The organism is Bacteroides luti, from assembly GCF_900128905.1.
Taxonomy (GTDB): Bacteria; Bacteroidota; Bacteroidia; order Bacteroidales; family Bacteroidaceae; genus Bacteroides; species Bacteroides luti.
This window is the reverse complement of sequence record NZ_FQTV01000004.1, coordinates 173,015-230,685: the sequence shown is the minus strand read 5'-3', so window position 1 is coordinate 230,685 and position 57,671 is coordinate 173,015. Positions and strand designations below refer to the sequence as shown.

Annotated in this window: 53 protein-coding genes (2 of these 53 running past the window's edge); 24 read left to right on the top strand and 29 right to left on the bottom strand. The window is 36.3% G+C overall.

Annotated features, from left to right (window positions below; all coding sequences use genetic code 11):
* From BUC21_RS05385 to BUC21_RS05355, 6 genes are all read right to left on the bottom strand, one after another.
* On the bottom strand, nucleotides 1-162 hold the 5' portion of the coding sequence (locus BUC21_RS05385) for a RagB/SusD family nutrient uptake outer membrane protein (protein WP_073399977.1). 1,794 nt of this gene lie to the left of the window's left edge; 162 of the gene's 1,956 nt are visible here — the first part of the coding sequence; it begins with the start codon at nucleotides 160-162; its stop codon lies off the left edge, out of view.
* 24 nt (nucleotides 163-186) lie between these two features.
* Nucleotides 187-3,372, bottom strand: coding sequence for a SusC/RagA family TonB-linked outer membrane protein (locus BUC21_RS05380; protein ID WP_245797066.1), 3,186 nt, complete (start codon nucleotides 3,370-3,372; stop codon nucleotides 187-189).
* A gap of 702 nt (nucleotides 3,373-4,074) precedes the next feature.
* Complete coding sequence (locus BUC21_RS05370) at nucleotides 4,075-5,013, bottom strand: HipA domain-containing protein (protein ID WP_073399971.1); 939 nt, start codon at nucleotides 5,011-5,013, stop codon at nucleotides 4,075-4,077.
* 3 nt (nucleotides 5,014-5,016) lie between these two features.
* Nucleotides 5,017-5,343, bottom strand: coding sequence for a HipA N-terminal domain-containing protein (locus BUC21_RS05365; protein ID WP_073399969.1), 327 nt, complete (start codon nucleotides 5,341-5,343; stop codon nucleotides 5,017-5,019).
* Nucleotides 5,340-5,561: a helix-turn-helix transcriptional regulator gene (locus tag BUC21_RS05360; protein WP_073399967.1), complete on the bottom strand. Its 222-nt coding sequence runs from the start codon at nucleotides 5,559-5,561 to the stop codon at nucleotides 5,340-5,342. The genes BUC21_RS05365 and BUC21_RS05360 overlap by 4 nt, the downstream gene beginning before the upstream one ends.
* A gap of 142 nt (nucleotides 5,562-5,703) precedes the next feature.
* Nucleotides 5,704-5,925 carry a hypothetical protein gene (locus tag BUC21_RS05355; RefSeq protein ID WP_073399965.1) on the bottom strand — a complete coding sequence of 74 codons (222 nt, stop codon included), beginning with the start codon at nucleotides 5,923-5,925 and terminating at the stop codon, nucleotides 5,704-5,706.
* 129 nt (nucleotides 5,926-6,054) lie between these two features.
* Here BUC21_RS05355 and BUC21_RS05350 point away from each other — a divergent pair, with 129 nt between their 5' ends.
* From BUC21_RS05350 to BUC21_RS05305, 10 genes are all read left to right on the top strand, one after another.
* Nucleotides 6,055-6,312 (top strand): hypothetical protein, encoded by a 258-nt coding sequence (locus BUC21_RS05350; protein WP_073399963.1) that lies wholly within the window; start codon nucleotides 6,055-6,057, stop codon nucleotides 6,310-6,312.
* A 26-nt stretch (nucleotides 6,313-6,338) separates the two neighbouring features.
* A complete protein-coding gene (locus BUC21_RS05345) occupies nucleotides 6,339-6,545 on the top strand; it encodes a hypothetical protein (RefSeq protein WP_073399961.1) in 207 nt (68 codons plus the stop codon).
* Between the two features lie 126 nt (nucleotides 6,546-6,671).
* Nucleotides 6,672-7,112, top strand: a complete 441-nt coding sequence (locus BUC21_RS05340) for a very short patch repair endonuclease (RefSeq protein ID WP_073399959.1) — start codon at nucleotides 6,672-6,674, stop codon at nucleotides 7,110-7,112.
* A 334-nt stretch (nucleotides 7,113-7,446) separates the two neighbouring features.
* Nucleotides 7,447-8,730: a DNA cytosine methyltransferase gene (locus BUC21_RS05335; RefSeq protein ID WP_073399957.1), complete on the top strand. Its 1,284-nt coding sequence runs from the start codon at nucleotides 7,447-7,449 to the stop codon at nucleotides 8,728-8,730.
* Nucleotides 8,715-10,931 carry an ATP-binding protein gene (locus tag BUC21_RS05330; protein ID WP_073399955.1) on the top strand — a complete coding sequence of 739 codons (2,217 nt, stop codon included), beginning with the start codon at nucleotides 8,715-8,717 and terminating at the stop codon, nucleotides 10,929-10,931. The genes BUC21_RS05335 and BUC21_RS05330 overlap by 16 nt, the downstream gene beginning before the upstream one ends.
* Before the next feature lie 3 nt (nucleotides 10,932-10,934).
* Nucleotides 10,935-12,203, top strand: coding sequence for a hypothetical protein (locus BUC21_RS05325; protein WP_073399953.1), 1,269 nt, complete (start codon nucleotides 10,935-10,937; stop codon nucleotides 12,201-12,203).
* Complete coding sequence (locus BUC21_RS05320) at nucleotides 12,200-13,684, top strand: ATP-binding protein (RefSeq protein ID WP_073399951.1); 1,485 nt, start codon at nucleotides 12,200-12,202, stop codon at nucleotides 13,682-13,684. Before BUC21_RS05325 ends, BUC21_RS05320 begins: the two co-directional genes overlap by 4 nt.
* A 6-nt stretch (nucleotides 13,685-13,690) precedes the next feature.
* The gene (locus tag BUC21_RS05315; RefSeq protein ID WP_073399948.1) at nucleotides 13,691-16,465 is read left to right on the top strand and encodes a Z1 domain-containing protein; all 2,775 of its coding nucleotides are present in this window, start codon (nucleotides 13,691-13,693) and stop codon (nucleotides 16,463-16,465) included.
* Entirely contained in the window at nucleotides 16,455-17,450 is a 996-nt protein-coding gene (locus BUC21_RS05310; protein WP_175550483.1) for a PD-(D/E)XK motif protein, read from the top strand. The genes BUC21_RS05315 and BUC21_RS05310 overlap by 11 nt, the downstream gene beginning before the upstream one ends.
* Nucleotides 17,437-19,812 carry an AIPR family protein gene (locus BUC21_RS05305; protein ID WP_073399944.1) on the top strand — a complete coding sequence of 792 codons (2,376 nt, stop codon included), beginning with the start codon at nucleotides 17,437-17,439 and terminating at the stop codon, nucleotides 19,810-19,812. The genes BUC21_RS05310 and BUC21_RS05305 overlap by 14 nt, the downstream gene beginning before the upstream one ends.
* A gap of 23 nt (nucleotides 19,813-19,835) precedes the next feature.
* On the opposite strand, the gene BUC21_RS05300 is transcribed toward BUC21_RS05305, so the two are convergent.
* From BUC21_RS05300 to BUC21_RS05285, 3 genes are all read right to left on the bottom strand, one after another.
* Nucleotides 19,836-20,294 (bottom strand): hypothetical protein, encoded by a 459-nt coding sequence (locus BUC21_RS05300; protein ID WP_073399942.1) that lies wholly within the window; start codon nucleotides 20,292-20,294, stop codon nucleotides 19,836-19,838.
* Between the two features lies 1 nt (nucleotide 20,295).
* Nucleotides 20,296-20,871 carry a Panacea domain-containing protein gene (locus BUC21_RS05295; protein ID WP_073399940.1) on the bottom strand — a complete coding sequence of 192 codons (576 nt, stop codon included), beginning with the start codon at nucleotides 20,869-20,871 and terminating at the stop codon, nucleotides 20,296-20,298.
* A 751-nt stretch (nucleotides 20,872-21,622) separates the two neighbouring features.
* Nucleotides 21,623-21,913 carry a hypothetical protein gene (locus tag BUC21_RS05285; RefSeq protein WP_073399936.1) on the bottom strand — a complete coding sequence of 97 codons (291 nt, stop codon included), beginning with the start codon at nucleotides 21,911-21,913 and terminating at the stop codon, nucleotides 21,623-21,625.
* 220 nt (nucleotides 21,914-22,133) lie between these two features.
* Here BUC21_RS05285 and BUC21_RS05280 point away from each other — a divergent pair, with 220 nt between their 5' ends.
* Entirely contained in the window at nucleotides 22,134-23,354 is a 1,221-nt protein-coding gene (locus tag BUC21_RS05280) for a transposase (protein ID WP_073399914.1), read from the top strand.
* On the opposite strand, the gene BUC21_RS05275 is transcribed toward BUC21_RS05280, so the two are convergent.
* The 12 genes from BUC21_RS05275 to BUC21_RS05225 form a co-directional block, all read right to left on the bottom strand.
* Entirely contained in the window at nucleotides 23,339-23,587 is a 249-nt protein-coding gene (locus BUC21_RS05275; protein WP_139261277.1) for a hypothetical protein, read from the bottom strand. The two genes, BUC21_RS05280 and BUC21_RS05275, sit on opposite strands and share 16 nt — an antisense overlap.
* A gap of 166 nt (nucleotides 23,588-23,753) precedes the next feature.
* On the bottom strand, nucleotides 23,754-25,553 hold the full coding sequence (locus tag BUC21_RS05270) for a protein-disulfide reductase DsbD family protein (protein WP_217653506.1): 1,800 nt from the start codon (nucleotides 25,551-25,553) through the stop codon (nucleotides 23,754-23,756).
* Complete coding sequence (locus BUC21_RS16510; RefSeq protein WP_217653505.1) at nucleotides 25,550-25,750, bottom strand: hypothetical protein; 201 nt, start codon at nucleotides 25,748-25,750, stop codon at nucleotides 25,550-25,552. The genes BUC21_RS05270 and BUC21_RS16510 overlap by 4 nt, the downstream gene beginning before the upstream one ends.
* Nucleotides 25,751-25,815: 65 nt before the next feature.
* A complete protein-coding gene (msrB, locus tag BUC21_RS05265) occupies nucleotides 25,816-26,343 on the bottom strand; it encodes a peptide-methionine (R)-S-oxide reductase MsrB (protein ID WP_073399932.1) in 528 nt (175 codons plus the stop codon).
* 21 nt (nucleotides 26,344-26,364) lie between these two features.
* Nucleotides 26,365-26,931: a peptide-methionine (S)-S-oxide reductase MsrA gene (msrA, locus tag BUC21_RS05260; protein WP_217653504.1), complete on the bottom strand. Its 567-nt coding sequence runs from the start codon at nucleotides 26,929-26,931 to the stop codon at nucleotides 26,365-26,367.
* Between the two features lie 115 nt (nucleotides 26,932-27,046).
* The gene (locus BUC21_RS05255) at nucleotides 27,047-27,583 is read right to left on the bottom strand and encodes a carboxymuconolactone decarboxylase family protein (protein WP_073399928.1); all 537 of its coding nucleotides are present in this window, start codon (nucleotides 27,581-27,583) and stop codon (nucleotides 27,047-27,049) included.
* Nucleotides 27,584-27,610: 27 nt separating this feature from the next.
* Entirely contained in the window at nucleotides 27,611-28,450 is an 840-nt protein-coding gene (locus BUC21_RS05250) for an AraC family transcriptional regulator (protein WP_073399926.1), read from the bottom strand.
* 35 nt (nucleotides 28,451-28,485) lie between these two features.
* The gene (locus BUC21_RS05245; RefSeq protein WP_073399924.1) at nucleotides 28,486-29,244 is read right to left on the bottom strand and encodes an SDR family oxidoreductase; all 759 of its coding nucleotides are present in this window, start codon (nucleotides 29,242-29,244) and stop codon (nucleotides 28,486-28,488) included.
* Between the two features lie 25 nt (nucleotides 29,245-29,269).
* Entirely contained in the window at nucleotides 29,270-29,743 is a 474-nt protein-coding gene (locus BUC21_RS05240; RefSeq protein ID WP_073399922.1) for a thioredoxin family protein, read from the bottom strand.
* Between the two features lie 11 nt (nucleotides 29,744-29,754).
* Nucleotides 29,755-30,459, bottom strand: coding sequence for a peroxiredoxin-like family protein (locus BUC21_RS05235; protein ID WP_073399920.1), 705 nt, complete (start codon nucleotides 30,457-30,459; stop codon nucleotides 29,755-29,757).
* Between the two features lie 39 nt (nucleotides 30,460-30,498).
* On the bottom strand, nucleotides 30,499-31,038 hold the full coding sequence (locus BUC21_RS05230; RefSeq protein ID WP_073399918.1) for a carboxymuconolactone decarboxylase family protein: 540 nt from the start codon (nucleotides 31,036-31,038) through the stop codon (nucleotides 30,499-30,501).
* Nucleotides 31,039-31,063: 25 nt separating this feature from the next.
* Nucleotides 31,064-32,362 carry a spondin domain-containing protein gene (locus tag BUC21_RS05225; protein ID WP_073399916.1) on the bottom strand — a complete coding sequence of 433 codons (1,299 nt, stop codon included), beginning with the start codon at nucleotides 32,360-32,362 and terminating at the stop codon, nucleotides 31,064-31,066.
* Between the two features lie 297 nt (nucleotides 32,363-32,659).
* On the opposite strand from BUC21_RS05225, the gene BUC21_RS05220 reads away from it, so the two are divergent.
* The 4 genes from BUC21_RS05220 (at nucleotide 32,660) to BUC21_RS05205 (ending at nucleotide 38,756) form a co-directional block, all read left to right on the top strand.
* Nucleotides 32,660-33,880, top strand: a complete 1,221-nt coding sequence (locus tag BUC21_RS05220) for a transposase (RefSeq protein WP_073399914.1) — start codon at nucleotides 32,660-32,662, stop codon at nucleotides 33,878-33,880.
* Nucleotides 33,881-35,063: 1,183 nt separating this feature from the next.
* Entirely contained in the window at nucleotides 35,064-35,708 is a 645-nt protein-coding gene (locus tag BUC21_RS05215) for a DUF975 family protein (protein ID WP_073399912.1), read from the top strand.
* Nucleotides 35,709-36,218: 510 nt separating this feature from the next.
* Nucleotides 36,219-38,294 carry a BT4734/BF3469 family protein gene (locus tag BUC21_RS05210; protein ID WP_073399910.1) on the top strand — a complete coding sequence of 692 codons (2,076 nt, stop codon included), beginning with the start codon at nucleotides 36,219-36,221 and terminating at the stop codon, nucleotides 38,292-38,294.
* Between the two features lie 282 nt (nucleotides 38,295-38,576).
* Complete coding sequence (locus BUC21_RS05205) at nucleotides 38,577-38,756, top strand: (2Fe-2S)-binding protein (protein WP_073399908.1); 180 nt, start codon at nucleotides 38,577-38,579, stop codon at nucleotides 38,754-38,756.
* A gap of 118 nt (nucleotides 38,757-38,874) precedes the next feature.
* On the opposite strand, the gene hcp is transcribed toward BUC21_RS05205, so the two are convergent.
* The 4 genes from hcp to BUC21_RS05185 form a co-directional block, all read right to left on the bottom strand.
* On the bottom strand, nucleotides 38,875-40,506 hold the full coding sequence (gene hcp / locus BUC21_RS05200) for a hydroxylamine reductase (RefSeq protein WP_073400077.1): 1,632 nt from the start codon (nucleotides 40,504-40,506) through the stop codon (nucleotides 38,875-38,877).
* Nucleotides 40,507-40,749: 243 nt separating this feature from the next.
* Nucleotides 40,750-41,571, bottom strand: a complete 822-nt coding sequence (locus BUC21_RS05195; RefSeq protein WP_073399906.1) for a hypothetical protein — start codon at nucleotides 41,569-41,571, stop codon at nucleotides 40,750-40,752.
* Nucleotides 41,572-41,716: 145 nt separating this feature from the next.
* Nucleotides 41,717-43,762 (bottom strand): M13 family metallopeptidase, encoded by a 2,046-nt coding sequence (locus BUC21_RS05190; RefSeq protein ID WP_073399905.1) that lies wholly within the window; start codon nucleotides 43,760-43,762, stop codon nucleotides 41,717-41,719.
* Nucleotides 43,763-43,869: 107 nt separating this feature from the next.
* Nucleotides 43,870-44,505, bottom strand: a complete 636-nt coding sequence (locus BUC21_RS05185) for an NAD(P)-dependent oxidoreductase (RefSeq protein ID WP_073399904.1) — start codon at nucleotides 44,503-44,505, stop codon at nucleotides 43,870-43,872.
* 271 nt (nucleotides 44,506-44,776) lie between these two features.
* Here BUC21_RS05185 and BUC21_RS05180 point away from each other — a divergent pair, with 271 nt between their 5' ends.
* The 3 genes from BUC21_RS05180 to BUC21_RS05170 all read left to right on the top strand — a co-directional run bounded on the left by BUC21_RS05180 (nucleotide 44,777) and on the right by BUC21_RS05170 (nucleotide 49,677).
* Nucleotides 44,777-46,273: a 4Fe-4S binding protein gene (locus BUC21_RS05180; protein ID WP_073399903.1), complete on the top strand. Its 1,497-nt coding sequence runs from the start codon at nucleotides 44,777-44,779 to the stop codon at nucleotides 46,271-46,273.
* Nucleotides 46,274-46,322: 49 nt separating this feature from the next.
* Nucleotides 46,323-47,702 (top strand): aldo/keto reductase, encoded by a 1,380-nt coding sequence (locus tag BUC21_RS05175; protein ID WP_073399902.1) that lies wholly within the window; start codon nucleotides 46,323-46,325, stop codon nucleotides 47,700-47,702.
* A gap of 94 nt (nucleotides 47,703-47,796) precedes the next feature.
* Nucleotides 47,797-49,677: a TonB-dependent receptor plug domain-containing protein gene (locus BUC21_RS05170; RefSeq protein ID WP_073400075.1), complete on the top strand. Its 1,881-nt coding sequence runs from the start codon at nucleotides 47,797-47,799 to the stop codon at nucleotides 49,675-49,677.
* A 121-nt stretch (nucleotides 49,678-49,798) separates the two neighbouring features.
* Here the strand turns inward: BUC21_RS05170 and BUC21_RS05165 are convergent, their stop codons facing one another.
* From BUC21_RS05165 to BUC21_RS05155, 3 genes are all read right to left on the bottom strand, one after another.
* Nucleotides 49,799-50,302: a threonine/serine exporter family protein gene (locus tag BUC21_RS05165; protein WP_073399901.1), complete on the bottom strand. Its 504-nt coding sequence runs from the start codon at nucleotides 50,300-50,302 to the stop codon at nucleotides 49,799-49,801.
* Nucleotides 50,299-51,072, bottom strand: a complete 774-nt coding sequence (locus BUC21_RS05160) for a threonine/serine exporter family protein (protein ID WP_073399900.1) — start codon at nucleotides 51,070-51,072, stop codon at nucleotides 50,299-50,301. Before BUC21_RS05160 ends, BUC21_RS05165 begins: the two co-directional genes overlap by 4 nt.
* Before the next feature lie 155 nt (nucleotides 51,073-51,227).
* Nucleotides 51,228-51,437, bottom strand: a complete 210-nt coding sequence (locus tag BUC21_RS05155; RefSeq protein WP_073399899.1) for a hypothetical protein — start codon at nucleotides 51,435-51,437, stop codon at nucleotides 51,228-51,230.
* Between the two features lie 203 nt (nucleotides 51,438-51,640).
* Here BUC21_RS05155 and BUC21_RS05150 point away from each other — a divergent pair, with 203 nt between their 5' ends.
* The 6 genes from BUC21_RS05150 to BUC21_RS05125 all read left to right on the top strand — a co-directional run bounded on the left by BUC21_RS05150 (nucleotide 51,641) and on the right by BUC21_RS05125 (nucleotide 57,192).
* Nucleotides 51,641-52,510: a LysR family transcriptional regulator gene (locus BUC21_RS05150; RefSeq protein WP_073399898.1), complete on the top strand. Its 870-nt coding sequence runs from the start codon at nucleotides 51,641-51,643 to the stop codon at nucleotides 52,508-52,510.
* A gap of 29 nt (nucleotides 52,511-52,539) precedes the next feature.
* Nucleotides 52,540-53,430 carry an AraC family transcriptional regulator gene (locus BUC21_RS05145; RefSeq protein ID WP_083547604.1) on the top strand — a complete coding sequence of 297 codons (891 nt, stop codon included), beginning with the start codon at nucleotides 52,540-52,542 and terminating at the stop codon, nucleotides 53,428-53,430.
* Between the two features lie 105 nt (nucleotides 53,431-53,535).
* A complete protein-coding gene (locus BUC21_RS05140) occupies nucleotides 53,536-54,246 on the top strand; it encodes a pirin family protein (protein ID WP_073399896.1) in 711 nt (236 codons plus the stop codon).
* Nucleotides 54,247-54,324: 78 nt separating this feature from the next.
* Nucleotides 54,325-54,783: a DoxX family protein gene (locus BUC21_RS05135; RefSeq protein WP_073399894.1), complete on the top strand. Its 459-nt coding sequence runs from the start codon at nucleotides 54,325-54,327 to the stop codon at nucleotides 54,781-54,783.
* Between the two features lie 48 nt (nucleotides 54,784-54,831).
* Entirely contained in the window at nucleotides 54,832-55,065 is a 234-nt protein-coding gene (locus tag BUC21_RS05130) for a CDGSH iron-sulfur domain-containing protein (protein WP_073399892.1), read from the top strand.
* 285 nt (nucleotides 55,066-55,350) lie between these two features.
* Nucleotides 55,351-57,192, top strand: a complete 1,842-nt coding sequence (locus BUC21_RS05125) for a right-handed parallel beta-helix repeat-containing protein (RefSeq protein ID WP_073399889.1) — start codon at nucleotides 55,351-55,353, stop codon at nucleotides 57,190-57,192.
* 55 nt (nucleotides 57,193-57,247) lie between these two features.
* Here the strand turns inward: BUC21_RS05125 and BUC21_RS05120 are convergent, their stop codons facing one another.
* Nucleotides 57,248-57,671, bottom strand: partial view of a Crp/Fnr family transcriptional regulator gene (locus tag BUC21_RS05120; protein WP_073399887.1) — the 3' portion only. The gene runs 239 nt beyond the window's last position; the window shows 424 of its 663 coding nt (coding positions 240-663); the start codon falls outside the window, past its right edge — the gene reads right to left on this strand; it ends in the stop codon at nucleotides 57,248-57,250.

Sequence of the window (57,671 nt, the reverse complement as noted above, 5' to 3'; positions counted from 1 at the left end):
TGAAGCATAGACAGAGTTCAAACTTCGATTGATTTCATCCTTGCTTCCAAAGACGTAATCTTCACCGTATTTTGACTCAGAACTAACCTCGAGGTAATCAGTGCATGAGGATAAACCTGCCAATATTAACAGTGCAATAAGTATTAATTTATTTTTTTTCATGTTGTAATCTTATTTTTAGCGGGGTTAGAATGTAATATTTAAACCTAATAAGAAGTTACGGCTTCTTGGATAACGGTTGTAATCCACACCCGGAGTCAAGCCAGTCTGCACGTCCACTTCAGGATCATATCCTGAATATTTGGTCCAAACGAATAAGTTATAACCACTAGTGTAAAAACGAAGACGTTCAATACCCATACGCTTGGTCATTTTCTTAGGTAGAGTATAACCAATTGTTACATCCTGCAAGCGAAGGAAAGAACCATCTTCAATAAATTTATCGATAGCCACTTTCTTACCAATATCAACAGGATTAAAGGTTTTAGCCTTAGAGTTGATGTCAACATACTCGTCTGCACACCAGTAAGTATTAAGCATACGGTCACCTTGATCATTAGCATAACGCCAACGGTTAGGTTCTGCAAATTCGGCCAATACATTATAGTAATTATTAGTGTTTCCTTCAAAAGAAGATAGAGTATAACGAGTAGCGTTATTTACATCAAAGCCATACATGTAAGTAAAGTTACATGAAAAGTCGAAACCTTTGTAAGAACCATTTAAGCCGAAACCTCCGCTAAACTTAGGATTCGTATTACCAATAACCACTTTATCATTGTCATTAACTATATTCACGTCTTTTTCACCATCAACACCATCTACAAAGTTCTTGAACTTTAGTTTACCTGGTGCTGTGCCAAATAATGCATCACAGTTTACAGTTCCTTCTTTGGCTTCATAATTGTAATTGTTAGTTGGATTGAATTCATCGAATCCGTAAATGCCATCAGAAACGAAACCATAGATAAGTCCTAACTGATCTCCTACTTTAAGGCAGTAGTCATAGTTAGATGATTTCCAACGAGACGAAGTTGCCCAAATCACATCATCAACACCATTTAATTTGTCAATACGAGTTTTGTTAGATCCGAAAGTGAAATTTCCGTTCAATTTGAAATCGCGATTATCGATAATGTTTCCGTTGATAGTAAGTTCAAAACCGCGGTTAGTAACCTGACCTATGTTCTGCATCTGTCTTGTGTAACCTGTTGTTAAAGGAATTTCACTTTCATAAAGCAAGTCGCGAGTAGTATTCCAGTATACTTCCGGAGTAATAGTCAAGCGTTCGCCAAATAAACCTAAATCGATAGCAAGGTTACGTGTCATAGTTGTTTCCCATTTAATTTTTGTATTCGGGAAAGTGCTACCTCCTGCATTAACATAGTAATCATAACCTTTTTCATTTCTTTCACCCCAACCTGGTCCACCAGATGAGTTGATTACATACTGATATCTCCACATGTCGTCGGTAATGCGGTTGTTACCAGCCATACCAACAGCTGCACGAATCTTCAAATTAGAGATAGATTTTATATCCTCCATAAAACTCTCTTTTTTCATTACCCATGCACCTGAGATAGCAGGGAAGTATCCCCATTGATTGCCTGGTGCGAATTTTGTAGAACCATCGGCACGGAATGTAGCAGATACAAGGTATTTGCGATCAAAGTTGTAGTTAGCCTGACCAAAGAAAGACGCAGTTCTGTCAGGAGATGAAATATAAGAAGTAGAACTATAAGGAGTACCTAGTCCCATATTATTTAAAGCTTTTGTAGGCGAGATTTCTTTTGGTAAATAGCGAACATTGAAATCATTACCACGGCTCAATGAGTGCTGTACTTCCTGGCCTAACAAGAATGAAAGATTGTGTTTATTATTCAATGTTACACCATAGCTCAAAGTGTTGGTCCATACATAGCTATCAGATCTACTACTGTTCTTATCAGCAACAGGCTGTTTTTCATAAGCCCCTGAAGTTAGATAACCCCAGAAACGGTCCTGGTTAGAAAAGCCCATATTCAACATACCTTCTGTACGGAATTGAAGTCCTTTCATAATGGCCCATTCTAAAGATACCTGATTAGTGAATGTATATGAATGTTGCAGATTATAGTTCTGATCAATCTGTCCTTTTGGGTTTGTTAACTGGAAATACTTTTCTTCTTCCGGGTCAATTGTTTCCGGAGCACGAACAGCAAAGTCGCGCAAACCATTTGTTGGACGATAACGAAGAATATCAATGATACCGCCATTACCAACATTATCAGCACCGGCACCGGCAGTACGGCGATAACTTATACGTGAATTGACCAATAATTGCACTTTCGAAGAAAGTTGAGCGTTAAATTTCATATTCAGGTTGGTACGACGAACGCCTGAGCCAATCAACACACCATTCTCGTCATTGTGAGTAAGAGAGGTGTTGAATTTTAATTTTTCGGTACCACCACCTACAGTAACATTATACATATAACTCATAGGATGGCCACCCAAAATCTCGTCTTGCCAGTCAACGCCTTCTACGCTTTTATAAAGATCAAAATCCTGAGGGTTACCAAAGTTATCACGGAATTTGTAATTTTTGGTATTATCTCCTACAACATTTTCATATTGAATTTTTACATAATCGTATGGATCAAGTAATTTCATTTTGCGGGCAAGAGATCTTACCTGAGCATAAGTATTGAAACTAACAGATAATTTACCTTCCTGAGCCGATTTTGTAGTAACAATTACTACACCATTACCACCCCTTGCACCATAAACAGCAGTCAAAGATGCATCTTTCAATACATCGATAGATTGAATATCTGTTGGAGGAATGTCATTTATATTACTAGCCTGGAAGCCGTCTACAATATAAAGAGGTTGATTACTTTGTGTTACAGACGTACCCCCACGAACTCTGATGTTAATCTCGGCTCCCGGTTCACCATCCAGGGTAGTAACCTGCACACCGGCAATTTTACCCTGAAGAGCTTCAGCTGCTGAAGCTACCGGAACGCGAGCCAATGAAGCTCCTGAAATGGAACCTACCGAACCGGTTAAGTCAGCTCTTACCTTGCTACCATAACCAATTACAACGACCTCGCTCAAAGCAGTTTGGTCTTCTTCCATGTTTATCGTCAGAGTTTTTCCTGCTACAGCAACAACTTCCTGAGGTTTCATACCTATGTATGTAATCACCAGTCGTTTACCGGAGGCTGAAATTTTTAATGAAAAGTCACCATTCAGGTCAGTCACTGTTGCTTTGGCTTTATTATTTTTTTCAAAGACAGTGGCTCCAATGATTGCTTCTCCATTATTATCCAGAACCTTACCTTTTATTACAATGCCTTGAGCAAAAAGTTTTGGCGGTACTGATAACATAAATATCAGTAGGATTAGTACCCACCGAAAATGTGTTTTTTTAATCATAGATAAAGAGGTTTTTTAGGGACTTAGAATTCTGTTTACTTGCATTCAATGATAAGTCCCTATTATAGTCATTGAATACAATTGAAAAAGATTTTAGTTTCGTGATTAAACCAGTTAATGATTCATTAACGGTTTCTAGCTTTCGCTGCAGTTGTGAAGTACATTTGCGTTTTTTTGATTTCATTAGATTTTTAAAAAGATATATTTAACAAAATTAGTATCTATTGACAATTACAGGGTACAATAAATGGTCTAATTCGTGCAAAAATTGGTATGGCTATAAAAAATCAATATTTCCACATTTAGCCTGTATTTTAGATAGTTGATTGTGTGTTTGCATGTTTGCTCATTTTATACACAATTTGATCTTTATACATGGACATGATGCCCACTTTGGAGTTTATAAGATTTGTATTGGTATGCCGTCTCTATTCCTGTTTTATGTATTGCGAAAGATATAGTGCGGTTTGCTTTTTCTGAAAATAAGATAAGCCCTCCAGGTATGCTGCCATAAGGCAAGCCTGGAGAGCTTATTATTCTAAATTAAGGAAAGTATGAGTCTAATTTATTGCACCCTCTTTTTGTTCAGATGCTGTAAAAGAATGCAGATAGTTATTTCTTCTTTTATATTTAAGGCTTATATGTTTTATTGATTTATTTTAGCCTGTTCAACTTTTCAGTGATAATATTCTTATAAACCTCTTTCATATCATTCGGCAAAAATGAATTATCTATAAAAACCAACCATTTAGGTAAAGCTTTCTCAAACTTGCCGAAGATGTTTTCAATAATTTTATCTTCAAGCTCCGAAGCCTTGAAAGCCTTTATAAAATCCTCTTTCTTTAACTTCTTTTTCTTCCCATTCAGATTTAAGGCCAGTTCTTCTGTATCTTCGGGCATAACCAAAGCGGTTGAAAGCATATCGTATCCGGGAGTTAATGAATAAACCCCTTTAGAGGTGCTATACAAGGAGAAATTTTTTAGATGCATGTCAGCATTTCCTGTGATCCATGAAAACAGAACCTGCTCCCAGAAATTAATAACATCAAGTTTGGCAATATTTGAATATTTGAATATAACCTTTGCTATCTGTTCATAAGATCCCTTGTATTTGTACTCAGTCAACCGTTCAGATAACTGACACATATCCTCCATGGGAAATTTTCCTCCATTCTTATCTCTGTCAATCCTTTTGGTTATATAGCACAGCTCACCATCCTTAAATCGTATAAGTGAATGAGGCACCACTTTTATTTTTGCTATTTCGGCCAGATGCATTGTTAAATCCTCCACTTCAGGAAGATTTCTGTATTGTTCCGTTTGAGGTTTAAGTATAAACCGTCCCCATAATCCTACAATAGTAAGTCGTTCAGATTCACCTTTCCGGGTGTTGTCTATGTCTACAGATAATTTAGCCTGCACTCCGGTCAATATTGTTTTACTCCTTACTACCTGTTCTCCCAATGTTACAAGATCTTTGCGATCATAAGGAAGAACTGGCGCCGTAGCTGTTCCGAATATCTTTTTCGAGCAGGCCGGATGGAAGTCGTTACCTTCTTCAGTTTCTTTATAACAATACAAGCACTTTCCCATAAATTATTCCTCCTCCTCAATTGGTATAACGCTAACAGCACCAATGCAATCTTTACAGCAGGCCATTAATAAAGACATCCGGTCGCGCTGACTTATTTTCCAGCTACGTTCGGCTATACCAAGCAACCAACCTTCAGGAATCAGTCCGTCAAAAAATGGAAAGAGCACACTATTATGATAAGGCTTATTCGTCAGAGGTAAAGTAAGACTTATAGCTTCAGCGTCTTCCTGTTTCAGATAACTGTCGTCATAACAGAACGTAAATCCATTCTCGTCCTCGGTTAGTATACCAGCCAGCTGACTATGTATTTGTATTTTTGCCTGCTTCATACACCAAAGTTATCTTTATTCATAGGCACAACACCCACTTCGGAACCAAAAAGATTCAGAATCTGATTTACTTTATCAAGGCGTAAAGACTGCTTTCCTCGTTCCAATTCACGTACAAAACGAAGTCCTACACCCGATTTCTCCGATAAATCAACTTGCGTAAGATTATACTGTTTACGCATCTGTTTTACATATTCAGAAAGAGATAGATATTCCATATTATACCCGTTTGGGTACAAATATAGAAATAAAAAGATAGATTGTACCCTTTTGGGTATAATTTTATGATTTTATGGGTTGTTTGTACCTGATTGGGTATAAAATAAGGTTTTTAAATACTGATAGAATACTGTTTGACCACTATTTATCTGATAGTTTGTTTTGTTCCAATGCTCCCTTTCTTATAATGCAGACAGCATTTTCATAAGGTGCACTTGTTTTCTGCCAGTAATTTAAAAGAGATTGTCTGGCTATTTTTAATTCTTCTTTGCTGTAAGCATTATATAAAGCACTCGGGGAACTAAAATAGCGATGCTCTCCAGTCTCTTTTAATTCTAAATGAATAACCCTTTTTCCTTCCATGATGCAAATATAGCAGAAGTATTTTTATAGATAAAAAATAATACTTTTTTATTGATATTTTATCCATAAAATATTATTATATGATATAAAAAATACTATATTTGTATTGTTGAATTAATAAAAATAGTTATGGTATACACAATAGATGGCAAATTACAATCTGAGAATTCTTCTATACGAACAATCTCAATTTCTAATCAGAATAGGACTAAGTGGTTAACTAATATGCCAGTGCTTGGCTGGACAGATAATCCTCACCTTGCACTTGTATTTGAAAGTGAAGATGATGCGATATGCTTTGAAGAGTCTGAAGAAGTTAAGGACTTTCTGGAGGATGAACTCGAAGAATTGGTATGGAGTAATACATTTGAGACCATTTATCAGTAATACATTAATTAAAAAATAATAATACTATGACAGACTACAGCACCTGCAAGGAAAGAGATGCTTTTGATCAGACAATCTACGATCTAGTAAACGAATATTTGCAAGACTCTTCTTTCTATCCTGATAATGCATACCTTGCAATAAATACCGCTTTAAAAGAAATAGAAATTGGTGCATTACAGGAATTTGATGCCAATTGGAAAATGTATCCTATTGAAGAGCTACTCCGTTAAAATGAAGATAAGACAGCGAAAGAAGTTGATATTGATGCGACCTTTGATATTGCTTCCGAATATTTCTTTGTTAGATAAAAAGGCTGTATTTTTTGTTATATAAGCATGACCTATAAGTCTTGAATCATGCCAGACGTTCATTCCAAAGAAACACGAAGTTACAATATGTCTATGATTAAAGGCAAGAACACTAAGCCCGAGATGATAGTACGCAAGTATCTTTTTAGCAAAGGATTCCGCTATCGTGTGAATGTGAAAGAACTGCCTGGAAAGCCGGATATCGTTTTGCGTAAATACAGGACAGTGATTTTTATAAATGGATGCTTTTGGCATGGACACGAAGGTTGCAAATACTTTGTTATGCCTAAAACACGAACAGAGTGGTGGAGTGCTAAGATTGATAAGAATATTGCCCGTGACAATATTGAAAAGATTCTGCTCCGTAAGAATGGCTGGCATGTAATGGTTCTTTGGGAATGTCAGCTAAAACCAAAGAAGCGCGAAGGTACTTTGAGCGAGGTTGTTTTATTGTTAGAAAAGACATTGCTTGAACTTTACAAAAAGTAAATCCATTTAATGAGTCTTTTTTATATGTTACTCGGTTTATTTAAAAGATTTATTTTTTATATATTTATCAAAAAGCTTTTTATATATTTGTAAATGATTTGAAAATAAGTAATCATTTTTAGCGAACTAATATTTCAGTATTCATGTAATGTTGATTCGTGTTTTTTTTATTTTAACTAAAGAGAATCGTATATCATATAATGGCTTAAACAGTTTGGAACCTAGTGGCATGGAGAAGCTAAGCCGGAGGATTTAGAAGTATAATTAATAGATTCGTTATAGTAATCTGTTGATTTGAAATAAAGGAATAAATTATTTTATTCAATAATAATTAATGAAATCAGAAATTAGAAAAATTCGTTTTATAGATTTATTTGCTGGAGCAGGGGGATTATCCGAAGGTTTTATCAGGCAAGGGTTTGAACCTGTTGCACACGTAGAAATGGATAATGCAGCATGTAATACTTTACTTACCAGAACAGCATATCATTATCTCAAGCAAACAGAGCAGTTTAATGTCTATATAGATTATTTGAAAAGTCGTATTACCAGAACAAAATTATATTCTTATTTACCAGAAGAACTTAAAGAATCCGTTATTAATTTAGCTATAGGAAAAGAGAATAATGAACAGATATTTTCTCGAATAGATAAGTTGAAAGGAAATGAACCAATTGATCTGATTGTTGGCGGACCACCATGTCAGGCATATTCATTAATAGGTAGAGCAGCAGACAAAAATAAGATGAAAGAGGATGAACGCAATTTCTTATATGTTCAGTATGGTGAGTTTTTAAGGAAATATCAACCCAAGTACTTTGTTTTTGAAAATGTAATTGGTCTTTTATCTGCGAAAGCAGATGAAGGTGAAAGATATCTGGATAGGCTTATAGAATTATATAGAGAAATTGGTTACGAAACGGAATTTAAAATACTTCATGCTAGTGATTTTGGCGTTTTGCAAAAAAGGAAAAGAGTAATTCTTATAGGGAAGAAAGGAATGGAAACAGGTTTTTATCCAGAATTTGTACCTCATAAATCAGATGTACTTGTTGAAGAGATATTCAAAGGATTACCATCTCTGAAAGCAGGAGAAGGAAATCTTCTATCAACAGATTACATTACCCATGAAAAATCGGGATATCTCTTTGATAAGAAAATAAGAAATGAGCTTGATTTTACAACATTGCATATTGCGCGTCCAAACAATGAACAGGATAAAGAAATTTATAGAATTGCAGTAAATAAGTGGAATTCTAAAAAAGAAAGACTAGATTACAATGATTTGCCTGACAGATTAAAAACTCATAAAAACAGACATTCATTTTTTGATAGGTTTAAAGTCGTAGCATCAGACTTACCTGCAAACCATACTGTTGTAGCCCATATTGCCAAGGATGGACACTATTATATTCATCCCGATATTAAGCAGAATCGTTCTTTAACACCTCGTGAAGCAGCTCGTCTGCAGTCTTTTCCTGATGATTTTTATTTTGAAGGTCAGACCGAAAAGCCAAGCAGAACATCAGCATTTAAACAAATAGGGAACGCAGTTCCAGTATTATTGGCAGAAGAAATAGCAATCAAAATTAAAGAATTATTATGTCAGAAATTCTAAAAGAAAAGCATTTTAATCCCAAAGCTCATATTCTTACGTTGCTTGGTGATGAGTTGATAAAGAATCCTGTTATGGCAATTTATGAACTAGTGAAGAATAGCTATGATGCTGATGCAACAAAGGTAGATGTTAGATTCAGAGATATTGAAGATACTGATAAAGCAGTAATTATTATTGAAGATGATGGCATTGGAATGACTTCTGAAGTCATTGAGAATGTTTGGCTAGAACCTGGTACAGATTTTAAAAAACCCTACAATAAGGAAACAGGTAAAAGAGAAATAATAAAATCTCCTATATATAAGAGAGTACCGATGGGTGAAAAGGGAGTTGGACGATTTGCTGTACATAAATTAAGTAGTCAGATTTTATTGATAACACGCCCAACAATTATTGTTTTTAAAGAAAATTCAAGAGAAATTGAAAATACTTATTTAGCAGATTATGAAATTCAACTCTTTATAGATTGGCTAGACTTTAACCAATCTATACATCTTTCGGATGTTCCTATAAAATGGAAAATTAAAAAAGACAGTGATACATTTAGATTTAAAAATAGTAGTGGGACATATATCCGTTTAAGTAACCTAAAAGAGGCTTGGACAAGGGGAATGGCAAGGGAAATAAAAGGGCAAACACTTTCCATGCTATCACCGAGAATGGGTGATAATAATTTTAAAATAAATCTGAATTTTGATAATAATTGGATTGAGAACTTCCCTGATAATCAAACTATAATAAATGAAGCACCTTATAAAGTAACGGCTTTTGTTGACTCGGAATATAATTTGACATTTGAGTATGTTTTTTCTTTAAAAAATAACACAAAAATCGGGAAGAGAACTATTAAGGAAGATAAATCTTATAATAGAAATATAAAAGGTTTTATTAGACCAATAATAAGAAAAAACCTAGAAACAGAAGGTTATGACAAGAATTCTATTGAAAAAAAACTTGAAGAATTTGATTCGATTAATACATTGTTGCCTTTTGGTGATTTGTTTATTGAATTTTATTCATTTGATTTAGATACTTTATCAATGCGAGATTATTCGAGTGATATTGCCGCTACGAAAAGAATATTGAAAGAACATGCTGGTATAAAAGTCTATAAAGGTGATCTTAGAGTTTATGATTATGGAGAAAAAGGAAATGATTGGCTTGGTATTGATTTAGAGCGTGTTCAAAATACTGAATGGTTTTCTAATAATCAGAATATTGGATATGTATATTTAGATTCAAATAATTCTAATTGTTTAATTGAAAAAACTAATAGGGAAGGCTTTATTAGAAACAATTCATATGATATTTTCTATACAGTTGTCAAATGGATATTATCTGAGATCAAAACAACGAGATTAGTAGATAGAAGTAAATGGATACAGTTTAATAAAAAATCTTCAAACAACTTATTTGACGAAAAAGTTAATAATTTTAAAAGTATAATCAATAATATAGATTTGAATGATGCTGATAAAAGAAAATTCTTACTTGAAGAGGTTGAGAGACTTGAACAAAAATATGAAGACGATAAAAAAGTACTATTAATACCTGCTGGTGTAGGTATGACTGCATCATTTGCACTTCATGAAATTGAAAAATTAGTACCACGAATGCAAAACTCTGTAAAGCAAACTCCATTTTCAAAGGATATTATTATTGACCAAGTAGAAGAGTTAAAACAATATGTTGATGGTATAATATCTGTTTTAAGAAAAGGGGGTGAAACACCTATTAATGTAAAAGATGTTGTAGAAAAAGCATTTAGCAATTATAGAATGAAATTAGCCGATAGAAAAATTAACTATTTAATAAATATTGATACTTTAATAAACAATCTTTCTTGTGAAAGGAGACTATTAATTACGGTGTTAATGAATATTATTGATAATAGTATTTATTGGTTAGACACTTCATATAAAGACAATAAATTAATACTGTTAAAAGGCCTGCTAATTGATGGTAAAACGACACTAGTTATCGCAGATAATGGCCCTGGATTTAAAGATGATATTTCAGACTTAATTAGACCTTTTTTTACTAGAAAAGTAGATGGTATTGGAATTGGGCTATATTTGATTGATACGATAATGTTGAAATATGGTAAGTTTGAAATAGTACAGGATATTAATGAAAAAAGTCAGCTTGGAATTCCAGCAGAATATGATGGCGCTATTGTTAAACTTACTTTTAATAAATAACTTATGATTAATAAGCTTGAACCAACTGTTGTAATAATAGATGATGTAAAAGAAGAAATCCAAGGCATCATTGATGATTTGTCTGAAAAAGGCGTAGGCTGTAAATTTTTTAATCCCGATTACTCTGAAGGTGATGATATGCCAACTAAGACATACTCAGATGTAAATATTCTTTTTTTAGATCTTTTTTATTCAGGTAATTTTGATGCTGAACAATCTTGTAATTGGGTGAGATCAATAATACCTAAAAACTCATTTTATATAATTGTTTTCTGGACAAAAGATATAAGTAGAGCAAGTGAAGTTCTTATTTTACTTAAAGAAAGGGATATACCTCCTTTTAAATATTTTGTTGAATCTAAATCAGAATATATTGTTGGAGGAGCGTATAATTTTAAATCTTTATTAAAAAAAATAAATGATGCGTGTGATAATTCTCCTGCACTAGAAGAAATTATTATCTGGAAAAAAGCTCTTAAACTTACAGCTAATGAAGTTATCGGTCATTTGATTAATAATGATGAAGATGCAGAAATAATAAAAAAAATAATTATTTCTCATGGTGGTAATTCAACAAAAGCATTTTCTGATATCCAAAAAAGAATTGTTTTGTTTGATGCTTTAGATATTGTGTTAACTTCAAATACCAGAAAGAATATTTCGGGGGCTATTAGTGATATTAATGCAGACACTATATATAAACTTGAAAATATTGCAACATTAGAACCTGATAAAAAACTTAATAGCTGGTTCCATTTCAAGTTAATTAGTTCTATTTCTAACGATTTAATATTGTCAGGACTTATAAGTGATTTTAAGGATAAAGGTTTAATTGATACATATTCAATATTGGATGATAAACATATAAAAGAGTATTTATCAAAACAAACAGATAGTCGTATAAAGTTAAAACCATGTGTAATGGTTTTAACACGACCTTGCGACATAGCGCAAGATAAATTTGGAAAGAATATCAAATTGTTAAGTGGAGTTAGAATAGTTAACCCAAATCGAAAAAACAATGTAAGTAAGGAATTTAAAGGAGGCTCATCAAAACTTGATTCTATCAAAATCTATGATCATTTATATTTCTCTAAAGATGAAACTGATTGCACATTAATTTTTGATTATAGATATTCCTTTTCATTACCTAAAGAACAGTTTATTTCTAAATTTGATAATGTGAAAATATTTAATAAAGAATTGTTGTCAGAGATACAGGTTGAGTATAGTAGTTATTCAAGTAGATTAGGGATTACTCAAATAATATGATAGCTAATCTCACATATTATATTTCCGAAGAAACCCCGCCGAAAGCTAATGCTATGATCAATACGTTCAGAGCGTTTGGCTACAACTTGCAAACAGCCATTGCTGACATTATTGATAATAGCATTTCGGCTAAAGCCGGCAATGTTTGGATTGATTATGTTTGGGATGGGACAAATTCTTGGGTAACTATACTTGATGATGGGGAAGGAATGAGTCGCTGTTCTCTTGTAAACGCTATGACTCCTGGCAGTAAAGATCCGAACGACGAAAGAGATGAAAATGATTTAGGAAGATTTGGGCTTGGCCTTAAAACTTCTTCATTCTCTCAGTGCAAGATTTTGACTGTTGCCTCAAAAGCAGAGGATCATGTCATATTAAAAAGATGCTGGGACTTAGATTTTGTAAATCAGACTGGAAAATGGTCATTACTTGATTATATATCTGATGAAAGTTTTCTGGATAAACTTTCTGAAATGAAATCAGGAACATTAGTCTTATGGCAAAACCTTGATAGGCTTGTAGGCAACTCTCACAAAGATAATGATGCAGCCCGTAATGTGTTTCTTGAAGAGTTTGCACTTGTTGAGGAGCACTTGGGATTAGTGTTTCATAGATATCTCCAGAAAAATAAGCTGAAAATATTTATAAATGGAATTCAGATACAACCATGGGACCCATTTATGAAAGAAGAATATGGTGGACAGCTTATTTGTACAGAAGTGCTGGATGCAAATAATGTAACTATTAAATGTTACGTTTTGCCTCATATTTCAAATATAGATGTTGAAGCCAGAAAAAAAGCCAAAACTGATGACTGGTATAAGTTGCAGGGGTTTTACATCTATAGAAATGAGAGACTTCTGCTTTATGGTGATTGGTTAGGTCTGTTCCCTAAAAATGAACATTATAAGAATGCCAGGATTTTAATTGATATTCCAAACAAACTTGACCATCTTTGGAAGATAGATATTAAGAAAGCTACTGCTACACCTTCAGTTTCTATACGGAAAGACTTAGTTCGTTTAGGCAAAATGACACGACTTGCAGCTGCAAATGTTTATCGGTTCAGAGGAAACCAGATTATGTTAGATGATTCAATTACCAGTTTTGATTTTCAGTCTGTTTGGAAAGCGTCGAAGTTGAGAGACGGTTCAGTTAAGTATTATATTAATCAGGATCATCCTATTATAGCACGTTTATTTAATTCTGATAATATAGATAAAAGTGATTTGAAAATGCTTCTGAATCTTATTGGGAACTCAACTCCTATTGAATCTATTATTCAAAATTATAGCGAAAATCCTGAAAGTTTTGAATTGAGATCAGAAAACTCAGAACTCGAAGAAGGAACTATTTCACTTGCCAGACTTATGTTTGACTCATTGCTTCAAACTGGTCTTAGTCATGATTTTGCTCTTAAGCAGATTTTTCATATTCAGCCTTTTAATGAATATCCCCAGTTAATAGAATACCTTAAATAGAATTTTATGATTGAAAATGCCAGAAACATTGCTCACATTTTGCTTGCCAAGTATAATCGGAAAGATATTACAATTGAAACAATAGTTGAAGAAGTTGATAATATCTACTTAATGCCGGCATTTAAAGATATTAATAAAGAAGAACTTATATCTTTACTTGTCGGAGATTTTGAGATTCATGCTAAGGAAGCGACTCTTCTTGTAGCAGAAGATATTAAGCCTTGGTTGTACGAAGAAAAATCAAAAATTAAGCCTGAATTGTGGAATCGGTACAGGATCTATATGAATCAAAAAGATTCATCTTTTCCACTTGGTAATCTGGATGATATTACGGATAAGATCTTGGATAAATGCGTAAATCCAAAAACTAAGGGACGTTGGGACAGGCGTGGAATGGTCGTTGGTAATGTTCAATCAGGAAAAACCGCAAATTATACCGGACTAATAAATAAAGCTACAGATGCCGGCTACAAATTGATTATTGTGATTGCTGGGATTCACAATAGTTTGAGAGCACAAACACAATATAGAATTGATGAGGGATTTATTGGAAGAGACAGTTCTGATTTTATATTGAAAAAGAGAAATAACAAAATAGGTGTTGGCCTAATAAAGGCAGACACTGAAATCTATTCATATACTTCTACAGATAATAAAGGTGATTTTAATCGGGCAACTGCTACAAGATTAAATGTGCCAATAGGTGGTAAAAGTCCGACTGTTTTAGTAATCAAGAAGAATAAAAGTATCCTGGAGAATCTTATTTTATGGCTTTATAATTTTGCTAACGAAGATTTAAATGGAGATAAAAAGATTTTCGATGTACCATTACTTGTGATTGATGATGAAGCTGATAATGCTTCTGTTAATTCCGGGACAGAAATAGATATCAAAACAATAAACAGATTAATCCGAACTTTACTTAATCTGTTTAATCAGAATACATTTATTGGCTATACTGCAACACCTTATGCTAATATATTTATTCCTACAGAATGGAGTGAAGAATTGGAGACTATGGTTAAGGATGTAAGACTAAAAGTGGGAGAAGATCTATTTCCTCGAGATTTTATTGTGAACATTCCACCGCCTTCCAATTATATTGGAGCTGTAAAGGTTTTTGGTTATGAAAATAATGAAACAGGTGAAGATTTCAAGGGGTTAGATATTATCCGTTTAGCAAATGATCAGGAACCTTATTTCCCACTTAGATTAAATAGTATAAATAAGAATGAATTGCCAGATGCGGTTCCTTCAAGTTTAAAAAGAGCTATTAAATCATTTATACTTACTTGTGCTATCCGTAGACTTAGAGGACAGGAAAATAAGCATAATTCGATGTTAGTTCACGTTGCTTTGTATGTGACATGGATTGACAGAGTTGCCTGGTTAGTAAATGAAATAGTCAGAGATTATAAATTGCAAATCCGTTCTGGTCAGGGACCATTGATTGAAGAACTTAAATCACTCTTTATTGAAGATTTTGTACCTACTACAGATAATATTATTGAGAACCTTTCTTACAAAGATTATAAAATAAAAAAACACGAATGGGATGAAGTTAAAGATGTTTTGATCGATGCGGTTATGAAAATAGAAGTTCGTGCAGTTCATGGAACGAAGAATACGCGGAATCTCGAATTTCACAATATAGAAGACATTAATTATAATGATTATGATAATGGAATGTCGGTAATTGCTGTAGGTGGTAATAGATTAGCCCGTGGAATTACACTTGAAGGCTTATCAGTAAGTTATTATCTCAGAACTACAAGGCTTTATGACTCTCTGATGCAAATGGGCAGATGGTTTGGCTTTCGGCCTGGATATGTAGATTTGTGCAGACTTTATACAACTGAACAACTTATAAACTGGTACAGACATGTAACTCTGGCAACAGAAGAAATGCGTGCTGATTTCGATGAAATGTCAGCTCAGAATAAACGACCTGTAGATTATCAGTTGAAGGTCAGAACTCATCCGGAAATGGTAGCTATAAATAGGTTAAGCATTACCAGTGCCTATAAAATGCGTGATACGGAAAAAATAGCTGTAAGCTATTCCGGTAAAACAATTCAAACTTATATTTTTGAAAAAAATAAATCTGTAGTTCTGAATAATTACAAGAGTTTTAATTCTTTATTAACGAAGTTTATGACTCCGGACCGAGAAGAACCCAATACACTTTTGTGGAGGAATATAAACTCAGATTTAGTAGTTGATTTCATAGCATCTTACAAGCAAAACTATTTCAATGATAGTGTTTTGTGTAGCTATATTGAGAAGCAAAGGAAAGATGGTAAACTATTGAAATGGTCAGTAGCAGTCATCTTGAATTCTCAGAGCAATGTATCAGCGGGCGGAATATTGAATGGTTTACCTGTCAAAATGCATACTTTTATTTGGGCTAATGGTAAAGCAGACGGTGGACTTCCTGCTCGTAATTTTCAAGATAATATAAATACATTAATAGTTGCGGGTGGTAAGAATTCAATTCTGGATAAAAGGGCGAGAATGGTTGATTTAAATCTTCAGGTTTTAAATCCGACTGAGGATATTATTAAATCGAGAAGAAATGAATTAGAAACTCCATTATTAGTTTTATATCCATTTGATCCACGTATCTCTGACCAGCTGGATAGCGAATGTCCTTTGGTGGGTTATGGTGTTTTGTTTCCAACTTTTCAAAATGAAGTTAAAGTGGAATATGTTGCCCGTCAGATAGCATTTGATGATGAAGATTCTCAGGTAGATGATGACACAGATCCAGATGATGAGTAGATTAAAAGAAATATATGAAAAACAAGCTTCTTCAATAAAGAATGAAGTTGTAAGAGAGAAAGTTGAGAGCGTTTCTGGAGTAAATTGTTATATAGGGACTATATCTTTTTCTAAAGCAAAGATTTTTTTACTGGAATTAGATGCATCTCTTTCTGTTCATGCTAATTATTTGATGCGTTTTGTTGGCGTGGAGATTCAAATCTTACCAGTGAACAAGGCTAAAAAAGAATTAGCTATCATTCTGCTTGAAAATGAGCTTTCTGATATTTTTATTCTCTTTATAGAAGATATAATAAACTCATTGACATCTGTGAAAAATGAAGAAGATGCTATTCTTGTAATATCAAAAAAGATTGGTTATTGGAAGAAACTATTTAGTAAATTTACTGGAGGATTATTGACCCCACAACAACAACGTGGGTTATTTGGTGAATTGTATTTTCTAAGATTATTACTTGAAAATCTTAATAACAAAGAAAAAATTGTTAAAGGTTGGCAAGCCCCTACTGGTTCTAATCAGGACTTTTATTACAATGGAATAGCTATTGAAGTGAAAACGTCTAAATCTAATAATCCATCAATAAAAATATCTAATGAGTTACAGCTGGATACTACTGGACTAATCAATTTGTACCTGGCATTTTATAAATTAAATGAATATCCCGGAAATCAGAATTCACTTTCTGGATTAATAACTATTATAAGAAATCTGTTAAGCAAAGATTATGAATTGTTGTCAGAATTTAATGATAAACTAGAAAGTCTTGGAATTGATTCAGAAACAGAAGCAGAATACAGCAACATTTCTTATAGTATTAGAGATGAAAAGTATTATAAGGTGGTTTCAGGATTTCCACAAATAACTAAGGCTACTATTGATAACTCAATATTCAATGTGTCCTATGAAATAAATCCTATTGGATGTTTTGATTATGAGTATAATATTAATTCAATAATAAGCGAAATTAAGAATGGCAATATCTGATTCTAAAAGTAATACGGATTTTGAATTGAACTTATTTATTCAGAATCTGTACCATGAAGTACAGTCTCTTACATATTCTGATGATGAAGGAGACTCAAAAGAGAATAAGTTTACAGAATATGTGATGGATATTCTTGCTGATGCAGGTGAAACTGAAGGTGTACGATTATGCCCATATATAAAAGAAAATAAATATGAAAATATACAATTTAAAATTAATGGATATGCATTAGAAGAAGGATATGAAAATATTGACATATTTATATCACATTATATTGATACAAATGAATTATACAGAGTTTCAAAAGTAGATTTTGATAAGCTGATAAAATGGTCAACTGGCTTCGTTAATGCTGGCCTGAAAGGATATTTAGATGAAATTGAACCATCTTCAGAAGCTTATGGTCTTGCTAAAATTCTTAGTCAGCAAAGAAAGGAAATAATCAGAGTCAGGATATACCTTTTGTCTAATGGCGAAATACCTCATGATACGCCTAAAGATTTTAGATTGAAAAGTCTTGAAGAAATACTGGTTCGGTTTGAAGTCTGGGATATTGAACGTTTACACCGCTTGGCACAATCGAAAGGGAACAGAGAACCTATTGAAATAGATTTTGAAGAGATGATGAATACTTCTATTCCTTGTCTTGAAATGCCTGTTAAAAATGAGTTGTATGAATGTTATTTAGCTATAGTTCCTGGTTTAATTCTTTCAACCCTCTATCAAAATTATGGCACCCGGCTTTTAGAGAGCAATGTTAGGGCTTTCTTACAGCAAACAGGAAAAGTAAACCAAGGAATTAGGGATACGATAAGAAGAGAACCTCAGATGTTTCTTACTTACAATAATGGACTTGCAACTACTGCACAGGAGGTTAAAACAAAAATGTCCGATAATGGTCATCTGGTTATTACTTCTATTAAAGATTTTCAGATTGTAAATGGTGGGCAGACTACAGCATCTTTATTTCATACGTCAAGAAAATATAAAGAAGCTGATATCTCAAATGTGTTTGTTCAGATGAAGCTTACTGTGATTAAAGATGAAGAGAAGAAAAACGAGACTGTTCCTTTAATTTCCAGATATGCAAATAGCCAGAATAAGGTTACAGAACTCGACTTGTCTTCAAATAATCTTTTTTTGCAGAGGCTGGAAGAATTATCAAGGACCACTTATGCAATAAATACAGAAGATCACAGCAAGCAAACAATCTGGTTTTTCGAAAGAGTTTCAGGGCAATATAAGGAAGCATTAAATAAAGAACCGACAAAAAGTAAACAAGAGGCTTTTAAATTTAAATTTCCTAAGAATCAGGTATTAATTAAATCAGATGTTGCAAAGTATGTAAATATCTGGAAGCAGCAACCATACCATGTATCAAAAGGTTCTCAGAAAAACTATATTAACTTTTTGCGCGAGATTGACAAAGAGTATAAGAATAAAAAAGTCAACAGGGTTTATTGGGAAGATGTAGTAGCAAATGCAATTTTATTTCAGGGAACAGATAAATTGTTTGGGAGAAAAAATAAAGATGCAATTGGTGATACAAATATAAAGTCTCATACTGTTGGTTATGCATTATCTTATTTTCATTATGTTACAGAAAACAAGCTTGATCTTGGAGAAATCTGGAAAAATCAAATGATAGAAGATGATTTGCTTTTTGAACTGAAAAAGCTGATTGTTTCTGTCTATAATTTTTTTACAGATCTTGATGTTGCATTAATAAGTGAAGCTGCTAAAAGTGAGAAAACATGGAATAAATTGAAAGAGGAGATCCGGAATCCGATGAATATGAAGATTGTAGAAAAATACTTTATTTCAGAAGATAGATACAAATCAAGATATGAATCAAATATTGACGAAATAAAAGAAGCTGCACAATATAATTCTCTTCAGATAATTGCAGAGCAAGGACTTCGTTTCTGGGATGGTTTATGTTTGTATATGCTTAAACAAGAGTGTCTCTCATCTGTACAACAAAATTATGTTTATACTATCAGAAAGAAATTAAAATGGGATGGTGAATTAACACCTAATGAAATTGAAAAAGGGAAACAGATTGTAGAATTATTATCTAGTAAAGGCGTTGATTTTGATGATATCAGGAAGTTGAGTAAATTGAATGATGAGTTATCTGATCCTTCAATTATTTATAATAGAATTAAGCTTATCGATAATGATACATGGAAAAGGGTAATTGCAATAGGTGAGCAAACGGGCAAATTGAATGATAATGAGATTAGTGTAATAAAAGTAGCTGTTGAGAGACTAAAGAAGCAGGAAACTATAGATTTAAGTAGATTGACTATAGTAAATGCTGCTTTAGACAAGGTTAGAAAATATGGTTTAAGTGTTTGATGTATTACATAAGAATTGGTGTTCTACTCAATCACTTTATGCAATATCCCCTCAAACAACGCCTTGTATTTTCTGGGAGTATACTTACATTTATATAAAGTGTAAATTAGATCAGAATATTCTTTTTGGTATAATTTACACACAACCTTCAGATTATCAACTTTTTTTGTGAAGCATTCTATAGTTGAGCTTGTATAGCCATAGTCGGGAACAACAGTTGTATCTTTATGGAAGAAGAAGGGCGTCTTGCCATCGGGGGTAAATCCTATTTCTATTTTAGACTTAAAAACATAGGATTTAGCTTCACCCTCTGCCGGATTTTTTCCGTGGCAGGGATTTAATTCTGTAGAACGTTCCTGTGAGGTGGTAAAGGTTGTAAGTATACAATCTACACCATCATTGTATAAAACAATAGCAAACTTCTCTTTTTTCACAATTCCAAGGTCAAATTCACCGTGAAGAATGTTGCCGGGAGTAAACATCTTAGCACTTTTCTATTTGTGCTCTGAACATCATAGTCTCTTTGGCGCCTTTGTAATTTGAAAGCTTTAGTTTATCGTAGGATATAATCCGGGTAAAATCAAGAGAGTAATCGGATGTAGTATTTGAAGCATCAAAGTTTATGTGGTTCTCTTTTTTTGCAATATCCCATAAAGTACCTTCTTTATGAGTCAGTTTGACTAAGTCCTTAGAAGTCATGTGCCCGAATTTAGTAATTACACGCTCAATAATTTCAAGGTCATAATCACTGAATTCGCTGTCGTCAAAGCTTACTTTGGGCTTAATAATTGTGCCATCAGCCTTTTTACTTTTTTCTATATAGCTATCAAAAATATTTGGTTCTTCCTGAATAAAGTATGTTTCTGGTGCAACAGGCCCGTATTGCCAGGCTTTATAATCAAGCCAGGTAATAGGAATACCTCCATCTTTTACAGCTTCTTCATCTATTAAATAAAGGAGCTTTATAAGCTTTGTATGGTATAAAGGTTTTAATCTGCCAGCTAATAATACTATCAGATTTCCTATTTTATCCTTATTTACTTGAATGCCTAAACACATAATCTTAGCTTTTGCTCCATAGCCTTATAACAAGGCTAAGGTTCAGGTTGTTTATATTTCTATGCAAAGATAAACATTTTATTAATACAGGCTCAGTTTCTTTATTATAAATTGTAATTTATAAATCCTTTTGTTTTGAAATAGTTTTCCTATCTCTCACTCCCTCGCCAATCAACCAATAACCCCTTGAAAATCAACAATTCCCCCTAGGTGAAAGACACAAAATTATCCCTCACCAATCCCTCTTGGGTGAAGCTACCTATGTTTTGCATTATGGAAATCGTCCGATGAATATACGTTGGAAGTTCAAAACGACTATGCCTGCTTTACTTTGGGATTTTGCAGGGAAATTAGCTGTTGGATAATTGAAAGTATTTGCTTGAAGTTAGTATCGTTCTTAAAAAGTAATTTTCAAGAATGAGATTGTAGAATGTTCTGTTTTAATCAATGGATACGAAATTAAAATGGAGTAGGTTTTAATAAAATAACCATTAATAGCGGCACTCTATAAGAACACCGCTATTAATGATTTTCAAATACTGGCTATCTAAAAGAAGATCTTATCTATATAAGTGAAAACTAAATAAATAAATATAGCCAAGACTAAAATCTTATATTCTTTATATAGAGATTTTATCTGTTTGCTGTCACCTGTAAAATTCTTCACCTTAAATAAGTCTAAAACAGTCCAAATAATTCCAACAAAGAATAATATAAGAAAAATCCAATTTTTTATCATAATATAATTTTTTTAGTCAGTCATACACATCGCAAAATCAGCAATAGTTAACCCCCATCCTACATAAGGAACTGCTTTTTCTAAAGCTAATTTAGCAATTTGTTTTGCAGCTCTCTTAACTCCACTCTTAAATAGATTTCTTACTCCTATAGCTTCTAGAACGCATCCTCCGATAGTACTTCTTGTAGAGATTTGATTTGCTGTTTTCTGATAGTCCATCATTGCCAAACCAGCCATGGCTATTCTAGGATCATTTTTATCAATAAACATTGAATCAACATCTACTCCATTTTCTTGAAGCATGTTTCTTGAATAGACAATAAGTTCTTGAACAGACCTATCAATAGTTTTATTATCAGATTCTAAGTGCTTTTGTATTTACTGTATTATAATTACTCAATACTTCGGTAAATAATTAATTAACTATCTCAAAAACAATGAGTTATATTAACAAGGGTTAGCATAAAAGAATTGGTCAAGTAGCTGATTATCAGTAACTTTAAGTATTCAAAGCTTAGTTACGATGAATATATCAGATGCACTTGACCAATATAGGGATATCTGCGGTGATGTCTTAAAAAGATATACTGCGAAGTTAAACAAAAGTTTTAAAACCGTCTTTATCGAGACATTACTTTTATACATGGTAATACCAAGAAAGATCAATTTCACCCGGTTGGGCCGCTACGGGACGCATTGTGAACAATGTTTCCGGCAGAACTTCACAAAGAAGTTTGATTGGCTTTCATACAACCTGCTTATGGCTGATAGGATATTTGACAAGCTTGATCGTAAGGCTATTGCCATTGATCCGAGCTATATCTCCAAATCAGGCAAACGCACTCCCTGGATTGGTTATTTCTGGTCGGGCTGTGCCGGACAGGTTAAAAGAGGACTTGAAATTATGGGCATCGGGTTGATCGATATTGATAAACATGACTGCATGATGCTTAGGGCTGTGCAATCTGCCGATACGGTAACCTTAGCCAACCGGGGCGCAACCTTGAATGATTGGTACCTGAAAGTGATTGAGCAATACAAAGAGCAACTATTACCTGTTTCCAAGTATATAGTAGCCGATGCCTATTTTTCCAAATTCTCTTTCACTCAAGGGCTCCACGATTTGGGCTTCCATCTGGTAAGTCGTCTGCGGGATGATTCCAACCTACTCTATCTTTATCAGGGAGAGAAGACCGGAAAGAAAGGACGCCCCAAAACATTCGATGGCAAGATTGATGTGAGCAATCCGGATCACAGCCGGATGGAGAAACTGGATATTTACGAAGAAGAGGGAGAACTCTATACCTTGATTGCTCATTCAAAAGCATTGAAGCGAAATATACGGTTGGTGATATGGATCACACCTAAAGGAGCACATAAACTCTATTTCTCTACTGACACAGAAATGAGTGGAAAAGATGTCATCCAATTTTACCGAACAAGGTTTCAGGTCGAATTTTGCTTTAGGGATAGCAAGCAGTTCACTGGCCTGTGTCACTCCCAGGCAAGGGATATCAACCGGTTGGATTTTGCATTCAACGCATCAATGACCGCCGTGAATGCGGCAAAAGTAATGATGAAGGAGAATGGAATACCATTTTCTATGGATACACTTAAGAACCTGATGTACAACACATATATACTCAAAAGATTTTTTGAGCTGTCTGGGTTTAAGCCGAACAGAAAGATAAATGCTAAGCTTGTCAAAGAACTAATTGATATAGCCACCTATAGGGCAGCATGAATATCGTAAAAACTATATGATTTTATAACGAACCATTGATATTTGAAAAAGTGTATTTCTTCCTGCTCATTTTTAAACCCTGTTTTTAATACGTACTCTTTTAGTTGAGCTATCTTGCTTAAGATAAGTTCAATTGCTTTTTCATAGAAAACTAAAACATTGCCATGCTCGTCTTTCAACTCCTTTATTTCTTCTTCTAAATCACCTATTATTTTTTTAAAATTTTCTGTCATTGATTTATTTGCTTTCAATATTAGAATTTGACACAGTACGTCCACTTATTATACCTGACTACATCACTAAATTCTTTTTGATGACACATAAAGTCTCGGTTTAGTTATATATAAGACTTCCGATGGCTTTGCAGAGCCATCGGAAGTCAGAACTACCACCACATATTTACGGCTGTTTTCTATCTTCGTTTTTCCAATAACGAATACCACACTCCAAAAACTTTTTGAACTCATCTTTTGACATATATCCTGAAACTGGTGTATTTATCACTTTTTCATCAGGAGTTACCAACACATAATGAGGTTGCGAATTATTGTTGAAATTGATTTGCTGGAATAGAGACCATTTATCACCTATTGTTTTTATCTTTTTTTTCTGCCCATAGCCTAAGTCAATGGAGGCTTGCTCCTTTTGAGGTAATTCTTCCCTGTCGTCAACGTATAGTGAAGCAAGCACTACATCATTTTGAAGAATTGGCAATACATCAGACTGGCTCCACACAAATTCTTCCATTTTTCGGCAATTCTCACAACCATACCCGGTAAAATCTATCAATACAGGCTTACCTTCTTTTTTAGCCAGTTCAATTGCTTTGAAATAATCGTGTGCTGGCTTCAACCCTAAAATGCCGTCTTTCTCATTTTTGTAAAGGCTTACATTCATGGGGGGCAAAATGCCGCTTAGCGTTGTCAGTCTTGGTTTTTCAGAGGGCAATAATCCGGGAATTAAATACATGACAAATCCAATTCCTACGACACCTAATATTTTCCGGGAAATGGAAATCTTAGGTTTTTTGTCATCGTGTGGAAATCTTATTCTCCCGAATAAATACAATACCAAACCAACCGTCACCAAAATCCACAACCCTATAAAAATTTCTCTTTTTAATAAGAATGTTTTGGAAACCAAGTCCGCTTTTGAAAGAAATTTTAACGCTAAAGCAACTTCGATAAAACCTAATACTACTTTTACTGTATTCATCCAACCGCCGGATTTTGGCAATGACTGAAGTGCCTGTGGAAACAATGCCAACAACCCGAAAACAATCGCCCATGCCAGCCCAAAACCTGCTAAGGCAAAAGTTAGTAATACCGGAACATTTTTGGCACTGGAGGCGACCCCTCCTAACAAACTGCCCAAAATGGGGCCAGTGCAGGAGAACGAAACAATCACCAAGGTAAGAGCCATGAAGAAAATCCCGACTAAGCCGCCAGCTTCTTCGGCTTTTACAGACTTATTAGCAATCCAGTTTGGGAGGGTTATTTCATAATATCCGAAAAAGCTAAGTGCAAAGAACAAGAAAATTGCAAAGAAAAACAGGTTTAGCCAAATGTTGGTAGAGATGTTGTTGAAAACATTTCCACTGATACCATCAAGGATGTAAAATGGAATGCTTAGTGCAACAAAAATGAGCAGAATAAACACCCCATACAAAATGGCATTTCTTTTGCCTTTAGCCCTGTTCGCAGCACCTTTAATAAAGAAAGAAACGGTAAGCGGAATCATTGGGAAAACACAGGGTGTTAAAAGAGCAATCAATCCACCCAAGAAACCTAAAATAAATACCAATCCGTTACCGGAATCTTCTTTTACCTGTTCAGTGCCACAGTTTACCAGTGGTTTTTTAAAATCCAGCGAAGCTACTTTAAGGCTATTTCCAGAACTATTTGAAGCTGCTTTATTCTCTATTAACTGCTTCTCCGGCAAAGTAGTACTGCCAATCTCTTGTTCAAACTCTAATGTGTTCGGAGCCAAACAAATCCTGTCATTACATACCTGAAAAGTAATTTCAGAAGATATTTTCTTGTTTCCATTTGGGTCTTTTAAGCCAAATTTCTGGACGAATCTGACTGAATCGGAATAATATACAATTTGAACTCCAAAGGCTTCACTGAACGTCTCTACTTTTTTTCCAACTTCCATCACGTTCCCGGTAACCTCCGCATTTTCGGAAGTAATTTTCATTGATGTTGGAATACCGCTATCCTTTGGAAGATCTTTGGAATATAAATGCCAGCCTTTTCAATTTTGGCTGAAAGAACTGCCTCGTATTCATCGTTAGCAACCTTGTTAACGTGATATTGCCAGTTTACCGCCTGTTTGATTTGGGCATGAATATTCATAACTGGGAGCAACAAAAGCACCCAAAACCATTTTTTCATGATATTGTTCGTTTTAAACGCCTGAAATTCATTGAAGACAAACTATTCAGGCAAAGTGTATTTTGTTATCGTCCGTCCGGCTCGAAATCCAATGAAACAGAGTTCATACAATAACGCTTATGTGTAGGTGCAGGCCCATCATCGAAAATATGTCCGAGATGAGAATTGCAGCGACCACATTCTACCTCAATTCGGTGCATTCCATAGGAGTTGTCATTTTTATATACTACGCTCTCTTTTCGTACCGGCTCGAAGAAACTTGGCCACCCACAACTGCTTGCAAACTTGGCGTCAGAACGAAACAGCTTATTTCCACATACCGCACAGTAGTAGGTGCCTTTTGTTTCGCTATCCCAATATTTACCTGTGAATGCCTGCTCCGTAGCTTGTTCCCTTGCCACTGCATAAAGGTTGTGGGGCAATATTTTCTTCCATTCTGCATTGCTCACATTGAGGTGTGTGGTATCTGTTCGCGAGTAATAAGGATTGTTCATCTTCGCTTGATCTTTCATAGAACCCTTTTGCTGGGCATTGCTGTGGCAACTGGTAAACGACAGTACAAATGCCACCATTGTAACTATTAAGTATTTCATTGTCTTATTTTTAGATGTCTATTATTCCTGTTTCAGTTTGCCTTTGAATACCTTCCTGAATTTGTCCAATTTGGGCTTAATCACTCGCTGGCAATAAGGAGCCGACATATTATTGTCATAATAATTCTGATGATAATCTTCTGCCTTATAAAACATTCCATAAGGAGTTACTTCTGTAACAATCTTTTTATTGTAAGCCTTCTCCTCGTTCAATTTCCTGATATAATAATCTGCCAGTTTCTTCTGCTCTTCATTATGATAAAAGATAGCTGAACGGTATTGCGTTCCAATGTCATCTCCCTGTCGATTTAGCTGTGTAGGGTCATGGGCAACGAAAAAAGCTGCAAGCAACTGGTCATAAGAAATTTTTGACGGGTCATAAACAATGTTGCAAGCCTCGGCGTGTCCTGTTGTTCCGGTACATACTTGTTTATAGGTGGGATTTGCAACCGTGCCTCCTGTATATCCTGACGTTACCGAAATTACTCCATCCAGTTGTTTAAACTGTTCTTCTACACACCAGAAGCATCCGGCGGCAAACGTTGCTGTTTCTGTTTTCTTGTTCATTTCATTGCTTGCTTTCTTCATGTTTGAACCTTTTTTTGATTGGGCTTGAGCAAAGGACAATGACGGTAGTAGCATTATCAGGAAAATCCATCCCCCGATGTGCCGTGAAATATTCTGAAAATTCATAATTTGTTATTTAAAGTTCTTTTACAAGAGGCAAATCAATTGGGACATCAAATGTTTTCCCCGTTAAATTGGTAATAAAGCTGTCTCCGACTACCTGAATTGCGTCTATGAGTTGCTCCTTAGTATAACCCTCTGCGAAGAAGGTGTTCAATAGTTTATCATCAACATGATCCGGGGTCTTTGCGATGGCTCCTGTTAATTTGACCAAAGCATCCAGCTTACTGTTGAACGGTGCAACTCCTTTTCGTAGTTTAAGGATTTCATCATCACTAAAACCATTCAATTTTGCGATCATCGTATGCACGCTAAGACAATACATTGCGTTGTTTTGTTGTGACACAACCAGCGTTATTGCCTCTGATTCTCTTTTTGACAAGGAAGTCTTTCTACTATGAAACGGATAGTACGCTAACAACGCATTATCAGAGTACATCATCGCAATGAACAAATTCGGCACATGCCCGAGCCTTTCATTAAAATATTCCAAATAGCTTCTATTCCCCTCACTTGTTTTTACAGGAGAGGACATTTTATTAATGGTCAACATCTTGATTGTATTTAAACGCTTATTCTATCAGCGGCTCTTAAAAGCCGAAATATTTGTTCCGGAGTATATTTTGAAAAACCTGCTAAAATGTGCAGGGCTTTCAAACCCGAGTTCATACGATATTTCTTTGGCTGATTTCTCGGTATAATGGAGATACCGCTTAGCTTCAAGTATAATTCTGTTACGGATTAAAACGGATGGTGCGGGCTGCTTTAACAAAGCAAAGACATTACTCAATGTTTTAGGTGATTTATTAAGTGCAGCAGCATAAAATTTAACCTCGTGTTCTTGTCTGAAATTCCCCTCCAACAACAGTGCAAATTTTCTTACAACATCCATTTTTTCATCAGGGAATTGCTGATAACTCTCACACTGAAGTTTCGCTATTCGGGTCGTTTTTATTATAACCCTTTTCAAGAGTGTACGTAACATTTCCCCCTGAAAATTATCTTTCAACAACAGCTCATTAGAAAATACTTTTTCAAGGTGGTTCATCTCTTCGGATTCCTCTTCGTTTAATGTTATAAACATCGGATGCCTAATGCCATAAAAAAGAAAACCTACACAACCTACTTCTGCATCATGATCGACAATACAATAAAACTCTCTGTTAAATTGCCAAGCGGTTAAAGTTTCAGGACGCTTAAAGACAAAGTGCTGATTAGACACCAGTGGAAGAATGCATCGTGCGGGCATAGTATATGCAATTTCATCTATGACTACTTCCTGGGCTTCCCCTTTATTATAGATAAACGTATTGATAGGATGGGGAGTTGGACTGCTAAGTCCCTTGCCCGAAAACAGTTTGTTGTCACTGTGCATAACAAACCGTGCTGCTGTTGCATTTTCGTTATATTCTCTAATCATTTCCTAACTATAATTATATTACGCTCTATTAAAAGTTACAGTCCCTTTACGGTTGCCCCTCCATCTACTACAAGATTATGACCTGTAATAAACGATGCCTTGTCCATAGATAAAAATGTAATTGCTGCCGCAATCTCTTCGTCCCTCGCAATTCTTCCAACAGGTGTCCTTGATACTATTTTATTCAGCCTTTCGGGATTAGATAATACTGCACTCGTGGCTGGCGTCTGTGTAAACCAAGGAGATACCGAATTGACCCTGATATTCAAAGCTGCCCACTCACAGGCAAGGTTTCGTGTTAGTTGAATAAGCCCAGCCTTAGCCATCCCATACGGCGCACCAGTTTGTACATCCGTTAATCCGGCAACTGACGCTACGTTTACTATGGAAGCCCTGCCGCTCTTTTCTAATAGCTCCCGAAGTTCTCTACAAAACTCAAATGGGGCAATCAGGTCAATTTCCAAAACATTGCGATACTCCTCCACGAGATAATCACTGCTGGGCTTTCGTATATTAATTCCTGCATTGTTAACAAGTATGTCCAACTTTCCCCAATGCTCCTCAATCCATTTTGCTACCCGGAACCTATGGTCAACACTTGCAACGTCTGCCATCAAGCCATGAACGAAATGTCCTTGCTGTTTAAATTCTTCAACTACCTGTGAAACGACTTTGCCATCCCGTGCGGTGAAGATTACTTCTGCCCCGAGTTCCAAAAGCTCGGATACTACTGCTTTTCCGATGCCTTTTGAACCTCCGGTAACGAGTGCTTTCTTATCTTTTAAATCCCACATTTCTATACTATAAATTTAACAAATATTACTTTCGGGCAAGAGCCTGTTTCCCAAAATCAACTAAGTGTTCTCCATCCACATAGCCTACCTGCTTCATTATCATTTTTCCTTCAGGTGTAAAAAATAGTAATGCCGGATAAGCCGTTACATTCCATTTGTCTGCAAGTGCTACACCTTCTCCTTTCTCCATATCGACCGTATAATTAATAAAGGATTTGTTATAATATGCAGCCGCTTTCTCGTCTTTAAAAGTGACATTTTTTAGTTGACGGCAGGGCGCACACCAACTCGTATAGGCATCTACAAATATGTATTTACCGCTTTTTTTAGCTTTTGCCGCTATGTCCTTCCATTTTCCGTTCACAAATACGATTCCTTTTCCATCCTTTTCGGTCATGCCCATTCCTTTGCTTTGTGCAAAAGCCTTGTTTAATCCTATGGTCAACACAATTAAACAAATGGTTATAGCAACATTCTTGCCTTTATTTATTTTAATCATGGCTCAAAAATTTAAAGGTCTTTTTTAATGCTGGTTGCTGCTGCCATCAACAGATCGGCGGATAATCTCTGCTTAAAATCGGGATTGATGTACTCAAAATGTATTACTCCCGTTTTGTCAAGTATAAATACAGAAGGAACAGGAAGCAATAAATCGACATCCTTACCGCCAGTTGTTTTCGGAAGCATTTCCCAATAACCTTTTGGGGCTTTGTATGCAATCCCGATTTGTTTCGACAATTCAAGATTTGCATCCGATAACAGCGTATAGCTCAATTTTTCTTTTGTTGCCGATTGCATTAATCCGTCCGATACGTCTGTACTTACTGCGATCAACTGATACCCCATTTTTTCCAACCCCGGTAAGGCTTGTTGCAACCCCGAAAGTTGTTTGGAGCAATAGGGACACCAGCCGCCACGGTAAAACACCAAAATGGTTGGCTTTTCGGCAATAGCTTTATTGAGATCAAAACTTTTGCCTGAAGCATCAGGTAATACCGCCATCGGTATTTTTTCTCCATACAGCAGAGGACTGACGTCTTCGGGCTTTTGCGGAATAACATAAGGCATCATCTGTTTCATTTCCATTTTATCCATCATACCGGAAGATTTCATGGTTCCGGTCTTTTCTTGTGCATTGGCTACTCCCGCTAAACAAACTGTAAACAGTGTGAGAGCAACGAGCGCAGAAGACTTTCTTTTTATTAGATTTTTCATTTTACAACACTTTTTGTTTTATTATTTAGTACACACCGCTTAACCAATGCTTTTTGCTAAAGGAAATTCAATTGACACCTTAGTTACAGCATGTAATATGTTGCTGATAGTCCTGTCTCCAATGAGGACAATTACATCCATCAAATTTTCCTTTGTGTAACCTGCATCAAAAAAGGCATCAAGTAATGTTTCATTCTCTACGTGTCTCGTCTCTGAAAGCTGTTTTGTGAGTTTCACTAACGTGTCAAGTCTTGGGTCAAACGTTGCACTACCACGTCTGACCTCAATAGTTTGTTCTTCTGTAAAACCGGATTGCTTTGCTATCATGGTATGAGCACTTAGGCAATACATACAATGGTTCACTTCGCTTACAACCAGATTTACCGCTTCGGCATCTTTTGTAGTTAGTGAAGTCTTGCTTGTTTCAAGATTGAAATAGGCTTCCAACGCATTTTCAGAATAAGCCAGTGTAGAATACAGGTTGGGAACGGCACCAAATACCCCCTTGATTTTATCAAATACCTGCTGATTTTTTTCAGATACCTCTTCTCTTTTTAGAATTTTAAATTCATTTTTCATTTTGATACTATTTTTTGTTTAAATATTAGTTGATGGTAACTTTAACAATATTGGATATCACAGGAAGTGTAGTAAAGGCATTAGGGTTAGGCACTTCCCCAATCGGGTTGTTTTCTGCCATAGGCGTTCCACCCAATCCCGCCTGTGAGTTACCCGCTCCCGGAAATTGATTGACAGCGGTTCCATTGTCAAACAATCCTATTGATGCTGAAACATCTCCTTTTGCGGTAGCGTCTATTCCATTATCTTTTGACGCAAAAAACCAATCATTGGAAAGTCCATACATGGTAGCGATAGCCAATCGGTCGCCTTTTGCTACGTTTAACTGTTGGGAAACGCTGCTTCCTGATTGCCCACCAATTTTAGGAAGCAAAATTGTTGTGCTGGCGGCAGGGAGAACGTAAACTGCTTTTACCCCCGATACTGTTTTAAGGTATGCAGCCAAGCCTGTTGCATCGCCCTTTTGTGCTAAATCTTTAAGCCCTTTTCCACGATCATTTTCACCAACTTTATAGATTGGATTATCTATTCCATTGTACACAACCACTAATACTGGTGATAGCGGAGTGAAAATTCCTGTTTGCGTACCTATATAATTTCCTAATACGCTATTGTCACCCATTTCTGCAATATTTGTCAGACCGTTTGCACTTGGCTTTCCTGCTTCATACAATGGATTAGGACTTAGCAAATTACCTCCTGCTATATATGAAATAGCCCAAACGCCGGGGCTGAAAGGAGTTGGATTAGTAGTACCCCCTGAAGTGTTAGTAATTGTAAGGGTAAAATTGGAATTACCATCATAATGAAGCGATGCTTTCATTAAGGTAGAAGCCGGTGCATAAGTATTGCCTTGGGCATCAGTTCCATTTACTTCAGCAATAGCTTTAGGAGCTGTTTCTGCCGTTCCCGGGTGCATGACAGTAGAACCGGGTACTTGATTAATACGTGTACCATTATCCCATAGTTTAATCTGTGATGATACATCGCCCTCAATTGGTGTACCATTATCCTGATATAATTTTATGCCCGGATTTGCAGGGGCAAAAAACAAATCGTTTGACCAACCGTACATTGTTGCGAAGCTGACAGCCTGTCCTTTGGCTGCTGAAAATTTAATGGTGGTAGATTCTCCCGGCATTACAAGTGGGGATGTACCATCTTTTTTAAAAGTTCCGGATTCTACAAGCGGTTTGGAATCTAATACATTTTCTACAGTAATGGTTGCCGGGGATGTTGATGGCATATCATCATCCTTTCTGCAAGCGGTGATTAGTAAGGGCATTGCTGCCATAGCTAACCAAATTGAATGTTTACGTCTCATAATGAAATCTTTTTTAAAATTGTTTTGCAAATTTAGATTTGGAGAGAGCCGTTAGCGGTATCTGTACTTCCCGCTGTGTTGTCGATATTTCCCGATGAGAGAAGTTGCCAGTAATCGAGTATATTCAAAGGCGCTAAAGGGAGCGAAGATTTATACTGCTCTCTTTTAATCCAATACTTCGGTAAATAATTAATTAACTATCTCAAAAACAATGAGTTATATTAACAAGGGTTAGCATAAAAGAATTGGTCAAGTAGCTGATTATCAGTAACTTTAAGTATTCAAAGCTTAGTTACGATGAATATATCAGATGCACTTGACCAATATAGGGATATCTGCGGTGATGTCTTAAAAAGATATACTGCGAAGTTAAACAAAAGTTTTAAAACCGTCTTTATCGAGACATTACTTTTATACATGGTAATACCAAGAAAGATCAATTTCACCCGGTTGGGCCGCTACGGGACGCATTGTGAACAATGTTTCCGGCAGAACTTCACAAAGAAGTTTGATTGGCTTTCATACAACCTGCTTATGGCTGATAGGATATTTGACAAGCTTGATCGTAAGGCTATTGCCATTGATCCGAGCTATATCTCCAAATCAGGCAAACGCACTCCCTGGATTGGTTATTTCTGGTCGGGCTGTGCCGGACAGGTTAAAAGAGGACTTGAAATTATGGGCATCGGGTTGATCGATATTGATAAACATGACTGCATGATGCTTAGGGCTGTGCAATCTGCCGATACGGTAACCTTAGCCAACCGGGGCGCAACCTTGAATGATTGGTACCTGAAAGTGATTGAGCAATACAAAGAGCAACTATTACCTGTTTCCAAGTATATAGTAGCCGATGCCTATTTTTCCAAATTCTCTTTCACTCAAGGGCTCCACGATTTGGGCTTCCATCTGGTAAGTCGTCTGCGGGATGATTCCAACCTACTCTATCTTTATCAGGGAGAGAAGACCGGAAAGAAAGGACGCCCCAAAACATTCGATGGCAAGATTGATGTGAGCAATCCGGATCACAGCCGGATGGAGAAACTGGATATTTACGAAGAAGAGGGAGAACTCTATACCTTGATTGCTCATTCAAAAGCATTGAAGCGAAATATACGGTTGGTGATATGGATCACACCTAAAGGAGCACATAAACTCTATTTCTCTACTGACACAGAAATGAGTGGAAAAGATGTCATCCAATTTTACCGAACAAGGTTTCAGGTCGAATTTTGCTTTAGGGATAGCAAGCAGTTCACTGGCCTGTGTCACTCCCAGGCAAGGGATATCAACCGGTTGGATTTTGCATTCAACGCATCAATGACCGCCGTGAATGCGGCAAAAGTAATGATGAAGGAGAATGGAATACCATTTTCTATGGATACACTTAAGAACCTGATGTACAACACATATATACTCAAAAGATTTTTTGAGCTGTCTGGGTTTAAGCCGAACAGAAAGATAAATGCTAAGCTTGTCAAAGAACTAATTGATATAGCCACCTATAGGGCAGCATGAATATCGTAAAAACTATATGATTTTATAACGAACCATTGAATTACTAGCTTTCTCTGATAAATCTTTTAAAATAGGAGTAACATCTTTCTTGAATTGATTCATTCCTAGAAATTCTTTAACGACTTGACTATCTTCTGACATTTGATTTAAGTCTTCATTAGAAGAACATGAAGATAGGAAAAAATAACTAACTAAAGTTAGTAAAATAAATAATTTTTTTATGTTTGTAATTTTATGGTTAAAAATTGAAATATAATATGCAAATATAATGAAAAAATATTTATTCTAGCAAAGAAATCTATTAGATAAATGTTTTTTTTGACTTAAAGCATTGTTGTACAATATATTATATCTTTAAAAAATGTAATATATTAGTTTTTTTAATTGGATATATGATAATAATTGAGATGGTTTATTTTATAAAAACGTTATATTTTATAAAAAGATTATTAATAATATATCCTTGTAAATATTAGTATTTTTGATTACGAATTTGAGATTTTTGCAGTTAATTATATACCTTTAAATTAAAGATTTGAGAATGAAAATAGTTTTAAAAGTAAATATGTATACTAATTTATGCTCGGGAGTTTTTTAGAGCAAGAATTTATCAGCCCTAATAAATAAAAATAAAATTTAGATGTTTGGCTATTGTGCATGATGAACAAAGTCTTTCTGCTTATATCCTGCATAATAACAATAATTGTAGGCTATTTCTATTTTATCTTTATATTACTTTACTTGAATGCCTAGACTCATAATTATTATCTTCTTGTTTTATAGCATCATTAAGGCAAAATTGTTTGTAATATTGGTATATAGGTAAGCTTTTTATTAAATATGAGTCTGTTTCTTTATAATAAATTGCAACTTTTTAGCACCAATTGTTTGATATAATAATTCTCATCCCTCACTCCCTCACCAATCAACCAATAACCCATTGAAAACCAACAACAACCCCTAGGTGAGGGATACAAAATCATCTCTCACCAATCCCTCACTAACCCCGCCATCCCTCACCATTTTCGGCACAGAATTCATAATTCGGCTATCAGTTTCCTGATATACCAAAAAATAATTATATATAAATGCAGTAAAATTTGTATATATACATTTCAAATTATACTTTTGATAGTAAATACAATTGTGACTTGCGTTGCAAATAACTTAATAATAAATTGATATGGAAAACGTTGCTTTAATGAGGATGGCTAAAGAATCTCTGAGAGATAAATGGGGATTGGCTATCGGGACTTTTTTGGTGTATACATTGATCATTAATGGATTGCAGTTTAATTACTCGTTTTACTCTAATATGTTTGGAACAAACATGCTTGCCTCTACGGGGGGACTTCTAAGTTTGATTCTTGGTGGTCCTATGACTCTTGGGATATCTTATTTTGCATTAGCTATATCAAGAAATGAGGAAGCTAGGTTTGAACAGCTGTTTAAGGGATTTAATAATTTTGGTACTGCATTGGGAGCCTATCTTCTAATGGCTATTTTTGTTATATTGTGGATGCTCTTGTTAATAATACCTGGAATTATTGCCGCTATATCTTATGCAATGACTTTTTATATAATTGCCGATGAGCCTTCTATTTCTATAATGGATGCAATTGATAAGAGTAAAAAGATGATGTATGGCTATAAATGGAAATTCTTCTGCCTGAATCTACGGTTCTTAGGATGGGCGATACTTTGTCTTTTTACACTTGGTATCGGTTTCCTATGGCTTATTCCTTACATGGAAATTTCTTTTGCAAAATTCTACGATGATATAAAAGGTAGTCAAGAAGCTGAAGAAGCTGTAGCTGCTGAAATGTAATTTCTCTATTTTGGGCTCAGTAAGCAATTTACTGAGCCCAAAATGTATAATCTGATATAGTTAAAAACCTCATTCTTTCAACTATTTTTACTTCTGAATAACGGGTCGTTTTTTCTCTTCTGTTACTACTTTCTTTTGGTTATAATCCGCTGACCCATTCTCACAACTTCAACTCTCGTTTTACCTGCAAAATCGCTAAGCAAATTTGTGGCCTGTGTTATCTCCATACATAACCAGACTTAATGATTTTTGCGGTTAATAGTAAGTAAGCCCGCGGCCGTGAACCCATGGGCCCGTGGCCGTAAACCGATAAGCCCTCGAATGCAGTCCCATAAGCCCTCGGCTGCGGGCTTACTTAACTTTCCTTATTAAATTCGTTAGATTTGGTGGCTAAATAGCTTATGTCTGCCTGGTTTTTATGATAAAAATAATTTATATACAATTGCAATAAAAATTTGTTTTATTGATGTTTATGACATATCTTCAAGGTATAATTAATAATTAAAACGAATGAAAATAACACAATTAAAAGGCCGACAGAAAAGAGAATCACAACAAAATGTAAAACTATCTGTATTGATGGAGAAGATGAAAATTGAATCGGAGGAACAACCGGTTTCTAATTTGCGACATTCTTTACAATATGTAAGCCGTTCTACGCATTGCATGGCTGTTGATAAACTGCCAAAACTAAGTTTTGCTGCTGAATTTAAAAAGGTGGATGCACAACAGGAAATGATTCGCTATAATGGTGTGGTGTTACTGGAGATTGACGGCCTTGCGGGAATAGAGGAAGCAGAAGCGGTGAGGGATGAGGTGGCACGTTTGCCGCATACGCTTGCTGCATTTGTTGGTTCTAGTGCGAAAAGTGTGAAGTTGCTTGTCTCATTTATCCGTCCCGATGGCTCTTTACCACAGACAAAAGCGGAAGCGGAGTTGTTTCATGCACAGGCTTACCGTAAGGCGGTGCGGTTTTACGAAGAGCTGATATCATACAAGGTTACGCTGAAACGTACGTCATTGAATCATTACTGCCGCTTTTCGTATGATCCGGGTCTGTTTTTTAACCCCGAAGTGCATCCTATTCTAATGAAGCAGCCTTATGAAGTGAGCACAGAGCCTGATAGGGAATGCGCAATACCAGATGAAAATGCTTCGTTGCTGAGGCTTATGCCGGGATATCAATATAGAAGTGTGGTTTCTACCTTGTTCGAATCGTCCTTGCAATCGGTGTACGAAGAAATAGGAAGGTTTCCGCAGGAAGAGGATATAAAGCCATTTTTGGTGGCTTTGGCGGGGAATTGTTTTAAGGGGGGTGTACCGGAAGAAGATGTGGTGAAAGGGGCGATGCTACATTTTAATCTGGCAAAAAGGGAAGTGGAGTTGAGGCTTACGGTGCACAATGTGTATCTGGGTGGAAAGAATTTTGGCGGAAAGCCGTGTATGAGTGCGGAACAGTTGCTGGCTGTGAAGACGGAGGAGTTTATGAACCGCCGTTATGAGTTCCGGCACAATACGCAGACTACCGAAATGGAGTATAAGGAACGTAATTCGTTTGTTTTCGATTTCCGTCCTGTATCGCAGAAGGTGCTTAATAGTATTGCGCTCAATGCTCAGAAAGAGGGTATTCAGCTATGGGACAGAGATGTGAATCGCTATGTTTATTCCGACCGCACTCCGCTGTTTGCTCCTATTGAGGATTATCTGTCTAGGCTCCCTTCCTGGGATGGGGTAGATCGTATTCGCCCATTTGCTGATGCGGTGCCGTGTGAGAATAAATATTGGCGTAACTTTTTCCACCGCTGGTTTCTCTGCATGGTGGCGCACTGGCGTGGAATGAGCAAGCAGTATGCCAACAGTACTTCGCCTTTGCTGGTTGGAAAGCAGGGATATAAGAAATCTACATTTTGCCTGAGCATACTTCCGCCGGAGTTGCGTGCGTATTACACGGATAGCATCGACTTCGGACACAAGCGTGATGCGGAGCTTTATCTCAATAGGTTTGCTCTGATAAACATTGATGAGTTCGACCAGATTACTAACAGTCAGCAGGCGTTTCTGAAACATATACTTCAGAAACCGGTGGTTAATACGCGCAAGCCCAATCAGAGTGTTGTGCAGGAGTTGCGTCGCTATGCTTCGTTTATTGCTACTAGTAATCATTACGATTTGCTGACCGACACTTCGGGTAGCCGTCGTTTTATTTGTATTGAGGTTACGGGCATTGTAAATGTTCCGCACAATATAAACTATGATCAGCTTTATGCGCAGGCGTTGAGCGAGATTCAGAGTGGCGAGCGTTATTGGTTCGACAGTGAGGATGAAGCTGTTTTAATGGCCGGCAATGAGAAATTCGAAGTGCAGCCTCCTGCCGAGCAACTGTTTCTGCAGTACTTCCGTTCGGCCGGAATGAATGAGCCTTGTGAAAAACTGCTGGCTTCCGAAATTCTCACCAGATTGCAGAAAAAGAGTGGCTTCAAGCTATCCACCACAAAGATTACTACCTTCGGACGTATTCTTACCAAGCTAAGTGTTCCGTTGACTAATTCAAAAAAAGGTAGGCTATATAACGTGGTGGAGTGCTGAAAAGGTGAGGGTAGCCCCGGAAAGTGAGGGTAGGGTGAGGGATGAAAAACCATCCCTCACTCCGTAATTTGTTTATATTCAGTGTTGTTTATCTGAAAAGTGATGGAGTTAGGGTAGAAATTCAAATGAGATAAAAAGCTTTTTGTTTAAAAAATATTAAATAAAAGATAGTGTAACCTAAGTAACAACTTTAATCCAATAAGATTCTTACTTTTGCTATACACTAAAGATGAGTAGATCATCTGAAGAATTTTCTAATATAAACCAATAAAAAATACAGTTATGGATGAAGATATTGAAATTTGTCATTGCAATGGCATTATGAAAAGTGAGATAGTGAAAGCTATCAAAGAAAAGGGGCTAACAACAGTAGATGAAGTGGGTGAAGAAACTACTGCCGGAACTGTTTGTGGAAGTTGCGTTCCTGATATTGAAGAGATTTTGAAAGAAGTAAATGGTTAGCAACATCATGCTCATTAATGTATGTGATTAGAAATAGTCATAATATAGATATATAGAAAACAAAAAGAGCAGCAATTTTATTTGCTGCTCTTTTCTGTTTTTATAGTTCCTGCGATACTTAACAAAGTCCAAAGGATTTCATATCTTCTTCCACGGTTGTTATTGTTTGAACACCAAAATTATCCTGAACAATCTTTAGCAGATTAGGAGTTAAGAAACCTGGCAAAGTAGGACCAATATGTGTATTCTTTATTCCAAGATACAGCAAGGCAAGGTGAACGATGATTGCTTTTTGTTCGTACCAGGCAATATTAAAGATGATTGGTAATTTGTTGATATCATCCAGCTTCAACACTTCTTTTAATTTAAGCGCAACTACTGCCCATGAGTATGAATCATTGCACTGGCCGGCATCGAGTACTCTTGGTATTCCGTTGATATCGCCTAATTGTAGCTTGTTATAACGATACTTGGCGCATCCGGAAGTAAGGATAACAGTATCTTTAGGTAATTGTTTTGCAAATTCAGTATAATATTCACGAGTTTTCTGGCGTGCATCGCAGCCCGACATAACAACTAGTTTTTTTATTGCTCCGGAATTTACAGCTTCCAGAACTTTATCGGCCAAAGCCAATACCTGGTTGTGTGCAAAGCCAATGGTTATTTCGCCATTCTCAATTGCTGTAGGAGGTTGGCACTTCTTTGCCAGTTCTATAATTTCAGAAAAGTCTTTATGACCATTAGCCAGTTTCTTATCAATCACTTTCCAATCGGGCATTCCTGCTGCACCTGTTGTAAATATCCTGTCGTTATAGGTTGTTGTTTTACGTGGAGGTACAAGGCAATTGGTAGTGAAAAGAACCGGACCATTAAATGTTTCGAACTCATCGAGCTGACGGTGCCATGCATTTCCGTAGTTTCCTACCAGATGTTTGTACTTCTTGAAATGAGGATAAGCATTGGCCGGTAGCATCTCGGAATGAGTATAAACATCTACGCCTGTCCCTTCTGTTTGAATAAGAAGTTGCTCCAAATCATTCAGATCGTGTCCGCTGATAAGAATTCCCGGATTCTTGCCAACTCCGATGTTTACTTTCGAGATTTCCGGATTACCAAAAGTGGAAGTGTTGGCCTTGTCGAGCAATGCCATAACCTTTACTCCATGTTCACCGGTTTTTACAAGCCAGTCCAACATATCTTTCAGGCTCATAGGTCTGGCAATCATAACAAGTGTTTCTTCCATGAAGTTGTAGATATCCTGCTCTTCGAATCCCAGATTAAAGGCATGTTCTGCATAGGCTGCAATACCTTTAACGCCAAACAATGTATACTGTTTCAAGGCACGGATATCTTCGTCTTTGTCAAAGAACAAAGTGCTTACCTGCTTTGCTTTTTCATTAAAGTCCGCTTCGCTGGTTCCTTTCCAGTCAAGTGCATCATTCTTTTCATTAATATTTGCTTTTGTTTTCAGGTTATCCCTAAGAGCGATGCAATCATTGATAGCCTTCATTATTGCGGCGTTATCAAAATTGGCATTTGTAATTGTGATAAACAAGCCATTAGTAATGAACTTACTCTCTACGTTAGTATCTATCCCTTTTTTTCGGGCTTCGATAGTTGCGAATGCAAGTCCCTGACACGCAAATATTAGCAAATCCTGAAAATTGGCGGTATCTTCTTTTTTACCGCAAACTCCGTTAATGGTGCAGCCTGTGTTTTTGGCTGTCTCCTGACATTGATTACAAAACATACCCATAGTACTTCATTTTTAAAAGTTAGTATACAAAATATATCGGTTTAAATAATCAGCATTCAATAAACAATCAGGAAAGACATTTGTTTATAACTATTGGACTTTTCACAAAAATAATAAATTATCCGAAAGATGTATCATTGAGTAAGATTAACTTTTTAGAAATCAGTTTATAAACATAAAAAATGACAGGAAGTCTGCTGAAGCGAAATGTAGGTGCAGATAGCTAATTATTTGTTGTTAATATTCGTATGTTAGGCTCTTTGGACTATCTTTAGTTACAAATATTTTATGGTCTTCAGAGTCAAGAATACCATTTTTTCTTTTGGTTAATCTTACAATATTGTTTTCGTTCAGCGCAAAAGGCACTTCAAACGTTTGTTCCTCAGAATAAGCTACATTCAAGTCGAATCCACTTTGCCTGGTTCTATATTTTGAATCAATCATTTGTTTTTCGTCACTTTCTTCTCCCCATGGGAAAAAACTGTGAACCTCGAAATAAGCATTATTTTGCTTGGGAGTAAAACCTTTCAGAGTTATTTGAACATATCTTTTTTGAGGTATATAGAAATCTTGCGTGTAGGTTTTATTACGTTCAACAGAAAAATGATATGATATTATAGGTGCTTCATTAGTGGCTGGTTTAGCAATAGGAGGGTCGGGGGATATCATGATAGAAGTCATATCGTTAGGAAGAATATATTGCTTTGGATCTAAATTATTCATATTAACAACTATATTAAAGTATTTATATAAATTCTCATCTCTTTGCAATTCGTCATCTCTCACGTAGAATTCCAATTTATAATTTCCGTTTTTGTCTGTTTTTGTTATGGCTTTGTGACGGAGTAAGGAGTATTGCAGCCATGCACCCTCGTAATAATCTATTTTAATGTTAACGCCAGAAAGCGGTAGCCCATCTTTCGTGTGAACAGTACCACTTATTACAGTACTATTTTCTGTGTCTTTCGATAAAAAATCATCTTCTTCTTTTTCACAACTTACTAAGTTGATAGTACATAAGAAAAACAAAATTATTCCAAACAAATTCTTTGTATTCATACTATTGTTGTAAATTAGTTTGTTCTTTATAAATGCTAGTATAGTCAAATTACTGCATAATAATAGTACTATAAGTGAATACTTTAACAATTGTGCCCTTTGCTAAAAAAGCAAAGAACACGATTGTTTTATTGAATGGGGGAAACTACCAGATTTTTACAATCTGATCTTCGGCGCGCCACATTTTATCTCCTTTTTTCACTCCAAATGCTGAATAGAACTCAGGCATGTTGGATAGCGGACCCAGGATTCTCCACTTTGCCGGAGAATGTACGTCAGTTTTAATTTGGTTTTTCAATGCTTCCGGGCGTATATTTAACATCCATCCAAGTGCATATCCAAGGAAAAAACGCTGATTAGGGTTCAGTCCGGCAATAATTTCGTTGTTCTTATACTGGTCGGTGTTTTTAAATGCTTCGAATCCCATAACTACTCCACCAAGGTCGGCAATATTCTCACCCTGGGTAAGTTCACCATTGAGGTGCATATTGTCTATAGCTGTGTAGTCATTGAATTGTTTTACAATCATTTTGGTTTTCTGAACAAACTTTGCTTTGTCTTCATTGGTCCACCAGTTGCTCAAGTTACCTTGCTCGTTGTATTTACATCCCTGATCGTCGAAACCATGTGTAATTTCGTGGCCAAAGGTGCATCCGATGATGGAGTAAAGTATGGCATCGTCGGCCATTTTACTTTCATATCCCGGAACAATGATGTTGCAACCGGGAATAACTATTTCGTTGTTCGATGGGTTGTAGTATGCATTGTATGTTTGTGGATACATGCCCCATTCCTTACGATCAACCGGTTTGCCGTATTTGCTTATCATATAGTTGAATCCCCATTTGTTGGCACTCATTACATTTTTTACGTAAGATGAACGGTCAATCTGCATAGCACTCAGGTCTTTCCATTTATCAGGATAACCAACCTTCATTATTACTCCATTGAGCTTTTTTAATGCTTTTTCTTTAGTTGGTGCACTCATCCAGTCGAGGGCTTTGATGCGTTGTGCGAAAACCGATTTAATGGAATTTCCTATTTCTTCCAGCTTCTCTTTGGTTCCTTTGGGCAGATACTCGTTTACGTACACTTGTCCGATAAGTTCTCCAAGCGCTCCGTTGGTTTGTCTTACTACACGTTCCCATCTTGGTTTCGGCTCTTTTACTCCCTCAAGGGTTGTTGAATAGAAGTTGAAGCTTTCCATATAGGTCTTATCATCCAGATAGTCCGACAAGCCATTCAATAAGTGAAATTTGAGATAGTTTTTCCAGTCGTCTATCGAATATTTTTTCATGTAGCCATTCAGTGCGGTAAGGAATTCAGGCTGCCCCACAACAACCGAATCAACTTTGGTTAGTCCAATGTTGGTAAGGAAAATCTTCCAGTCGATGTTTGGAGTTAACGCAGCAAGTTTAGCGGATGTTATTTTATTATAGTTGGCCAAAGGATCGCGGGTGTCTTCCATTTTGCGGGAAGTCTTTGCTATGGCTGTTTCCATTTCCAGTAACCTGGCAGCGGCTTGTTTGGCTTTGGATTTGTCGTACCCCATAATTCCAAACATGTTGTCGGCGAAGGTTACAAACTTTTCGCGAATATTTTTTGAACCGGCATCTGTATCGAGGTAATAGCTTCGTTCGGGCATACTTAATCCACCCTGAGCAATGTATACCTGATACTTGCTGCTATTCTTGTCATCCTGAGTAACGTACATGCTAAACAACGGCGATGCTGCCACACTATGAAGATAAGCAGCTTCTTTGATGATACCGTTCAGATCCTTAATATTGTCTATTTTTGCAAAATCACCTTTAAGCTCGCTGATGCCTTTTTTATTTAAAGAGACGCTGTCCATTCCTGTGAAAAAGAAATCGCCAATCTTTTGTTTATTGCTTCCTTTCGGTGCATCTTTTATAGTAGCTGATGATTCGCATATATTACGTACCTGAGCATTTATGGTATCCTGGATAAGCTGAAATATACCGTTACCCTGTTTACTGGCAGGTATAGGATTCTGCTTGAACCATTTGCCATTGGCAAACTGAAAGAAATCGTCTCCGGCTTTTGCTGTTGAATCAATATGCGCAATCAGCGCGTCACCCTTTTCGGATGAAAGCTTACCTTGTTTACACGAAGTAGCTGCTGTAACTACTGTCAGGCAAATAAAGGCTTTAAATATTCCCTTTTTCATACAATATTATTTTGTTTGTATTTATATGTCGGAAAAGGGTATGTTTTATTGCATTTTTTATCGATATTTTTGCGACAATCTATATGGAATTTCTGACAGGTTTAGAATTAATTTCCAATTATTGGCATGCAGTGAATATATTCTCTGCTTTCTACCTGGTCGAGAATAAATTTAGCAATATCTGCGCGCGAAACTGCAAAATTTATTTTCTGCTTGCCGGAAGTGACTTTTATTTTCCCTTTATGAGGTTTGTTGGTGGGATAAAGATATCGCACAATTGTCCAGTCAAGTGTAGATTTCTTAATCATGTGGCCTATGGCTACAAATTCAAGATATGTTCTATGTCTGAATAGGCTAATAAAAAGTTTGGGTACAATAGTTACAGCCGACTTTGCATCTTTTCCCGACTGAATAACCGGAGAGGCTATTGTTATAAATCGTTTTATATTAAGACGTTCCATTGCCATAATAATATGTCGGTGTGCTTCAAAAACCGGATATCCCTTTTTTTTGAAACTCTTTGAGGGCTCCATTGTACTTATTACCGCATTGCTGCCTGCTATGGCTTGCTTTATCTTGTAATAATCATGAATAGTCCCTTCAACGATTTCCAGATTAGGGTGGGATAAACCTATTTCCTGTAGATTATGCACATAGGCTTTCATGATATATCCTTTACCAAGTGCTTGTTCTGTAAGCAGACGGCCTATTTTTCCGCTTGCTCCGAAAATTGTTATTATCATATTTATACATGTTACTCTATATAAAAACAAACCATTAGGCTGTTTTGTTAGCTGATTGCTTATTTACTAATTGTTAGGTTGAAAACCTAAAACCGTGATTTTGGTACATATATCAGTGATTTGTATACAAAGTGGTAATGGATTTCTCAATATTTTTGTGAAAAATTAAAAGATTATCCTCAATATATCAGGATTTTAAATTAAGTTTGGTCTTGAATACAGATAAACACGAAAAAACGATTAAATGCTAATGCTAAAAGGAGAATGAATTATGTTACGAAAAATTAGAATAGCGGTCGCTATTATTTGCTTTACTCTAATAACTTTGTTATTCCTTGATTTCACAGGAACGTTGCATCATTGGTTTGGCTGGCTGGCCAAAATTCAGTTTCTACCTGCTTTATTGGCATTAAATATCGGCATAGTACTGGCACTAATTGTGCTCACATTTGCTTTGGGGAGGATATATTGCTCAGTGATCTGTCCGCTTGGCGTATTTCAGGATGCTATTTCATGGATAGCCGGAAAACGGAAAAAGAACCGTTTTGTCTATTCACCGGCTATTTCCTGGTTGCGATATGGAGTTCTGGTATTGTTCATTATTGCTTTAATTGCAGGAATAGGTTCTTTTGTTCAGTTACTTGCACCTTATAGTTCTTACGGACGTATAGCTTCAAATTTGTTTGCTCCTTTATATCAATGGGGTAATAACCTGTTGGCTTATTGGGCAGAACGGATGGATAGTTATGCATTTTATTCGGTAGACGTGTGGATCAAAGGTACACTAACCTTAGGTATTGCTGTTGTTACGTTTGTAATACTTGCAATTTTGTCATGGCGTAGCGGCAGGACTTATTGCAATACCATTTGTCCGGTAGGAACGGTATTGGGTTTTCTGTCAAAGTATTCATTCTTCAAACCGGTAATTGATACCGCAAAATGTAATGGATGCGGAGTGTGTGCCCGTAATTGCAAGGCTTCCTGCATAAACTCCAAAGAACACAAGATTGATTACAGTCGCTGCGTTACATGTATGGATTGTATTGATAAATGCAGACAAGGAGCCATCAGGTATGTACCTCGGCAAAAGGAAGAATCTCTGACAGATAAGCAAACAAGAGAAAATATGGATAAGTCGGGTGTTTCACGTCGTAATTTTCTGTCGGTAACGGCATTGCTCACTTCAGCAACTGCACTGAAAGCTCAAAAGATAAAGGTTGATGGTGGATTAGCTGTAATAGAAGATAAAAAAATACCTGATCGCACAACACCAATAACACCGGCCGGATCTCAAAGCGCGCGTAATCTTGCGCAACACTGTACGGCGTGTCAGCTCTGTGTATCTGTATGTCCTAATCAGGTTTTACGTCCTTCGGATAATCTGGAGAAATTAATGCAACCCGAAATGTCATACGAACGTGGCTATTGTCGTCCGGAATGTACCTGGTGTTCAGACATTTGTCCAACAGGTGCTATCCGTTCTGTTACTAAAGCTGAGAAATCTGCTATTCAGATAGGTCATGCGGTATGGATAAAGAAAAATTGTGTAGTTAACAGAGACGGCGTTGAATGTGGAAATTGTGCCCGTCACTGTCCTGTTGGTGCTATACAAATGATTCCGATTGATGCAAAGAATAAGGATTCACTTAAAATACCTGCTGTTAATACAGAGCGTTGTATTGGCTGTGGTGCATGCGAGAATCTTTGTCCGGCTCGTCCGTTTAGTGCAATATATGTAGAAGGGCACGAAATTCACCGGACTGTATAAACTATTTCGTAAAAATGATTAGTAAAAATGAAAATATAAAGAAATTACTATGGGGAAGATAGACAAGAAAAACATAGACCGTAGAAATTTTCTGAAGCTGCTTGGTGGTGGAGCCGCAGTTTCTACAGCGGCATTTTACGGATGTAAACCTGGCAATAAAACACCAACAGGAGTAGCAAGTGTATTGCATGTACCTACCGATAAAATGACCTATCGTTTGAATCCTAAAACCGGTGAAAAGGTTTCGCTGCTTGGATATGGCTGCATGAGGTTGCCAACAAAGCCAAGCGCTGATGGCCAAAAGGAATTGATAGATCAGGAAGAGGTAAATAAGTCTGTTGATTATGCTCTTGCTCATGGGGTGAATTATTATGATACGTCTCCTATGTATGTACAGGGTATGTCGGAACATGCTATCGGTATTGCACTGAGCCGCCATCCCCGGAATAAATATTTTGTAGCTACTAAAATGTCGAACTTTGATCCAAAGACAAAGAGCAAAGAGGCATCTATTGAAATGTATCATAACTCCTTTAAGGAATTGCATGTAGATTATGTGGATTATTATCTGCTTCATGCTTTGGGGGCTGATGATGATTATAAAGAGCGCTACATAAATAATGGTATGCTCGACTTTCTATTGAAAGAAAGAGAGGCTGGGCGTATACGCAATCTGGGGTGGTCGTTTCACGGCGATCAAAGTTTTTTCGATTATATGCTTTCACTGGATATAAAATGGGATTTTGTACAAATTCAGCTTAATTATGTAGACTGGAAACATCCTCAGGGAATGGGAGTGAGTGCAGAATACCTGTACGGGGAATTGGTGAAACGTAATATTCCGGTAGTGGTTATGGAACCGTTGCTGGGTGGACGCCTGTCTAAACTGAACGATCATTTGGTAGCTCAGCTTAAACAGAGACAGCCGGAGGTCAGTGTGGCATCGTGGGCATTCCGTTTTGCAGGTTCATTTCCGGAAGTGCTGACTGTTTTAAGCGGTATGACTTATATGGAACATTTGCAGGATAATATAATTACTTATTCCTCTTTTAAACCACTGACAGATGATGATAAGGCTATGCTTGAAGAAACTGCCGAGATGATACTGAAATACCCGACTGTTCCTTGTACCGGGTGTAATTATTGTATGCCTTGCCCTTATGGTCTTGATATTCCGGGTATTTTTGCACACTATAACCGATGCCTGAACGAAGGCAATGTTCCGAAAAGCTCGCAGGATGAGAATTATAGTAAGGCTCGTAATATATTTCTTGTTGGATATGACCGGAGTGTGCCAAGACTGAGACAGGCTAACCATTGTGTTGGTTGCAGTAAATGTGTAGAACATTGTCCGCAAAGCATTAAAATTCCTAAGGAAATGGAGCGAATAGATCAATTTGTAGAACAATTGAAACAGGGAACTATTTAGTTTCCTGTTAAGTATCTCTGAACTTATTCTATATTAATAATTAATTGAAAACGCTGTAAAGCTATTGCATAAAGGCGGATATTGCTGTGTAATGATGAATCGAATAATAACTTGTTTACTGTTAATCTGTCTTTTTATATCTGTTAAAGCACAAGCACAATCTAAAAAAGATAGTGTTTATATAAAAAAAAGCTATGTTATTGACGAAGTCGTTGTAACCGGTACCCGGAACGAGACTGATACACGTCATTTACCAATGAGCATATCTGTGGTTAACCGTGAGCAGATAGAGCAACGTAATGAGCAGTCTTTACTTCCATTACTTACTGAACAGGTTCCGGGCTTTTTTACAACGGGGCGTAGCATCATGGGATACGGCGTTTCAACTGGTGCGGCGGGTGGCATGAGTTTGAGAGGTATAGGTGGCAGTCCCACAACCGGACTCCTGGTGCTTATTGACGGACATCCTCAATACATGGGTTTGATGGGGCATCCTTTGGCTGATACTTATCAGTCTATGTTAGCCGAAAGGGTTGAAGTGGTGCGTGGTCCGGCTTCTGTTTTGTATGGATCAAACGCCATGGGTGGGGTTATTAATATAGTAACCCGTAAGTCAAAAGAAGAAGGTGTGAAAAATGATGTAAGATTGAATTATGGATCGTATAATACACTTTCGGCTGAGGCTTCCAACCGGGTTCGTAAAGGTCGTTTTAGTAGCATTGTATCTGCTTCTTACAATAGAACAGACGGACATCGTGAGAATATGGATTTCGATCAATATGGCGGTTATGCGAAGTTAGGATATGAAATCAGTAGTGCCTGGAACGTCTTTACAGATCTGAACCTGACACATTTCAATGCATCTAATCCGGGAACTGTGAATGCTCCGATTTTAGATAATGATTCACGAATAACCCGGGGAGTGGCGTCATTTTCTGTTGAAAACAATTACAACCTGACTTCGGGTGCTTTGAAGTTTTTCTATAATTGGGGAAGGCATAACATAAATAATGGTTATTCTTTAGGTAAAACGCCGTCAGATTATCGGTTTAAGTCTAAAGATCAGATGTTGGGGGTTACATGGTATCAAAGTGTCACTTTCTTTACCGGCAATCGGATTACAGTTGGGCTAGACTTCCAGCATTTTGGTGGAGATGCATGGAATCAGTTTACAGACAAACGTGTTGGTATTGCTGATAAAACAGAAAACGAGATAGCCGGTTATGTAGATTTCCGTCAGGCACTCGGTTCTCTTTTTACTTTAGATATTGGGCAACGTGTAGATCATCATTCACAAACCGGAACAGAGTGGGTGCCTCAGGTAGGATTGTCTATGCATCTGCCTCAGGCTGCAGAGTTGAAGGCAATGGTAAGTAAAGGATTTCGTAATCCTACTATCAGGGAACTATATATGTTTGGTCCGCAAAATCCTGATTTATTGCCCGAAAAGATTATGAATTATGAAATATCTTTTTCCCGGCATCTGAAAGATAATACGCTTTCGTATGGCATCAACCTTTATTATATAAATGGCGATAACATGATTCAGACTGTTCCAGTTAATGGCAGACCTTTGAATATCAATACCGGTAAAATTGAAAACTGGGGTTTGGAAGCGAATGTGAATTACAAAATTAATTCTTCACTTATGTTCTCAGCTAATTACAGTTGGTTGAATATGAAATATCCGGTAGTGGCAGCTCCCGAACATAAATTATACGCCGGTGTTTATTATTCACACAAAAAATGGAGTGTTTCTACAGGTGTGCAATATATCAATGGACTTTATACTTCTGTAAATCCTGAAACCAAAGAGAATTTTGTATTGTGGAATCTGAACGGTAGTTACCATCTGAGTCGCTTTGCCACTCTTTTTGTTCGTGGAGAGAATTTGCTAGCTCAACACTACGAAATAAATGCCGGATATCCCATGCCAAAGGCTACAGTAATGGGAGGAATTAATATGACTTTCTAATATAACAGAATTTCCTGACTAAAATGTTTTAGTCTTCTTTTGAATGAACTCCCCCCAAATTGAAGTCTACAATCTGGGGGGAGTTTTAACTATATAAACACTATTGAAACTATTCGTATATCTAGTCTTTTCCGTTATTTCCTCTAGTAACGCTGAAGGCAAACCTCCTGAAAAGAAATGTTGGAATAGCTACTCCAACAACAAGAGCAGCAAGTATAAAAATGGTAGTTGTTCCGTTGCTATAAAACAGGTTAATGTAATGTAGCTGATCAGCCTCTGTTTTGCACACCATATAAATAGCAATAGCCTGCAGGGTGTGATATGCAAACATTCCCGGAATCATAGGCAGAAGCGACGGAAATGCAAAGACCTCCGCTGGTACAGCCAGCCGTTTCGCAAAAAAGACAGAAAGACAACCAATAGATAATGAAGCGAAGAAAGAGGCCTGACTGATACTCAGGGAGAAACTATCAAAGTGCATTAAAAAATAACGGATACTGTGGCCTATGGCTGCTAGTAGCGCCGACACAAAAAGTGAGCGCCGTGGCGGATTACTGATAATAGCAAATCCTACAGCAGCTATAGCTGCAAAAAATCCGTCTTCCAAAAGTTCTAGTATCATCATATTGTAACTAATCCTGTTATAAATAAAATAGCAGATAACCCTATAGCGATGCAGCTCACAAGTAATGCAGCATTAAATAGTCTGCAACACCCTGTTACTATATGTCCGTCAATAATGTCCATTACTCCGTTTATAAGCGGCACGCCGGGAATAAGATAAAGAACACTGGTGCCTAGTGCCATGTCGGGGGTGGTACCCCAATTGCATAAATATCCCAGACTGCCAAATGCTGATGCAAACATTGCAGAAAGTATAAAAACGGCGAATTCGTTCCAATGCCATTTTTGCATTTGCTGTTTGAAAAAGAATCCGATGAAGGTAGCAACAAATACAATAGCCATCGAAATAAAATCACCATGAAAAAGTCGGCAGAAAGAAGCGTTTGCAAAGGATACCAACCATAATACTATCCAAGGATTAACTCGCGGACGATCCAATATGCGCTGGCAAAGCTTCGATGCACGATTCAACGGAATATGCTCATCATGAATTCTCCAGCTCAGGTGACTAAGCCGGGCATTAATTTCGAAATTGAGAGGCATCGGCTTTATGCGACTTACCATGGAGTAAGAATGCTCGTTTCGTGAATCCCAAAGAGTCATTACCATCGTTTTCTGGAAAAAGAGCATCTCAGCTTTTAGGTGATATGCCTTTGCTATGCGCAAAGCATTTCGCTCAATACGTGAAGTTTGAGCTCCAACAGCCATCATACAGGTTGAGAAGTCGGAGATAAATTTAGCTACAGATTTCAGTTCCTTATGATTCTCCATACTATAATTTACCTGGGTAACTACGTATTGTTTTAGCAAAAATCACCATAAACAGCAAAAAGAAGAAAGTAAAGCTGAAAAAGGCTCCTAAACAGAAGTTTATTCTGATAGCCTTCCACTGCCCCTCTGGCTGTACAACGGTACAAACCGTCTGATTATTTAGTTCTGTCATGTTCGGGATTCTTTTGAGTTCTGTAATAATGAGCCCATTCTTGTGCTCTACGATTGAATACCCATATAAAAATAGAGCAGGCTAAAGCAAGTCCAAGAATTGCACCAATTATTAAACTGGAATAGGGTGTTAGTGTAACTGCAGATGTTTGAGCGGGAGCTGTCAATACTACGTTTAGTAAGTTCATCATCATTTTCTTATTTTTAAATGGCCGCAAAGGTAGACCATCTGTTGTAAAGCTAAATAATAACTTTTATGGGTTTTTTCTATTGAAACGATAGTTTTTACCTATCAAGTATTTGCTTTAGTTGATTGGTTTTTTCGATTAACTATCTCGAAATTATCTATTATAATAATTATTTTAGCATTGTATTAATACGTATCTTTACGCCCGATATGGAACTAAGACAACTAAGATACTTTATTAAGTCTGCTGAACTTTCTAATTTTACTGAGGCTGCGAGAACTTTGTTTATTTCAGAAAGTACTCTATCACAGCAAATCAAGCAACTTGAAATAGAACTGGATACACTGCTTTTTGAACGTGTAAGAAGAAGGGTTTCTCTTACTGAGGCTGGTGAAATGTTTCTGCCTTATGCACGTAAAACAGTGGCCGATTCGGAACATGCTGTACAACGGTTGCGTGATTTGCGTAATCTCCATACTGGAACCCTCAAAATAGGGGTGACTTTCAGTTTGGGATCGGTACTTACAAATTCCCTGGAAAAGTTTTCCCAAACTTATCCCGATATAAAACTGAACATTATATACCGTACAGCGACAGAATTAACAGGACTTCTGAAAACTCATCAGGTCGATTTTGTTCTTTCTTATGAGTTGCTTCATGATGATGATCAGATAGAGAGTATGCGCTTGTTCGATTCAGCTCTTTCTGTAATTGTTCATCAGCATCATCCGCTTGCAGCGCTTAAACGTATCCCGCTGTCATACATAAATAATTATCCGTTAGTACTTCCGTCAGTTGGAATGAATGCCCGCATTATTCTCGACAGTGTTTTGCAGGCCAGCCATATAACTCTGAATCCGCAAGTAGAACTCAATGAAGTGAACATACTTTTACAAATGGTTAGAACAAAGCATTGGGTAACTGTTCTTTCTAAAGCTACTATACATGGTGATAACGAAATGAAAGCTATTCCTATACAAGAAAAGGGCACAGAGATGCATGCAGCTTTGTTATGGTTAAAAGATGGTTATCAGAAAAATGCTACCCGTGAGTTTATCCGAATGTTAATGCAGGACTGATATTCAAATATTTGATTATATTTGCATATATGAATCCACTTCCTAAAGATATAAGAACATATACTTTATCTGAATTTGAAGAAAGCAATTCTTCTTTTTCGATAAAGAAACTCGAAGATTTATATCGTATGAAGCATGGTGAATCGGATATTCCACATCGTCATGATTATTATACGATTATTTTTTTTGAGAAGGGAGAGGGTACTCATATTGTTGACTTTACAGAGTATCAGATTGAAAATAATACCATTTATTTTATTTTTCCCGGACAAATGCATCAGGTAATACCAACTTCGGAGCCAAAAGGCTGGACCATGAAATTTACCGATGAGTTCTTGATTTCTAACTCCATTTCCGATAAGCTGATTAATGGTATTTATTTGTTTAACGAATTCGGGCAGTCGCCTCCGTTGTCAATTAATGAAATACAAAAGTCGGTATATCTTAATATCATTTCTCAGATAGATTATTTCTCTGAATCTCTTGAAAGCTACACTCAGGAAGCTATTGGCGCACTGATGAAAATCTTTTTTATACAGAGTAATAATCATTGTTCGCTGCAAAAAAGCAATAATCCTCAATTGATGGAAACTACCAATCAGTTGCTGCACTTATTTAAACAGCTGCTGAATAAGCATTATACCTCTATGCACATGGTTTCGGATTATGCCAGTAAGTTGAATGTAACAGCCGATTATCTGAATAAAACAGTGAAAAGCATTACCGGTAAATCTGCAAAAGACCATATTCAGAGCAAGATAATTATTGAGGCAAAGCGTTCATTGCTGTTTAGTGAGATAAGCAGTAAAGAGCTTGCTTACGAACTTGGCTTCGAAGAATCAGCTCATTTTAATAACTTTTTTAAGAAGATTACTGCTCAAACTCCTTCAGAATTTCGTGCTTTAGCACGCCAGTCCTGATTTTTGCAATCATTCACCTGATTTCATTACTTCCTACGGCATATTCCTGCCGTATCTTTGTCATATCAAATTAAAAGAAGATTTGAAATAATAAAGAATATAAGTATGAAAACAATATTGCATAAATCAGAAACACGTGGACATGCCAATCATGGTTGGCTGAATACACACCATACTTTTAGTTTTGCAAATTATTATAATCCACAACGAGTACACTTTGGCATGCTGAGGGTACTTAATGACGATATAATCGCTCCAGGCGAAGGTTTCGGAAAACATCCTCACGATAATATGGAAATTATTACTATTCCGCTTTATGGTGATCTGGAACATAAGGATAGTATGGGTAACCATGGAGTAATCAGCGCGGGAGAGATTCAGGTAATGAGTGCCGGAACTGGTCTTTTTCATAGTGAATTCAATAAGAATAAAGATAAGGAATTGGGATTGCTTCAAATATGGGTGTTCCCGAATAAAAAGAATGTAACACCACGTTACGATCAGATAACCTTGGCGGATATTAAGAAAACTGATGAATTATATCAGATTCTTTCACCTGACCCTCATGATCAGGGAGTATGGATTTATCAGAATGCATGGTTTCATCTTGGTGATTTATCAGAAGGATGGAAGGGCGAATACAAACTGAAAGATAAGAAGAACGGTGTTTATTTCTTTGTCATTGAAGGAACTGTTACTATTGCCGGACAAAAGCTTAGCAGAAGATATGGGTTTGGCGTTAGTGAAACGGAAATGATAGAAATAAAGACTGATTCAAAAACAACATTGCTGGTAATGGAAATACCAATGCAATAAATGATTAATAAACAAGATTATTGGTGATGGAAGTTCCCTTTAGATAATTAATAAAAATATAAATAAATAATAGATAGTATGAATGCAATTAAGAAATTTTTAGCAACCGACCAACAATCATGGTCTTTGTTAGTAGCACGTTTGGCCTTAGGTCTTGTAGTATTACCTCACGGAGCGCAAAAAGCTCTCGGACTTTTCGGTGGATATGGTTTTGAGGGAACACTTGGTGCTTTTCAATCAATGGGTATGCCTTTAATTATCGGAGTTTTAGTTATTCTGGCTGAATTTGTTGGAAGCTTAGGTATTCTTGTAGGTGCCGGAACACGTTTTATGGCTTTCTCAGTTGGTTTAACAATGGCTGGAGCCGCAGTTCTTGGTGGTCATATAAACAATGGCTTTTTCATGAACTGGTTTGGTCAGCAGAAAGGCGAAGGGCTTGAATACTTTATCCTTGTTGTAGGTTTGGCTATTGCCATTCTCATTGGCGGAGCCGGACGTTATGCTGTTGACAATCTTATTTCAAAGAAACTTAAATAATTAATCGTGGTTATATACGTAATAACTCTGTGATAAATAATATTTTATATGGAACCAAAAATGCTCAAAAACGGACCTTACGAAGTTGAATTAGAGGCTGGAAAAACTTATAAATGGTGTACTTGTGATGCAAGTAAAAAGCAACCGTTTTGTGATGGCTCACATCATGGAACTAAATTTAAATCACATAAATTTGAAGCTAAAAAAACAGGCAAAGCTTATTTATGCGGATGTAAACAAACAAAAACTCCACCATATTGTGATGGTTCTCACAACAAATAGTAGCATATTTTTATAGTTGGCTTTTAATTATCGTGCCCTTTGTCGAAAAAGATAAAGGGCACGATTGTTTTATTGAAAGAGAATAATAATGAATGTGAGTATATATAGATGTTTTTCTTAAATGTACACTATAATTGTTTTTTAAATATTAAAATATTTATTAATTTTGCGCTTTGTAATATTTATTGTTTTTAAATGTACTTATTTTTTTTGTTAACGCTTATAATTACCTTTTAAAAAAACTAATAATTATTATGTATTATGGTTATTTATTAAATTGAATATATGACTAACTCTAAATTATGGATTATTTCTATCCTTCTTTTACTTAATTATCCGGTATTATTTGCTAACCAAATTATATCAGTTGCAGATTTTGGATTAAAACCTGATAGTCGTGTAAACTCAGTACCTTATGTTCGAAAAGCTTTAGAAGCTTGCCGTAAACAACCTGGAAGTACTTTGTTTTTTCCAAAAGGGAGATATGATTTCTGGCCTCAATATACAGTTGAAAGAGAATATTTCGAATCAAATACAACTGATAATAATCCCAAAACTCTGGCTGTATTACTAGATAGTCTCCATAACTTTACGTTAGACGGTAATGGTTCATCATTTGTGATGCATGGACGGATGCAACCTATAACTCTGGATCACTGCTCGGATATTAATTTGAAAGGATTTACAATTGATTGGGATATACCTCTTACATCGCAAGCTAAAGTGCTGAAGGTTACCCCCGATTATTTTGAAATTGAAATCAATACTCACGAATCTCCATATATTATCGAGAATAATAACCTTGTGTTTGTAGGAGAAGGCTGGAAAAGTAAGTTGTGGTCTATTATGGAATTTACTTCAGATACACATCTGGTAGCTCCGAATACAGGCGATAGGATAGGGTGGCGGAACTATCATGCTGAAGAAGTATCTCCGGGTATTGTTCGTCTTAGTGATCCCAGTGTTGCAGCATTTTATCCTAAAGAAGGAAATTGGCTGGTACTTCGTCATAATGAACGGGATCATGCCGGAATATTTCTTTATCACAGTCAGCGGATAAACCTGGAACAAATTGATGTATACCATTCTTGTGGATTAGGAATACTGTCACAATATAGCCAGGATCTTTCATTCAATAAGGTCCGGGTAGTTCCAAACGCTTCAAAAAATCGTATTCTGAGTGGGCATGATGATGGATTTCACTTTATGGGATGTGGTGGCTTTATTCGTATTGAAGAATGTGAATGGGCCGGGTTGATGGATGACCCTGTTAATATACACGGAACCTGCGTACGTATTGTCGAAATTCTTTCTCCTACCCGCATAAAGTGTAAATTTATGCACGAGCAAAGTCAAGGTATGGAGTGGGGAAGAAAAAATGAAAAGGTAGGATTTATAGAGAATCAAAGCATGCGAACTTTAGGAACCGGTACTATGACTTCATTTGAACCCCTTAATAAATCTGAATTTATTGTAGAATTTCAGGCACCAGTTCCTAACAGCTTAAAAGTTGGTGCTGCCTTAGAAAATTTGTCATGTACCGCCGATGTAGAAATCAGAAACTCGTTCTTTGGTAGTTGCCGTGCCCGAGGCTTGTTAGTATCAACTCCCGGCAAAGTAATTATAGAAAATAATATATTTGAATCAAGTGGGTCGGCAATCTTAATAGCTGGTGATGCTAATCAATGGTATGAATCAGGTGCAGTGAAGGATGTTCTTATTCGTAATAATACATTTCGCTATCCTTGCATGTCATCAGTTTATCAGTTTTGTGAGGCTGTGATCAGTATATTTCCTGAAATTCCAAAGCCGGATATACGTTATCCTTTTCATAGTAATATCCGTATTGAGAATAACAAATTCTACTTATTCGATTATCCTATTCTATATGCAAAATCGGTAGATGGGCTGAGCTTTGTTAATAATACGTTGATAAGAGACACAACTTATCAGCCGTTTCACTATCGTAAAGACGGAATTACGCTGGATGCCTGTCGTAAGGTTATTATTTCAGGAAACCGAGCTGAAGGAAATGTTTTAGGAAAAACCATTCGTCTGCATGATATGAAGCCGGGAGATTTGAAGCTACGCAATGAATCTTTCTTTCAATTAAGAAATAAACCATAATCTGCTATGATCAACATAGAGGGAATGTCTATATCAGAATGTTGCTTATAATTAATTAAATTCTTGTCAGTTTATTTCTGTCAAGGATTGTAATAATACGCCCATCAGTCTTGATAATTCCTTCATTTTCGAATTCTTTGATTGTGCGAGCTAATGAAGGGCGCTGTACTCCAAAGTATTCGGCTAACTGGGTTCTTGTGCGTTTTAGTATGAAATAGTTTTTTTCAGGAGTAGTCTTTTCCAGTAAGAATATAGCAAGTTTATATTTTAGGCTTTTAAGTGATATCATTTGTAGTTTCATTGAGAGAAAAACAGCCAGATTTGAATTCAGAGTCAGGAAGTTAATCATGAGTTTTTCATTGTGAATCATCTCATTCAACCAATCTGATTTTGGTATTTTCAGAAACGTACAAGGTTCCATTGTTATAACATCAACAGGATATTTATTGTTATTTGCAAAAATGAAAGCTGGAGCCAGT

Excerpts from the sequence above, each read along its gene's own strand:
- BUC21_RS05255 (WP_073399928.1), bottom strand. The coding sequence starts at position 27,583 with ATGTTGACCATTAATAAAATGTCCTCTCCTGTAAAAACAAGTGAGGGG.
- BUC21_RS05320 (WP_073399951.1), top strand. The coding sequence starts at position 12,200 with ATGATAGCTAATCTCACATATTATATTTCCGAAGAAACCCCGCCGAAA.
- BUC21_RS05360 (WP_073399967.1), bottom strand. The coding sequence starts at position 5,561 with ATGGAATATCTATCTCTTTCTGAATATGTAAAACAGATGCGTAAACAG.
- BUC21_RS05135 (WP_073399894.1), top strand. The coding sequence starts at position 54,325 with ATGAATGCAATTAAGAAATTTTTAGCAACCGACCAACAATCATGGTCT.
- BUC21_RS05240 (WP_073399922.1), bottom strand. The coding sequence starts at position 29,743 with ATGATTAAAATAAATAAAGGCAAGAATGTTGCTATAACCATTTGTTTA.
- BUC21_RS05195 (WP_073399906.1), bottom strand. The coding sequence starts at position 41,571 with ATGAATACAAAGAATTTGTTTGGAATAATTTTGTTTTTCTTATGTACT.
- BUC21_RS05225 (WP_073399916.1), bottom strand. The coding sequence starts at position 32,362 with ATGAGACGTAAACATTCAATTTGGTTAGCTATGGCAGCAATGCCCTTA.
- BUC21_RS05295 (WP_073399940.1), bottom strand. The coding sequence starts at position 20,871 with ATGTGTTTAGGCATTCAAGTAAATAAGGATAAAATAGGAAATCTGATA.
- BUC21_RS05325 (WP_073399953.1), top strand. The coding sequence starts at position 10,935 with ATGATTAATAAGCTTGAACCAACTGTTGTAATAATAGATGATGTAAAA.
- BUC21_RS05310 (WP_175550483.1), top strand. The coding sequence starts at position 16,455 with ATGATGAGTAGATTAAAAGAAATATATGAAAAACAAGCTTCTTCAATA.
- BUC21_RS05370 (WP_073399971.1), bottom strand. The coding sequence starts at position 5,013 with ATGGGAAAGTGCTTGTATTGTTATAAAGAAACTGAAGAAGGTAACGAC.
- msrA (WP_217653504.1), bottom strand. The coding sequence starts at position 26,931 with ATGAAGAAAGCAAGCAATGAAATGAACAAGAAAACAGAAACAGCAACG.
- BUC21_RS05330 (WP_073399955.1), top strand. The coding sequence starts at position 8,715 with ATGTCAGAAATTCTAAAAGAAAAGCATTTTAATCCCAAAGCTCATATT.
- BUC21_RS05235 (WP_073399920.1), bottom strand. The coding sequence starts at position 30,459 with ATGAAAAATCTAATAAAAAGAAAGTCTTCTGCGCTCGTTGCTCTCACA.
- BUC21_RS05180 (WP_073399903.1), top strand. The coding sequence starts at position 44,777 with ATGTTACGAAAAATTAGAATAGCGGTCGCTATTATTTGCTTTACTCTA.
- hcp (WP_073400077.1), bottom strand. The coding sequence starts at position 40,506 with ATGTTTTGTAATCAATGTCAGGAGACAGCCAAAAACACAGGCTGCACC.
- BUC21_RS05275 (WP_139261277.1), bottom strand. The coding sequence starts at position 23,587 with ATGACAGAAAATTTTAAAAAAATAATAGGTGATTTAGAAGAAGAAATA.
- msrB (WP_073399932.1), bottom strand. The coding sequence starts at position 26,343 with ATGAAATACTTAATAGTTACAATGGTGGCATTTGTACTGTCGTTTACC.
- BUC21_RS05185 (WP_073399904.1), bottom strand. The coding sequence starts at position 44,505 with ATGATAATAACAATTTTCGGAGCAAGCGGAAAAATAGGCCGTCTGCTT.
- BUC21_RS05130 (WP_073399892.1), top strand. The coding sequence starts at position 54,832 with ATGGAACCAAAAATGCTCAAAAACGGACCTTACGAAGTTGAATTAGAG.
- BUC21_RS05175 (WP_073399902.1), top strand. The coding sequence starts at position 46,323 with ATGGGGAAGATAGACAAGAAAAACATAGACCGTAGAAATTTTCTGAAG.
- BUC21_RS05250 (WP_073399926.1), bottom strand. The coding sequence starts at position 28,450 with ATGATTAGAGAATATAACGAAAATGCAACAGCAGCACGGTTTGTTATG.
- BUC21_RS05305 (WP_073399944.1), top strand. The coding sequence starts at position 17,437 with ATGGCAATATCTGATTCTAAAAGTAATACGGATTTTGAATTGAACTTA.
- BUC21_RS05365 (WP_073399969.1), bottom strand. The coding sequence starts at position 5,343 with ATGAAGCAGGCAAAAATACAAATACATAGTCAGCTGGCTGGTATACTA.
- BUC21_RS05145 (WP_083547604.1), top strand. The coding sequence starts at position 52,540 with ATGAATCCACTTCCTAAAGATATAAGAACATATACTTTATCTGAATTT.
- BUC21_RS05300 (WP_073399942.1), bottom strand. The coding sequence starts at position 20,294 with ATGTTTACTCCCGGCAACATTCTTCACGGTGAATTTGACCTTGGAATT.
- BUC21_RS05315 (WP_073399948.1), top strand. The coding sequence starts at position 13,691 with ATGATTGAAAATGCCAGAAACATTGCTCACATTTTGCTTGCCAAGTAT.
- BUC21_RS05140 (WP_073399896.1), top strand. The coding sequence starts at position 53,536 with ATGAAAACAATATTGCATAAATCAGAAACACGTGGACATGCCAATCAT.
- BUC21_RS05380 (WP_245797066.1), bottom strand. The coding sequence starts at position 3,372 with ATGTTATCAGTACCGCCAAAACTTTTTGCTCAAGGCATTGTAATAAAA.
- BUC21_RS05335 (WP_073399957.1), top strand. The coding sequence starts at position 7,447 with ATGAAATCAGAAATTAGAAAAATTCGTTTTATAGATTTATTTGCTGGA.
- BUC21_RS05125 (WP_073399889.1), top strand. The coding sequence starts at position 55,351 with ATGACTAACTCTAAATTATGGATTATTTCTATCCTTCTTTTACTTAAT.
- BUC21_RS05345 (WP_073399961.1), top strand. The coding sequence starts at position 6,339 with ATGACAGACTACAGCACCTGCAAGGAAAGAGATGCTTTTGATCAGACA.
- BUC21_RS05230 (WP_073399918.1), bottom strand. The coding sequence starts at position 31,038 with ATGAAAAATGAATTTAAAATTCTAAAAAGAGAAGAGGTATCTGAAAAA.
- BUC21_RS05165 (WP_073399901.1), bottom strand. The coding sequence starts at position 50,302 with ATGATGATACTAGAACTTTTGGAAGACGGATTTTTTGCAGCTATAGCT.
- BUC21_RS05285 (WP_073399936.1), bottom strand. The coding sequence starts at position 21,913 with ATGCTTCAAGAAAATGGAGTAGATGTTGATTCAATGTTTATTGATAAA.
- BUC21_RS05155 (WP_073399899.1), bottom strand. The coding sequence starts at position 51,437 with ATGATGATGAACTTACTAAACGTAGTATTGACAGCTCCCGCTCAAACA.
- BUC21_RS05210 (WP_073399910.1), top strand. The coding sequence starts at position 36,219 with ATGAAAATAACACAATTAAAAGGCCGACAGAAAAGAGAATCACAACAA.
- BUC21_RS05245 (WP_073399924.1), bottom strand. The coding sequence starts at position 29,244 with ATGTGGGATTTAAAAGATAAGAAAGCACTCGTTACCGGAGGTTCAAAA.
- BUC21_RS05190 (WP_073399905.1), bottom strand. The coding sequence starts at position 43,762 with ATGAAAAAGGGAATATTTAAAGCCTTTATTTGCCTGACAGTAGTTACA.
- BUC21_RS05355 (WP_073399965.1), bottom strand. The coding sequence starts at position 5,925 with ATGGAAGGAAAAAGGGTTATTCATTTAGAATTAAAAGAGACTGGAGAG.
- BUC21_RS05350 (WP_073399963.1), top strand. The coding sequence starts at position 6,055 with ATGGTATACACAATAGATGGCAAATTACAATCTGAGAATTCTTCTATA.
- BUC21_RS05220 (WP_073399914.1), top strand. The coding sequence starts at position 32,660 with ATGAATATATCAGATGCACTTGACCAATATAGGGATATCTGCGGTGAT.
- BUC21_RS05150 (WP_073399898.1), top strand. The coding sequence starts at position 51,641 with ATGGAACTAAGACAACTAAGATACTTTATTAAGTCTGCTGAACTTTCT.
- BUC21_RS05160 (WP_073399900.1), bottom strand. The coding sequence starts at position 51,072 with ATGGAGAATCATAAGGAACTGAAATCTGTAGCTAAATTTATCTCCGAC.
- BUC21_RS05340 (WP_073399959.1), top strand. The coding sequence starts at position 6,672 with ATGCCAGACGTTCATTCCAAAGAAACACGAAGTTACAATATGTCTATG.
- BUC21_RS05280 (WP_073399914.1), top strand. The coding sequence starts at position 22,134 with ATGAATATATCAGATGCACTTGACCAATATAGGGATATCTGCGGTGAT.
- BUC21_RS05215 (WP_073399912.1), top strand. The coding sequence starts at position 35,064 with ATGGAAAACGTTGCTTTAATGAGGATGGCTAAAGAATCTCTGAGAGAT.
- BUC21_RS05205 (WP_073399908.1), top strand. The coding sequence starts at position 38,577 with ATGGATGAAGATATTGAAATTTGTCATTGCAATGGCATTATGAAAAGT.
- BUC21_RS16510 (WP_217653505.1), bottom strand. The coding sequence starts at position 25,750 with ATGAAAAAATGGTTTTGGGTGCTTTTGTTGCTCCCAGTTATGAATATT.
- BUC21_RS05270 (WP_217653506.1), bottom strand. The coding sequence starts at position 25,553 with ATGAAAATTACTTCCGAAAATGCGGAGGTTACCGGGAACGTGATGGAA.
- BUC21_RS05170 (WP_073400075.1), top strand. The coding sequence starts at position 47,797 with ATGAATCGAATAATAACTTGTTTACTGTTAATCTGTCTTTTTATATCT.